The sequence below is a fragment of the Paenibacillus sp. GCM10028914 genome (assembly GCF_042666275.1).
Taxonomy (GTDB): Bacteria; Bacillota; Bacilli; order Paenibacillales; family Paenibacillaceae; genus Paenibacillus_AQ.
Genome location: NZ_JBHTFO010000012.1, coordinates 173,015 through 230,685, shown reverse-complemented (window position 1 = coordinate 230,685; position 57,671 = coordinate 173,015). Strand labels below are relative to the sequence as shown.

The following is a 57,671-nucleotide window of genomic DNA, read 5'->3' as shown; positions in this document are numbered from 1 at the left end:
GGCTGTGCCCGGGCTTTTGACGTGGATACTTCTAATCCTGATCGCATTGAAAGAGCGGTGCTCGAAGCTGTTGAAATATTCGGGGGAATCGACATTGTGTTTGCGAATGCAGGAATAAACGGGGTTCTCGCTCCCATTGAAGAATTGAAGCTGGAGGATTGGGAGAAGACGTTGAATATTAATTTGAACGGGACTTTCCTGACCGTCAAATACGCAATTCCTCACTTGAAAAAAAGAGGACAAGGCAGCATTATCATCACAAGTTCTGTAAATGGTACCCGAGTGTTCACAGGTTTTGGTATGATTGCCTATAGTACAACGAAGGCTGGACAAGTGGCCTTTGCCAAAATGGCAGCACTCGAGCTCGCCAAGTTCAAAATTCGAGTAAACGTTATTTGTCCAGGAGCCATTTCAACGAATATTGATCAAAGCACGGATAAACAAGGGAATTTAGAGGATATTGTGATTCCAATTGAATATCCGGAAGGTGGCCAGCCGCTTGAAGATGGTCCTGGTACAGCGGATGAGGTTGCTGATCTGGTAGCATTTCTAGCATCGGATGAATCACGACATATCACGGGTTCACAAATTTTTATCGATGGAGCTGAATCCCTACTTCGGTAATTTGTCGTTATCCAAAGACCGTTCACTTGGAACGGTCTTTTTTAATGAACAATATTTTCTTTTGAACGCTGATTCCTTTATGATAGACATAACGAATGTATTAGGAGGAGGCCTTCCCTTGAGCATATTTTCCCGTTTGGCTGAACAGAAGATTGAGGAAGCTATCCGAAATGGTGAGCTTGATCATACACCTTATGCGGGCAAGCCTTTGCCTATAGATGATCTGTCTCATATTCCGGAGGACCTGCGCATGTCATATCGTCTGCTGAAAAACTCCGGGTATATACCTGAGGAAATTGTCCTTCACAAAGAATGTGTCCGATTATATGACTTAATACATGCATGCAGTAATGCTAGCGAGAAAGAACAGAACCAGAAGCTCCTGAACGAGAAAAGATTGCGTCTTCAGTTACTGCTGGAACAGCGAGGGCTGGGAACAAGTGGAGCATTTCAACAATATGAGGTGCAGATTAAAGAGCGATTGACTGATTGAGTTCAGTGGATCGTAGGGTACTCTATTACGTATTCATGATGTGAAGAACAAACAAGCGTCTGCGCGTACCTGAATCTAGACGGTAGGCTTGCAGGCGCTTTTGATTAACTTAAAGTAAATATTGAATAAGAAATCTACATGACAGGAATAGAAATATGGATAAAAATATGAATAACAATAAGCTCCCTATTCTTCAAGTTTTACCGTTAATAAAGGAAACGTTCTGTAAGCACAATTCGGTTGTACTAATCGCAGAGCCCGGAGCGGGAAAAACAACTCAAACCCCACTTGCTCTTTTAGATCAGCCGTGGCTCAAAGGGAAGAAAATAATCATGCTTGAGCCTAGAAGGATAGCAGCTCGCTCAGCGGCATCTTATATGGCTGCCTCAATTGGAGAACCTGTTGGTAAAACTATCGGATACCGCGTCAGAATGGAAACCAGAGTAAGCGAAGAGACGGTTATAGAGGTTGTTACTGAAGGGATTCTTACCCGAATGCTGCAAAACGATCCAGAGTTATCGAATGTAGCGATGATAATATTTGATGAATTTCATGAGCGAAGTATTCATGCAGATACGGGGCTTGCACTTGTACTTGAGTCTCAATCTGTATTTAGGGAGGATTTAAAACTGCTGATTATGTCAGCAACGCTGGATGCAGAACCAGTCGCTGCTCTCTTGGACAATGCTCCTGTTATTCACTGTACGGGGAGAAGTTTTCCCGTTGAGACCATTTATGTACCTGCCGGATCTCAGCGATTGGAGCAAGCTTGTTCTAGTGTAATTAGACGTGCACTTCTGGAAGAAGAAGGTGATATTTTAGTCTTCTTACCGGGAGTAGCTGAAATTCGTAGAACTGCTCAGGAACTAACACGTTCTGGGCTTGGTTTGCAAGAGAATATCGTCATACATGAGCTTTATGGGCAGCTTTCAGCAGAAAAACAAGATGAGGCAATACATCCTGCTGAAGAAGGAAAACGAAAGATAGTACTAGCGACCTCGATTGCTGAGACGAGTCTGACCATTGAAGGGATTCGGATTGTTGTGGACTGTGGTTTAATGCGTTCGGAAGTATTCTCACCAAGCACTGGACTACCACAGCTCATTACAAAAAGGGTCTCCAAGGCATCAGCAGATCAGCGGCGGGGAAGAGCTGGGAGACTTGCGCCAGGTGTATGCTATCGGCTCTGGAGTGAGATGGAGCACTCGTATCTGCCTGAGATGAATATACCGGATATCCGGCAAACTGACCTTACATCGCTTGCGCTTGAACTAGCAGTTTGGGGTGTGAGAGATCCACAGGAATTATCTTGGCTTGATACACCTCCTTCAGCTGCTTTTGAACAGGGGCGTGAGCTGCTCCGTCAGTTGGGGGCGATAGATCATGATGGCACTGTAACCAATCATGGGCGACAGATGTCTGAGCTAGGAATGCATCCGAGACTTGCTCATATGTTACTTAAAGGAACGGAAGATGGACAAGGGGCTCTAGCATGCAGGCTTGCAGTACTTCTTCAAGAAAGAGATCTTATGGGCGGATCAGAGGCAGCTCTTGATTGCGATATACGGACTAGAGTAGAACGTTTACAGTTTATGGAGCAGGGACGGTATAAATCAAGTGGAATGGAGGGGAAAGAAGGTACTATAAAGCGTATAATCCATGAGATTCATACTCTGTGTCATCAGCTGGGGATAAGTAGAAATACACAGTATGATTTACAGACTTGCGGCTTGCTTCTTTCTTTTGCATATCCAGATCGAATTGCTAAGAACCGTGGCGGTGGTAGCTTCCTGTTACGTAGTGGACGAGGGGTTGTATTGAAAAAGGTACAGCCTTTAAGCAGGGCAGAATATATCGTTGTTGCGGCTGTGGATGATAAAGGTGCAGAAGGAAGTGTTCAATTAGCATCCTCCTTCGATGATTCTTTGATTTGGCGTTATTATGGAGAAGATATTGCTAATGTAAAAGAAGTTGTTTGGGATTCATCGGCTGGGGCTGTACGGGCACGTATCAAGCATATGTTTGGAGCCATTGTCGTAAAAGAACAGTTCTATGATCAACCTCAGACGGAAGAGTTAACGTCAGCAGTCTTGGAAGGAATCCGCAGGGAAGGTTTATCACTTCTTTCATGGACGAAACAAGCAATTCAAATGAGACAGCGTTTATTGTTTATGAAGCTTCATTACCCGGAATGGCCGGACGTTTCGGATGAAGCGCTTCTGAACCAGCTTGAAGAGTGGCTAGAGCCTTATCTTGAAGGTTCTCGTAACCGTCAATCTTTACAAAAACTGAACATAGCTGCGATGCTTGAGAATTTATTATCCTGGGAACAGCGTCAGCTGCTGCATAAGGAGGCACCGACGCATATTAAAGTGCCGAGCGGTTCCTCCATTCCAATCAATTATCAGGATCCCTCCCAGCCTTTCTTGGCTGTCCGACTGCAAGAAATGTTCGGTCTTCCAGAAACGCCACGTATTGCAGGTGGAAGAGTAGCTTTAACCATTCACCTGCTCTCCCCAGCGCAAAGACCGGTCCAGGTTACATCCGATTTGTCCAGCTTCTGGAGTAATGGGTATTTCGAAGTGAAAAAAGATTTAAAGGGACGTTATCCCAAACATTATTGGCCGGATAATCCACTAGAGGCTGTACCTACAAATCGGACACGTGCAAAGATGTAAGGTTTGGATCTCCTATGAACCGGGTAATGAGGGGTATCTCATAACGATTGTAGGAGGAATTATCATGGAAAAGAAAATAGTAGGTGTATTCGAAACCGATCAGGAAGCGTCTCAAGCGATCACGGAGTTGCAACGCAGAGGAGTTCCTACTGATGCTATTTCCATTATTGCCAAAGATGATCGAGATGTTGAAACGGTAACAGGTGAAACAGGAACAAAGGCGCCAGAAGGTGTGGCAACAGGCGCAGCAACGGGAGGTGTGCTCGGCGGGGTAGCGGGATTATTGGCTGGAATCGGAGCATTAGCCATTCCAGGAGTAGGTCCGATCCTCGCTGCTGGGCCTATAGCGGCTACTTTAGCTGGTGCAGCTGTCGGGGCTGGAGCTGGCGGTCTGGTTGGTGGATTGATCGGTCTTGGTATTCCGGAAGACGAAGCAAAAGAGTATGAATCTTATGTTGAACAAGGTCGTATTCTTGTTCTTGTAGAAGCGGGCAGACAGGATGTCGATATTTATGATATTTTCCGTACGCATCGATCCTTAAATGCAGACAGATATGGTAGCTACGAAGGTAGAATAGATAATGACCTACCGCCGCGTGGTACGATTTTGTAATTTCGTTCGTTGTTAGAATAATGGTGAAGTACGGGAGGATGTCTCATAAGTGTTCGTACAAATGTGAACATTCCCAATAGTTAGACAAAGGAGCTCAATTATCACAGTTCAAAAGTGGTAATTGAGCTCCTTTGTCGATTATGAATAGCATATTGCGGTTATGGAGGAAACCTGATTTGTTTGCGGACTGACGTTCCGTTATTTCTGTAAAAATGTCACTTTTAGAACGTAAGAGGACAGAGAATCCGCTAATACTTACAATCAGTAAAAAATCAGGTGTGTTTTGAGTAAATAACGGAAACTGAGTCCGCTTAGTCCCGATAAAACGTTGTTTTATACTAAATAACGGATGGTCTGTCCACTTTCTAGAACGCTATAATATAATAGAGGATAGTTTATTAAGAATGGGGAGAGAGAATGCGTAAGGAGAGAATACTAGAAATTGAACGCCTTCGGGGTTTGGCGTTCTTGGCTGTCGTTTTACAGCACTCCATTGCCCATTATTCAGTGGCATCTGGAATGACAATGAATGATGGCATACTGATGGCTGTTCTTCTTATGGCATCTAAATTTGCGGTACCTGTTTTTATTTTTATTACAGGGATGGTTCTTTTTTATAATGATTCAGATCGATTCCAATACGGTATCTTTATCAAAAAACGAATAAGTGATATATATATCCCATTTGCGATATGGACCATTATCCATGTTGTAATAAATCATAGCATTCAATTCGGATCCCTGGAGGGATGGACTGATCTTGGACGCATGCTTATTACCGGAAAGGCAAGTACGCATCTATGGTATATTATTATGCTATTTCAATTCTATCTTCTGTATCCAGTTTACCGTTCGTTGATCCAAGGAATCGTTAAACGTCTTAAACCTCGAATGAACATATTACTGCTCGTTGCAGTAGGAATTCTGTTTATTGTAATGACGGCTAATATATCAGACATTGGTCGATGGATGGGAAATCTTCAGATCCCAGTATGGAGTGATTTGTTTACGACATATGCAGATCGAAATGCACTTTATTTCTCATTTTACTTTATTTTAGGGGCCGCTGCTGGAATGAATCCCCAAGTGTGGACCACATGGATTTCGCGTGCTAGACCTCTCTATTGGACTTTATTCTGCTTCATGTTTGGTTTCCTTCTCTTGAAAGGAATACAAGAAATTCGATTGGCTGAAGGAGAACGAATTACATTTTATTCGCTGTCACTACTTAGTCCATGGATGGCAGTGTTTCTTATTAGCTCAATATTCGCAATGTATGATGTTGCGAGATGGATTTGTCTCAAAGGAGGCCGGAGACTAAACGTGCTTTTATCATCGATTGGACTATATTCGTTTGGTGCATACCTTATGCATTTGTTGACACTTCGAATTAGCTATGTCGTGGATGAAAGTATGTTAATCGGGGCACCTTCATGGATCCGAATAACTTCTTCTTGGGTGATTAGTGTATTATTAGCTTATTTAGGAGCACGATTATTTTCATTACTGCCGTTTGGCAAATGGTTGACAGGCGTGCCCGGAGGGCGCAGCCTGAAACAGGCTACAACCAAGCGCGAATCGAATACAACAGCACAGATGTAACAACCTTAACCGCCTATGGGCGGTTTTTTTGTAATTAGCGAATAACACATCCCATATATAATAATTTCAACATATGAAAAATTCATAACAATAAACAAATAAATCAGCGTTCCTCCTCATTCATTTCATCATCATACTATCAACGTACCTATTCACTTCAAGAATGTGAAAAAAGCGAGTCTACCCCCTTTTATGCAAAATGAAAGCCGTGGTTTATAATGGTATATATAGTGAAATCAAGATTCTAAGGAAGGGGGCGGTAGTATGGCTTTTATGATCGCTCAAAGGGCATTTATTAAAGTTTATCTAATTACGATGGTTGAGCAGCAACGCGGATACGGTTATCAGATGCTGGAAGAAATGCGACAAGAATTTAAGAAGTATGGCTACTCTCCTCCGCAAAGTGAAATTTACCGCGCACTTCATGAACTGGTACAGGAAGGTGTTTTCTATCGGACGAAGCAGTTGAAGGGGAATGATCCTAAAGTCGACTTTCAGGAGATCGTCCTATATCATTTTACCGATGAGGGTGCGGAAAAGGCTGAACTTTATAAGAAACAAGTGAAAAATGATCTCGATCGCTGTTTAGGGATACTCAATAAAGCGGTAATAGATAATTATTGAGGAGATCAAAGGAGGAGTTACTTCATGGGCAACAAACTACGCTTTGGTATTATGGGGACAGCGAGAATAGCAAGGAATTCTATGATACCTGGCATCATAAAATCAGAACGCTGTGAGGTAGCCGCCATTGCGAGCCGAAATAAGGAGAAGGCCGCAGAAGTTGCCAAACAATTTAACATTCAAACGTATTATGGATCCTATGAAGAATTGCTCGATGATCCTGAGATAGACGCAGTCTATATACCGCTCCCTAATCATTTGCATAAACCCTGGACTATCAAAGCTATCAAAGCTGGAAAGCATGTCTTATGTGAAAAGCCTGCTGCGCTTAGTGAAGTGGATGTACGTCAAATGGTTGATGCGGCACGGGAGCACAAGGTTGTATTTGCCGAAGCCTTTATGTATCGATATCATCCGAAGCATGCACGTGTGCGAGAGCTGATTGACAATGGTGAAATTGGTGAAATCCGTAGTATACATGGAAGCTTTACCTCTAACTTTGCTGCGGATAAAGGGAATGTCCGTTATAGCAAGGAAATGGGTGGAGGTTCGATCTATGACGTCGGGTGTTATCCCATTTCAGCGGCACGGATGATCTATGGCCAAGAACCGTGCGCCATTACGGCATATGCGTCCTACTCTGCTGAGCATGATAATGTGGATATGATGGCACATGGGCTGCTTGAATTTGATCATGGGTTAGGGTTGACCTTTGAATGCGGAATGTGGACATATTCGAAATGTTCCTTGGAGATTTCCGGGAGTGAGGGAAGGATCGAATTGCCATCAGCATTTGGTTGGGAACGAATGGAGGATCAAGCCCAGATATTAATTCACACTGCTAAAGGTACCCGTGAAGAACGTCTTGGTGCTCATAATCACTTTGCACTTCAGGTGGATGCAATGGCAGCAGCAGTTATGGATGGTGTTCCTCTACCGTTTAGCCCTGAGGATGCAATGTACAATATGCGTGTAATTGATGCATGTCTCGAATCAGTACGCACTTCGAAGCGAGTTGTAATCGGTCAGACCTAAGATATGATTTATTGAAAATAAAATAATGAGTTGTAAACTTCAATAAACCGCTCTTCTTAAGCGGTTTATTTTTTTTTGCCTATTGCAATATAATGGAATATCGTTAAAATAAAATTAACGTTAAAAATATTTTAACGATATAGAAATTTTAATGAATAGGGGAAATGACATGCAAACGGCGGCGGTTAGTGAAAAACAAGGATTTCGAGGGCTCATCAAGGTTCGTTCATACATGATGTATATGCTTGCTCAGGTGATATCCAGATTCGGAGATTCGGTAGACTCAATCGCATACAGCTGGTTGGCATACACTTTAACAGGCTCGGAACTGCTGATGGGTTCGCTTTTTGCCTTTAACTATCTTCCGGGGTTAATTTTCAGTATGTTTACAGGCGTTTTTGTGGATCGGTGGTCCAAGAAGCTTGTCCTCGTACTTACGTATACAGGGCGAGCTATCTTTGTAACTATTACGGCGATTTTATATGCAATGGACCAACTTCAGGTTTGGCATTTATTTGTGATTACATTCATGAACTCCACTTTGGAGTGCTTCTCACGTCCAGCAGAAGTGTCATTAATCCCAAGACTGCTTCCTAAGGAGAAATTGCTTACAGGTAATTCATTCGCTTCATCGATGAGTAGAACGGCTGAACTGATAGGTATTTCTATAGCTGGAGCACTTATAGCTCTCTTAGGAATGGCCGGTACTATAGCAATTGATGCATTAACATTTCTTATCTCCGCGATCATCATTGCCTTCATTTCGAATCCGGAAAGTGACGAAAGTCCTGATGCGAATAAACAAGATTCTCACAATTTGAAGACCGACTCTAAATCTGTGCTGGGAGATATTAAGGAGGCGTTAACCTTTATAGGGAAGCATTCACTTCTGCTAACTACGACTTGTTTAGCTGCTTTTATTAATTTTTGTCTAACCCCTCTGAATGTGCTTCAACCTGTTTACGTTCGTGAAATTTTAGGCGGTGATGCAGGAGGTATGAGCTTGCTTGGAACCGGATTACTGATTGGTATGATACTTGGAGGTTTATGGTTAGGAAATTACGGGGGGAAGTTTCGAAAAAGTTCACTTATTCTATTTGGGACACTCCTGCTTGTGGCTGGATACATGCTCATGAGTTTGCCGGCGATCTTGCCAGCTATGCGAATGGAAGTTGCAGTTGTTAGTATGTTTATAAATGGTTTTGCCGTTACAGTTGCAAGCACGCCGGTTTCTACGTATCTCATGGAAGTTACGCCGAGAGAGATGCTCGGTCGTATTGGTGCGTTGCTTGGTGTGATGTGCACAGCTGCGATGCCGCTGGGGAGCTTTTTAACTGGGTTAGCGGCTCAAAATAGTACTCCAGCTATTTTATTTTTTGTCATGGGTTTACTTGTAGCTGTTCCAGTTATATTTCTTTTCGGCAAAAAGAACTTTCGAGCAATTTAGAAGTACTTTGTGTTTTCAACCCTTCCGGCCTATAATAAAAGCATACTATTTGAATCGTGAAATTGAGGTGTCCGGTTGTGGAGACTAAAGTACTGTCAACACTCGAAGAAATAAAAGTTTATTCTGATCCCTACCGACTTAAGATTTTAAATATATTTCATAAGCTGGATCGACCGGCCACGGTAAAAGAAGTAGCTGATGAAATGGGTGAAGTGCCTGCGAAGGTTCACTATCATGTGAAGAAGCTGGAGAAGATTGGCTTGGTTCATCTTGTATCGACCAAAGAGATTAATGGCATTGTCGCTAAGTATTATTTGCCCTTCTTAGGTACGATAGAAATCAATCGTCAGGATGCACATTACGAACCTTCTGCCGATGAGCTGATGCGCTCTGAAATGTATAAATTACTATCAGAATTATATGAGCAGAATAAAGAGCGTTTCTTCAAACAGGTAAAGAACTCAGATAAGCCACATGCCAGCATAACGAATAATACGCTTTATATGACAGACGAAGAGGCACGTCTTTTCTTTAAGGAAGTCGTGAAGATGAGTGAGAAATACTCAGAGAAAAAGAAGGATAAAGAGTATCGATCTTATGAATTTTTTTCGACCATTATTCGTAATGAAATGGATTAAAATAAAGAGCGGGCACCGATCGATTGTTCGGTGTCCGCTCTGTCTTGTTTTTGGACGTGAAACTTATACGTCCTTTTTATAATCATCTTTTCCTGGTTCGATTGACATAGCTGGGGACGTCGCGGTGCCATACTCCTCAACTGCATCCCAAGCACCTGCATCATCAAATCGACCATCCGCTTTTTGGCGGTTAACGCCTGCTCCAGATGGGGGAGGTGTCATTACATCTTCTTCAACTGGACGGTAGTCACTTATACTCTGATCCGACGCATGATCGATGCAATAAGAGGTGTAGGGCAAAGCCTCTAATCTTTCAAATGGAATCTCTTTGTTGCACACTACACAAGTCCCATAGGTACCTTCTTCAATTCTATCTAATGCACTCTGAATTTGTTCTAATTGATTATCAAGTGTACCATCAATCGCATGATCCCTTTCACGTTCGTACGTTTCAGTACCAATATCAGCGGGATGATTATCTGCGGAGCTAAGCTCACCCGTTGATTCACGTAGTGAATCACTTGTTTGCATATCATTCCCTTTATCGTTAAGTTCAAAATGATTCTCGAGCTGTTTTTTCTCTTCTGTTAGCATATGTTTCAGCTCTTTTAGCTGCTGATCCGTTAAATGTTTCATATAAATTAATCTCCCTTCTTAGACGCCTGATGAGTAACGTTATGTAAATTCCTTACCCGAATCCGCATATAAGCAATCAATTGATAGAATTGCAAGTCGTTCGAACGATTTTGGAACATTCTCCAAAAAATCAACAGACGGTTTTAAACACCCCATCGAATATGATATAAAAAAGAAAGGAGCAGGACTATAGAGCGGGTGCTGTACCAATATTTGGAGGTATACGATAATGGATGAACACATGAAACGCCGATTGGATAAACAAAAGAAACTTTTTAGACAGCTTGGCATTCAACTGGACGCTTTGTCTATCCATGAAAAAGAGTTTACAAACAAATTAAGAGGTTACGATGCGGAGGAAGTCGATTCATTCCTGGATGATGTCATCAAGGATTATGAACGATTCTACGCGACGATTTCCGATCTAATGGATAAATGGCAGGAACAACAGATCATGATTCGTGATTTGAAAGCTGGTATCCGTCCTGAACCGGAGCACCCAGTCATTGATCCTTCTGCGATTGAGGAAATCGTTGTGAAGCTTGAAGCTGACCTAGCAATACTTAAGAAAAAAATACGTCCTGAACAGCAATTTTACATCGATTAACATAGTGTTTTTAGTTTACTTACATAAAAGCCGCGATTCTTCCGTCAGGGAGAATCGCGGCTTTTGTTTCTGCCTTTAAGTTCTGATCTTTAAGAATGGAGGTGCAGGTGAGGAGGAGCGCTTTAGCTCGTTATGTGCTGTTGAGGATGGAATGTTACGACTGAACACAGGTTGTGGGGTAAGTTGAGCATCGAAGGGTTGATTATTTTCCATTACAAGGTTGAATGCATCAAGACCCGTTATCAAATGTGGATTTTCTTTGTTGTAAATGGAGATCAACTTTGATTGGTCACGGAGTGAAATTATTTCATGTAGCCAGCCTGCTGGAATGTAAGCAACACACCCTGTAGTCAGATAGAGAGAGTTGAAAGAGGTTGTTGCCTGTGGGCGGGTAATGCTAATCGTGAATTCGCCGTTCAGAACATAACAGAGTTCATCAGCATCCGTATGCCAATGCGAAGGAATGGTTTGACCACGCTGTATTTCATACTCCGTCATGGACATTGAACTCAGCAGAGGAATCATATTTGACGTAAGGTCTGATTGAGAGCCAGTTGAACAGGTTTTTGCATGCTGATGCAAATTCCATACCAAGGTGGTGTTATAGAGACCGTCAGTTCGGTTCAAAGCTGAAAAAGTCATATTGGATAACCGCCTTTCCGGTATAGATGAAATAGTTCGTCTTATTGTATGCGTAATGATTTTGTAATCTGCTTGATTTGTTGTAATTCAGGAAAGATCTAACCTGTGGCAGAGATTTATCTCGGGTACCGTGTGTGATGACCTACGACAAAAGTCACGAAGAGATAGTAGAAACACCTTTATCCTTGTAATGTATTTTCATAACAATTACTATAATAATAAGGAAAAAATTGATAGCACAGGGAGGTTGCCACTTGCCTAACAACCTAAAAGTAAAAATACGAACAAAGATTATACTAGGCTACTTACTCGTGTTATTTTGTCTTGGAATGTTTCTATTCGTCGTTTCGGGGCGGTTATCTTCACTCCAACAAGAAGCTGACTTTATTGAAAAACATGATATAGAAGTTCATAGTCTTACACACGAAATTGAGAAAAACATGCTAGAGCTCGAGACAGGCCAGCGTGGTTTTGTCATTACGGGTGATCCAGTATATTTACAACCGTATGAGCAAGCTTTGTCGGCATGGGAAACAAATTATAATAGCTTATATCAACTAATTATCGACAATAATCTTCAAGTGAAGAATCTAGAGAATATCAAGGGTAATATCGTAAAATGGATTGAGATCGCTGGTCAACCAGCTGTTCGGTTGAAGCAAGTCGGACAGGATGAAGAAGCACTGCAATTTTTTATCGACGATCCTGGCCAGTTAGCGATGAAAACGATCCACAATCAATTTACAACATTCCGTAATACGGAGAGAGAGCTGACATCGGAACGCATTGCACTGATGAAGAAGAGTAACACTAATCTTATGATTAGTATGTATTCACTTTTGGCCGCCGTTGCGTTAGCTACTATTCTGACTGCTTGGTTTATCTCGAAAAGTATCGTTAAACCGATACGTAAAGTAACGGATATGATTTCAGATATAGCTGAAGGTGTAGCCGATGGAGGTAATCTGTCTAAACGAATTCAAGTAAATACGCATGATGAGGTTTTTGATTTAGCTGAAAACACCAACAAACTGCTCTACAATGTAAGCCGCCAAACCTGGATGAAGGACCAGATAACGGTGATGTCAACTTTACTTCAAAGTGCTGATCGGTTGGATACATTATCTCGTTTTTTCATACATAAAACAGCCGGTGTTATGGGTGTTCCTTACGCGGCACTGTTTATTAATAGAAATGACACGGAGTTGGTCAAAGCTGCGGCATTTGCAGATCCAATTGGCGAACCATGGGATAAAGTAAGAGACCGATTCTCACCTGGAGAGGGACTTGTGGGTCAATGCATGCTTGAGAAGCGTACTATTCAGTTTGATGATATACCACCGAATTATGTCCGAATTGAATCTGGATTGGGAGACGCAGAACCTTCAAGCTTAGTAGTAGCACCAGCTATGTTTGAGGGTAAAGTGCTGGCAGTTATCGAGATGGGGATGTTCAAACCACTTGATTTAGAGAAAGTACAACTACTTGAGCAATTTCTTCAATTACTTGGTGTTACATTAAATTCTATCTTTCATAAGATGGAAATTCAGCAGTTATACCGTGAATCACAGGCTTTGAATGAGGAGCTGCAGGTCCAGTCAGAAGAACTTCAGTCACAGACCGAAGAGCTGCAAGCACAGACCGAAGAACTTCAGATACATGCGGAAGAAACACAATTGCTGAACGAACGGTTGGAGGCCAAAAAAGCCGCTGCCGAGCTTACGGCAAAAGAATTAGAAAAATATGCGGAGCAGGTAGAGCAAAGCTCTAGATACAAATCTCAGTTTCTGGCTAACATGTCACATGAGTTGCGGACACCTCTGAATAGCATGTTGATTCTGTCACAGATTTTATCGGAAAATAAACAAGGCAATTTATCCGAAGAAGAAGAAAATTATGCTTCGGTGATTCATAAATCAGGTAGTGAGCTGCTTAATTTAATCAACGATATTTTAGATTTGTCGAAAGTTGAAGCCGGAAAAATGCAGGTCGATATGGATATGGTTAATTTGACGGAACTACCGGAAGTGATGATGGGTTATTTCAGCAAATCTGCCGAGAATAAAAATTTGAAATTTGAGATTGAAATGGATTCGGCAGTTCCAGATACGATCTATAGTGATGGTATGCGGCTTCACCAGATTTTGCGTAATTTATTATCCAATGCGATCAAATTTACTGACGAGGGTAAAGTAAAACTGACCATTAGTAAGATACAATCCGTAAAGTGTGATGAATATTCCTCGAACTCAGAAATGATTTCATTTAGGGTGGAAGATACTGGTATCGGGATATCAGAAGAGAATTTAAAACCGATCTTTGAAGCTTTTCGACAAGGAGATGGGGCAACAGCGCGTAAGTTCGGAGGAACGGGTCTCGGCTTGTCCATATCTTTGCAGCTTGCAAAATTATTAGGAGGGCATATTACAGTCGAGAGTAAGGAAGGAAAAGGTAGTAGATTTACACTCTATCTTCCTTCTCGCGCTAATTCAATCCAGGATGAAAGTCTATTCATTGTTCCTGAGGTTGCAGCAACGATAGAGAAACATCCTCGTTGGAGCATAAGCTCTCTTCTAGATGATGATTTCCAAGAATGGGATCAATCTCTTCAGCTGGAAGGTCGCACAGTCTTGCTTGTAGATGATGATATTCGAAATGTATATGGTCTTACGAATGCACTTGAAAAGGTCAAGATGAAGGTGCTAACAGCTCAAAATGGTTATGAATGTTTGGAGATTCTCGAAACGGAACCGGATATTGATGTAGTTCTGCTCGACATTATGATGCCTGAAATGGATGGCTACGAGACATTGAAGAGAATAAGGGAACATCAAGAGTTTGAATCCCTTCCTGTTATCGTTTTAACAGCAAAAGCAATGAAGGAAGATAAGGATAAATGTTTAGCAGCTGGTGCCAGCGGATATATGAGTAAACCTGCACAATTGGGCGATGTGGTTGCAGCGATTCGGGTATCATTATTAGATGTAAATTCGTAAATCGCTTGTATCTTCTTTCTATGAAGAATAAGCTGGTACGAGAGTGGAAGGTGTTTCGTTAGGCCCAGGTTGACGGTGGATTTGATTTGCATTATGATTAATTTAATTAACCGCATTTGCATCATTGGAGTGGCGTGTTACCGTTTACGGGCATGAGCCAAGGAAAGCCTTTGTTATAAAGGTCTTCCTTGGCTTTTCTATTTTTATTGAATTCTTCAACCAAAATCGGTTTAAGTTAATAAGAAAGGGGGATGTACATGAGCGGGACGGAAACGTTTAAGGTCATCCGGGTGATTGGTAACAATGTCGTTATGGTCCAAAGCGGAAAAAAGGAATATGAGTATGTAATACTTGGCAAAGGAATCGGTTTTGGTGCGAAGATTGGCGGAACGATTACATCGGATGATCCCCGCATCGAGAAGCTGTTTAAGTTGGAGGATCGTGAACAATGGAGCCAACATCATCATTTGTTAGAGGATTTTGATGATCAAGTGCTTGATATCACAGATGAGATTTTAAACAGCATCACTAAAGAATTTCCGGGTAAACTAAACGATAAAGTATATCTTGCACTGCCAAGTCACATTCAGTTTACGATTTATCGCATCCGTAATGGAATGGATATTATTAATCCATTTCTTGAGGAAACGAAGATCAGTTTTCCGAAAGAGTATGAAATAGCCATGAAAGCGGCTGAAATGATAGGCCGTACTTTTGACATAGAGGTTCCGGAGGATGAAGTAGGGTTTCTAACATACCATGTGTATTCTGCTGTAAGTCATGTTCCAGTTGGTCAGCTTGTCAAAGCTTCCAATATGGTGGGACGCCTTGTTGGAATTATTGAACATGAACGAGGGATTGCGTTTAAGAATGGCAGCATGGACCATGTTCGTCTTTTAATGCATTTACGATTCTCCGTGGATCGGATATTAAATCAATCTGTCAAAGTAGATAACCCTTTTGAAGAACAGATCAAAACTAACTTTACGGATGAATACGGTTTGGCTAAGCGCCTCGCCGAAGTAATGGAAATAGATCTCGGAAGGTCTATTCCTGAAGCTGAAGTATGTTTCTTGGCTATGCATTTATACAGATTATTCAGAGGACGCACTACACAGCAGCAAAGCTAAGGAGGAAATTTAAATGTTTGAACGTTGGAGAAAAAAAACAGCAGCTAAAAAAGAGGTTAAAGCACCGTTAACAGGTAAGGCTGTTCCGTTGTCTCAGGTGCCGGATGAGGCATTTGCAGCTGGGCATATGGGTAAAGGTATTGCAATTGAACCATCTGAAGGGCGTTTGATTGCACCGTTTGATGGCACAGTTGCTCATGTTATCAAAACAAAGCATGCTGTTATGCTGGAGGAAAAGGAAACCGGTCTGCAATATTTATTTCATATTGGGATTAATACGGTCGGCTTAAAAGGAGAAGGGTATACGAGCCACGTTAGTGTGGGTGATAAAGTAAAAGTTGGTCAGACGCTGATCGAGTTTGATATTGACGCTATTAAAGCAGCGGGTTACCCAACAGTGACTCCAATCATCGTTACAAATGCTGATGAATTCGCTTCAGATGTAGAAGGGCATTCAGGAAGTGTGATTGCAGGTACGGATCCTGTTCTTAGTATCACTTTTAAATCCTAATTGAGAATATTAATGATTGACAATTTTTAAGTACTGAATTAAGATATCATCATTAAATGAATAATTTTAGGCGTGTTACCATGCATATGGGCATGAGCCAAGAAGAAAATAGACTGTAGAAATACAGCCATTATTCTTCTTGGCTTTTTTTGTTGTCTTAAACAATAATTTTGCTTCATTGAAATGCTAATTACAGCACTTGAGTATAGGGGGGAAATCATACTCGGCTTGTTTGTGGATAGTAGGAACAAAATGGATATTCATGTGATGCATCATGTAAACGTTTTCAGTAAGATGTTAAATTATAGTTGTTGAAAGGATGATAAATATGCTGGCAAAATTACAAAGACTTGGTAAATCGCTCATGTTACCCGTTGCAACTCTGCCTGCAGCAGGGATTTTGCAAGGGCTCGGGATGATTGATTATCAAAAGGACATTCCCCTAGGAGCTGTTGGTGAATTTCTAAATCAATATGTAACACCGTTTATGACTTCAGGCGCTTTGGCGATTCTTGATAATCTGGCATTGATCTTTGCCATCGGGGTTGCGATTGGATTTGCTGGAGATGCGGTTGCTGCACTATCCGCGCTTATCTCGTATCAGGTGCTAATTAGTATCTTGGCTGCGGTTCCAAAACAAATGCCATTTATCGCTGACGATGTAAAACTGAATATGGGGGTACTTGGAGGTATCTTTGTTGGTGCTTGGTCCGCATATTTGTATAACAAGTATCATGATATTAAAATGCCTGATTGGCTTGGCTTCTTTGCAGGTAAACGCTTTGTTCCGATCGTTACTGCTTTCACCACCATGGTGCTGGCAGTTCTGATTGGAATGATTTGGTATCCGATTCAAAATGTAATTGCAGACTTCGGAAACTGGGTTGTGAGTTTGGGAGGGATCGGAGCGTTTATCTTCGGAACAGCAAACCGTCTCTTAATTCCTTTAGGATTGCACCACGTTTTGAACTCAATCGCTTGGTTCCAAATTGGTACATTTACGAACGCTGCAGGTGAGATCGTACAAGGTGACTTGTATCGTTTCTTCGCTGGTGATAAATCAGCAGGTATGTTTATGACAGGTTTCTTCCCAATCATGATGTTCGCAATGCCTGCTGCAGCACTGGCGTTCATTCATACAGCGAAGCCTTCAAAGCGTAAACTCGTAGGTTCCATTTTTATAGGTTCGGCAATTGCATCGTTCTTAACAGGTATTACAGAACCACTTGAATTCTCGTTCATGTTTATTGCCCCTGTTCTTTATGTGGTGCATGCGATTCTAACTGGTCTTTCTGGATTGATCATGTATACTCTGGATGTCCATCTAGGATTTACATTCTCTGCCGGACTGATTGACTACCTGGTAAACTTGAAGTTATCGACTAATCCGTGGTTGCTGATACCGGTAGGGCTTGCGTTCGGAGTACTATATTACTTCCTCTTCCGCATTATTATTGTGAAGTTGAACTTGAAGACACCTGGGCGTGAAGAAGATGAGGAGGAAGCGGCTGAAGATGCGTCTGTCGGAAATTCTACCACTGCTACATCGGGTGACACAAAAGCGGCTAAAGTGCTCGCGAACATAGGTGGAGCTGAGAATATCACAAGTATTGATGCGTGTATCACACGCTTACGCCTCGTAGTGAAAGACGATAAAGCCGTGAAGGATAATGAACTGAAGAAATTAGGTGCTTCCGGTGTAATGAGACTTGGACAGGGTGCAGTACAGGTTGTATTTGGACCACAAGCTGAATCCATTAAAGAAGAGATCAAGAAAATGTTGTAATCGTCAGCCTATATTAATAGAAGCGGTATAATACCGCTATAGTATTTCATGGAAAAGGGTATTTCAACGTCAGTTGAAATACCCTTTTATTATGTTATGTTGTATCAGTTCTCCATATTTTTACGCTGACCCCAGAATCGTAACCTGATTGATACTTCAACATCCTGCAATGATTCATCGGTAACATCCTTGCCTTCCGCATTCAGCTTTTTCCAAAGTTCGGGGTTTTTGCGGTATAAATGAAGGGATAGTTGATAGGGGTCAATATTTTTTCTTGATGCTTTTTGGAATGTTTGGACTATTTCATCGCTTAAGGCTTGTTTTGCTAATTTATTCATCTCTTCCAAACTTATTTTTCGATGCATATGTTGAACCATGGCATTCACATTTAATTTTACGCGGTAGGTGACTACATCATTTTGGCGAATGACTTCAATAGCGGGTTGTGGTGCTTCAAATAAAATACTGCCTACTGAGTCTCCCTCTTTCTTGATCTCTATTGTTGCCCTTGCTGATCTGCTTGCCAGCCACCTTATTCCTGAAATATCTTCCCGACTCATCCATCCTTTGTTTTTCTGACCTTGAATAAAAAAAGCTCCACTTAACTCCATTAGCGGATGCTGCCGCATGTTTTCCGACCAGTTGGCACTTGATATGTGTATGGACGGTAGCACAACGGTAGCTCCTTTCTCACGGTAGCGTATAATAAATTGATTGAATTGAATGGGCCGCACAAATGAAAATTGTTTAAAGCTCTCTTGCGGTTCATGCAGCAGTGAATGTAGGGGAGACAACTGGAAGAACGGAGTCGTAGTGAACAGTTCCTCTAATCGGTTTTGTGTCCCGTATATCCATTTTGTATAACGTATTTCCTGTGATCGATTGGTTAGGTCAAACACCTGATTCATGCGCTCAGCGGTCAATACGGGTTCTGTAAGTACCAGTGCAGTTACATGCCCCCAAGAAAGCTGCTGCTGATTCGTCGTATAAATGTCCGTGATCGCTTCAGATAAAGTTTTACCCGTCCCTCTTCCGACCCAAATGGGAATTTGTTCTGTTGCTTTTCCGCTTTCTTGCTTTGCTACACTGGAGAAATCAAGCATCTGGGCGTATACCATATATTCTCCATCCCGAAAATCAATTCCAAGTGCAGTGATATAGTTTATCTCTTGTATTTCTCGTATATCCCAACATCCCGGAAGGAGCGACAAGGAAATAGCTACGATTAGGGACATCCGAATCAATCGTCTCATAGGGAACCGCCTCTTTTGTTTTTTCCCGGAAATCTCATGAAATTTCGAAAGATTTTGGGCCATGAGAAGGGGGAGAAGGGGGCGAAAAAAGGTTGGCCGAATGGACGGTGTGAAGCGGAGTATTGAATTACAAAAAACAATGCAATGAAAAAACCAAACAATCCCAATACCCCTGACAGAATAAGAACAAAATATCGCCCTAAAGTAGTTGATATCGCTAAATCCTGATTTGAAATGGTAGCTCCGGCAACAAAGGACATTGCCCCAATCACGGTGAGTGTGGGGGAGAAAAGTCCGCCTCTTATCGCGGCATCACCAATGATAATGCCAGATACGACTGTAATAGTAGATCCTACTGGAGCAGGCATACGAATGCCAGCTTCTCTAAGTAAAGAGAGAAGGAATAGCAAAATTATCATCTCAAACAGCCCGGGAAATGGTAGTCCAAGCCTGGTATTAGCTACTGTTGCAAGCAATGGAAAAGGTATCTGGTCCTGATGGTAAGACATTAGTGCAATATAGAATCCCGGCAACAGAACAGCAAAAATGATACCGATCAGTCTTAATATTCTCCAGGGAAACGCGAAATAATATGGAAGTGTTGGGTCTTCGGCTGAAAACAGAAACTGCATAAGGCTGGATGGAGCAATAATTGCAATCGGACTGCCATCAATAAGAAGAGCCAATCTCCCTCTCATGAGAGAATCCAGAATATAATCAGGGCGACCGGTATAGTCAAAAACCGGCAGTATAGAGAACTTATACGGTGATATATGTTCAATGAGTTCTCCGGGACCAGCAGGTGAATCCCCGCAATATTTGTTAAGCTTATCGGTTATAGCTGTAACAGCTTCAGTCACAACTTTATCCTTTAAATAAACCATTCCGATTTTTGTAGGTGAAATATTGCCTACGCTGAATGATGTATACACCATATTCGTTGTTTTAAGTCTTTTCCGTATCAACGATATATTCGTTTCTAGACTCTCAACAAAACCGTCCCTAGCACCTTTGATCGCGATCTCTGTATTGGTATCTTCTGGTGAACGGTTTACATCTGCTGCTGCGTTGTAAGCGAGAAACTGATTTTCACCTGATAGAATGATGACAGCCATCCCGGAGAATACATTTTCTATAAGTGTATTCATGTCAGCGGTTATTCTCTGTAAAGATAGTACAGATTCGAGATTGGCTGGATCGGGTTTGCGGTTCTCCGAGCATGATCTATTCCACTCATCGCTGACAGCAGGCAGCAGTGTTTCAGATAATTGGGTGGAATCGCACATCATCCAATCGTACACAACCATACCCCAAGGTTGTTGCTCGGAAGCAGTGCTTTGCTCGGGATATATTTTGAATTTTACGTCTTCACATTCATTAAAATGTTCTCTCAAGCTTTGTGGGGTGAGGGACATGGTCGTACTTCATCTCCTTTCTTTGGATGGTTACTAGGACTCCGGATCAGGAATGTCATCAGCAGTAGCAGGACAGTAGTATACACAGCGGAGCCGGGTATGAAGAAATCCCTCATCCAGAAGTACATTTTCAGGTTACTGATTGGAGAAGCGCACAAAATGACAAGAAGTATGGAGAATAGAATCATTCCTGAAACCCGGTTTTTTTTCATGAAAAGCGCTTCAGCTGCAAGATACTTACACAGGCTGATGGAAAGATATGCACCGCTTAACCATTGAAAAATCGATAGGAAATCCACATGTTCAATAAACCTTCCCAATTTTACAAGCCTCCATTGCTCGTAGGCGGGATAACGCTGCATCTTCATTTCCTCAGCTCCAAATTCAGTTATGCCCGCGATCGTGGGACCAAGAGTAAGAATGACAAGCACCACATGGAATAACAAGGCTGTTCGCAGTTTCACGTTACCTTTGGTATGAGGGATGATAAACAGAGCAAGAATAAACTGGGTTAGTCCCCCGAAAACGACAGGGAGCCCTTTAAATATAGGCCCAAAACCGTCCTCTAGTATGGGGAATAAAAATGAATAATCTTTATATTTCACATTGACGGTTGCCACGAATATACCAAGTATCACGACGATTGGAAGCAATATACCAGCAGTAATTCCAATTGTAGTCATACCACTTACAGCCGTAACTAGGCATAGGGCAATAAGACAGAATGAAGTAACGAGAATAGGAGTTTGTAGCAGGTAAGTTGACTTCGTCCAATCTATAACTTCCTTTAATGTGTAAAAAGCAAAAGATATTAAATATACGGCAATCATGCTGGTAATTAGAATTCTGGCAAATTTACCTGAGCTTTCTTCTACAGCTTTACTGATTGTTCGTGTTCCTATCTTCTTCATTGTCCGAAAAGCTAGAAGAACCCAAGGGATAAAGAGAACACCCGCCACTGCTACGGTTATCCAGGCATTACGTTCAGATTTCTCCAGCACAACTGGGATAATCATAACGTGATTCGTTAACCCTGCTGTCAGCATCAACAACATGAATCCTTGAGATATCGGAATACCACGACTCGCTGTCAAACAGATCCCCCCAAAATACGGTGTATAAGGATAACTTTCACGAATAGAGGGGGGATTATGCACCGTTAGTTCAGCACATACTGAAGAATGTCCAGTATTATCAGTTCAATTTTGCGCTGATGAATGAAGAAAATCGAACAGAGTTGAGGAGGAGATTCCCATTAGCAGGGCAGCTTCACAGGAATCAGGGGGCAAGAAAGAAGCAACCCTGAAATGGTGGCAGCTATCGCTTCTTGGCGTAGCATCAACGATTGGGACTGGCTTTTTCCTAGGTTCAGGTCTGGGCATCAAACTAGGTGGTCCGGCGATTTTGATTTCTTTTCTTCTTGCTGCGATAGGCACATTTATCGTGTACGATGTTCTGGCTCGAATGACAGCGGAAGATCCTCAAGAAGGTTCCTTTCGAACTTATGCAAAAAAAGCCCATGGGCGATGGGCAGGTTTTTCTACAGGCTGGATGTATTGGTGCGCAGAGGTGCTCATCATGGGCAGCCAGATGACGGCACTTTCTATATTTTCCCGGTTTTGGTTTCCATCAGTTCCAATGTGGATTTTTGCAGCTGGATATGCTGTGTTGGGACTGTTAGTTATATGGATTGGTAACAAGGGATTTGATCGATTGGAAAATATACTTGCTGTTCTTAAAGTAGCAGCAATCTTGATGTTCTTAATCATTGCATTTATTGCCCTAATGGGTTGGATTAAGGGAGGGATTCAAGCGGGTGTACCTGGGATCTCTTATTCGTTTTTTCCAACGGGTGCGCTTGGATTATGGTCTTCACTCATATTTGCGTTCTATGCTTTTGGGGGTATTGAGGTTATGGGTGTCATGGCCATTCGACTGAAAGATCCGAAAGATGCACCAAAAGCAGGTCGGGTCATGATATTGCTTCTTGTTGTTATCTATGTTCTCTCTTTAGGAGTTGCTCTTACCATGCTTCCATGGGATAAGTTCTCAACGACAGAAAGCCCGTTTATCGTTGCACTGAAAACCTATCATTTGCCATTTGTCCCTCACGTATTTAACGCCGTATTAATTATTGCCGGCTTTTCAACGATGGCTGCTTCTCTTTATGCAACCACTACGATGCTTGTGACATTGTCTGAGGACCACGATGCTCCTAAACTATTTTCAAAAAAAATGTTTAAACGTAAAACACCAATGTACGCTCTTGGTTTAACAGCTGCAGGGCTTATTGTTTCTATTGTATTGTCACTGCTGATGCCAGGGAAGATATATGAGTATTTAACAACCGCAGCAGGGCTTATGCTTCTATATAATTGGTTCTTTATTCTGATATCTGCTGGTCGCAACTTGGAGTTGTCGGTATGGGGGCAAATTAAAAGGTTTACCGGTATGATTATCATCCTGCTTGCAGTCAGTGGAACGTTGTTTCATAAAACGAGTCGTCCAGGTTTCTGGATTAGCCTGGGTTTTATAGTGATTATAACGGCTGTCGTGCTAATGATGCAGTCCAAATGGCGTAAATCAGATAAAGAAGAAGAAAGTGAAGATATAGCTAAACGTTCAAAATATCGAGTTAAACCTGCAAAATAATAATCCCCTATAAAGAAAAATCGAATTAAAAAATCAACAATTTTAGTGCTCGTATGCCGAAATAAAGCCCGAATCCAATTAGGGATAGTCCAGATATGACTGAAATGAAGGTTATAGCCCGATTACTAAAATATTTACGGAAAATACTTGCCATCCCGGCCATCGTAAAATCCCATATCAACACACCGAGAATAATTGCGAAACTGAATACAAAGAGATCAGCTGTTCCATAATCCGATGCTGTTTTAACGAGTACGGAACCATAGATTCCAAGCCAGAATAAGATGCTCATTGGATTAGAGAGTGACATAAGGAAACCAGAGAATATAGAAGAAAGTAATGTGTCATCTTTCTTTTGATTACTGATGGTGATTTTACGAGCATTTATTAAACTTTCAATTCCGGTGTACATGAGAACAAAGGCGCCGAATAACCATAGAAAAGTTTGCATGAATGGTGTACTAAGGAAGTGAACTACACCCAGATAAACAAGGACCATGTAAAGGATGTCTGCCAGAACTGCTCCAAGCCCGAATAACCAGGCATGCCAAAAGCCTTTCTTGATTCCCTTGTCCAACTGCGCAGCGTTGATCGGTCCGATAGGTGCGGATAAAGATAGGCCGAGAAAAACATAACTTAAAAACAGACTCATGTATTCACTCCCATTCTAAATCGTGGATCATGTAATTCTTGAATAAATGCTTGTACACATTGTATTCACGCAGAGCTTAATGTATCACCTAACCAATGAAAAATTGGTTTCATAGACCGCACTCACCGCACTTCTTGTGCGGTTTTTATGTTTCTTTGATTGTATAAATTTGCAGAATTGGGTAGGCTCTGTATGATAGACAAGAGAAGGAGGGGTATGATGTTAAGACCATATAAAGTGGGTGTCCTTTCTGATACGCATATGCCTAGAATGGCTAAGAAATTGCCATACGAACTTCTTAAAGGTTTGGAAAACTCGGATTTAATCATACATGCTGGAGACTGGTCGGATTGGTCGGTATATGAAGCATTGCGAGAGCTAGCACCTGTAGAAGGTGTAGCAGGAAATGCAGATGGTAAGGAGATCCAGGAGAGGCTTGGGTTGAGTAAGCTTCTTCTCATTGAAGGTTGCCGAATCGGGGTGGTACATGGTCACGGTAATAAGGGAACAACAGAGAAAAGAGCGCTCAGTGCTTTTACCTCTCAAAATGTGGACTGCATCATATTTGGTCATTCGCATATCCCTTTACTTAAAGAAGTGGGTGGAGTCCTTCTGTTCAATCCTGGATCACCCACGGATAAGCGGCGACAGTCTCAATACTCTTATGGAATAATCGAGATTGAAAGCGGAGAAATTTATGCTCGGCATGTATATTATGATCATAAACATTAGCAGATCGGAGAGATGCAGATGAAAGTTGGCGTGATTGGTCTAGGAGATATTGCCCAGAAAGCTTATTTGCCGATCATGGCAGGCATCCATGAAGTGGATTGGGTACTTTCCACAAGAAATGAAGCTGTTCTGGAGAAAATGAAAGCGAAGTATCGATTTACAGAGACTGCACCTACCATCGAGAAGCTGATCGAGACGGGTATATGTGCAGCTTTTATACATACATCAACAGAGTCTCATCCAACAATTATCGAATCGTTGCTTCAAGCAGGCATTCATGTTTATGTGGATAAACCCATTGCGTATCATTATGAACAAGCTAAAGCTTTAACAGAGCTCGCACAGTTAAATAAATGTGTACTTATGACGGGTTTTAACCGTCGATATGCACCCATGGTTTCTGCCCTGAAAGAAGTGAAAGACCCAAGCTATATTTATATGGAGAAAAATAGAGTTTATCATCCGGATTATGCTCGAAGATTTATATTTGATGATTTTATTCACGTGGTAGATAGCATTTCATATCTATCGTCTGGTGAAGTGCGTGATCTTTCGATTTCTGCACAAGTTCAAAACGGGATGTTGTACCAAGTGATGCTAAAGCTCGAAGGTGACAACTATACGGCTGTCGGTTTGATGAACCGTGATAGTGGTATGACGGAGGAACATATTGAAATGATCGGTTCAGGTCAAAAGCACGTAGTGCGTGGTCTCAACTCCACGATTTATTTCAGTGAAGGAGAAGAGAAGCATCACTCATATGGAGATTGGGTACCTGTGCTGAAACGGCGAGGATTTGATGATATTATTACAAGCTTTTTGAAATGTGTATCTGGAGAGATGAAGCAATATCCTTCCATGGAGGAAGCGCTTGAAACCCATCGTTTATGTGAGCTTATTGTAAAAAAGGCAGAAGAAAAGGGTGCTTTAGTTTGGAGTCCATGATTTTTAAAATGTGTTGAATAGGTTAATAGAGAAAGACGACGTTTCTTATATCAGAAATTTGGAGGTTAAACATGTCTGGAAGAGAAACGGTCAGTGACCGTATCTATGTTGGATTATCAGGTTGGGGAGACCATGATGATCTGTACGTTAAGGGAACGAAGCCGGCTGACAAGTTGAAAGTGTATACACAGCATTTTCCTATTATTGAGATGGATAATTCGTTTTATGCGATCCCATCTCCGAACAAAATGAACAAATGGAGTATGCAAACCCCTGACAATTTTGGTTTTATTGTCAAAGCTTATCAGGGCATGACCGGGCATTCGCGTGGCAAAATTCCATTTTCGGATATGAGAACGATGTTTAATGTATTTAAGGAGTCAGCTGATGTACTAGGTAAGCAGGATAAACTAAAGGCGGTTTTGTTCCAGTATCCACCTTGGTTTGAATGTGAGCGGAAAAATGTCGAAATTTTAAAGCGGACTAGGGAGTGGATGGACGGATTTCCCGTTGCGCTGGAATTTCGTCATCGGAGTTGGTTTTTGCCAGAATACCGGGAGAAGGCATTACAGTTGATGCGGGATGAAGGATGGATTCATAGCATAGCTGACGAGCCGGATGCTGGAGTTGGTTCTATACCGGTCATTCTAGAATCAACTCAGTCTCATGCGACTATGATCCGTCTACATGGACGAAATGCATCGGGTTGGCATGCAAGCGGACAATCGAATTGGCGTGAAGTAAGATACTTGTATCGTTACAATGCCGAAGAATTGGAGGAGTGGAGACGAAATATTCTTCTTTTGTTAAACAGCACAGAAGAATGTTGGCTCATCTTTAATAATAATTCCGGTGGGGATGCAGCGGACAACGCAAAGCAATTGATGAAACTTTTCGGTTTAGAGAGTGGCCCAGAACCAGTAAGGCAGTTAGAATGGGAATAACAGTAGAAAATAATAGGTTATAATCCTATTAATGGGTTATTATTTAGCTTGTTTGCTCTTTGATAACAGAATTGTCACGAAAAATTCGCAAATTCATCTGTTTATGAGATGATTATTATATAAAAAGGCTATTTTCGGTAAGGTGCATAAGTGTATTATAATGAATTTGTAATTAGAAATTCCGTCCATGAACTATCAAAATAATCTGACGGAGGGAGTCAGCGATGAAGACCCTTGACAGAATGACAGAGGGACCATGGCAGAAATATCACGGTCCGAATTTAGGGTACATTCAAGACCAGTACGAAAAGTTTTTAGAGGATCCGCAATCTGTGGAACCCGCATATCGAGATTTGTTTGCTAGCTGGGGATCTCCTCCATCTTTGCCAAACAAAGAAAAGAAAGCGGATACGCAGGTGTCTAATGGAACGGTTGATCGCGGATTACTGAAAAAAGGCGTGAATGCCGGTAAGCTGGTGTGGAACATCAGAACTTACGGCCATCTTGCTGCAGACATTGATCCGATTGGCATCGGAACGGAAGTAGACACTCGTCTTCTTCAACCAGAAACATACCAACTCAGCCAAGCGGATTTAACTGCCCTGCCTGCAGAAGTCGTATGGGAGGAAGCTCCTAGCGATGTTAAGAACGGGTGGGAGGCGATCCAAAGGCTGCATCAAATATATACGGGAACGATCGCCTATGAATTTAGTCATGTGCATGAAGAGGAAGAACGTAACTGGCTGAACAGCCAAGCTGAGTCCGGAACCAACCCGGCTCCTTTGAATGTAGAAGAGAAGAAACATCTGCTGAAGAGATTGCTTGAGGCAGAGCAGTTTGAAGAGTTCTTGCATCGTACTTTTGTAGGGGCTAAACGCTTCTCTGTTGAAGGAAATGATGCGCTCATTCCATTGCTGGATGAAATCGTAAGAGAAATGGCCCATGCAGATGTCAGTTCCATTCTGATGGGGATGGCTCACCGTGGACGCTTGAATGTTCTTGCTCATGTTCTCGGCAAATCGTACAGCAAAATCTTCTCGGAGTTTCTAAACTCTCCGAATAAACATCTTGTTCCATCTGAGGGTTCCATGGGTATCAATTACGGCTGGACCGGTGATGTGAAATATCACCTCGGTGCAGATCGTTTCCTGAAGAAGGAAGATGCTCGTGAGGTTCGTATAACACTTGCTAATAACCCAAGTCACTTGGAGTTTGTGAACCCGGTAGTAGAAGGGTTTGCTCGTGCTGCTCAAGAGGACCGCAGTGCTCCTGGCTATCCTCAGCAAGATGTGAATAAAGCGGCAACCATTCTGATTCATGGTGATTCTGCATTCCCTGGTGAAGGAATCGTTGCTGAGACGTTGAACTTTAATAAGCTTCCTGGATTCCGTAATGGCGGTACGATTCATATTATCGTTAACAACCGGATCGGTTTTACTACAGAAGGGAAAGATTCACGTTCTACTCATTATGCAAGTGATCTCGCCAAAGGATATGAAATCCCTATAGTGCATGTGAACGCGGATGATCCGGAAGCATGCATGGCTGCCGCGCGTCTTGCAAGTGAGTATCGCAATAAGTTTAAGAAAGACTTCCTGATTGATCTCGTGGGGTATCGTCGTTATGGTCATAACGAAACGGATGATCCAGAAACGACACAACCACTCATCTATCAGAAAGTGAAGAAGCATGCCACTGTTGCTAACCTGTACATGAATAGACTTGTTAGTGGTAATGAAATCAGTCAAGCTGAAGCTGATGAACTGAAGGCAAAAGTTCTTAATGGATTGAAGGAAGCCTATGATAGTGTTAAATCCAAGGAGCCTGTAGATCATGTATTGCTTGGATTGAATCCATCTAACGAAAATAGCAAGCCGAAGGCAAAGACAGGTGTACCTGTTGCAACCCTTAACGCTATTAATACAGAGCTTTTAAAGTGGCCAGAAGGATTTACGGTATATCCTAAACTTCAGCGTATTCTTGAACGTCGCAGCACTGCGCTTCAAGATGGTGAGAAGGTAGACTGGGGACATGCAGAGACATTAGCATTCGCTACCATTCTATCTGAGGGTCAACCGATTCGTATTACAGGTCAGGATGCCGAACGGGCTACGTTTGCACATCGTAACCTCGTTTTGCATGACGCTGTCGATGGATCAACATTCTGCCCGCTTCATACTTTGCCACAAGCAAAAGCTTCATTTGCAATATACAACAGCCCTCTTTCCGAAGCATCGGTATTGGGTTTTGAATACGGGTATAACGTATATTCGCCTGAAACGCTTGTTATTTGGGAAGCTCAGTATGGTGACTTTACGAACTGCGCCCAGGTTATTATTGACCAGTTCATTACTTCTGGTAGCTCAAAATGGAGACAGAAATCTAGTCTCGTAATGATGCTTCCACACGGTTATGAAGGCCAAGGTCCTGAACATTCGAGCGCTAGATTGGAAAGATTCCTGCAACTCGGCGGTGAGGATAACTGGACAGTTGCTAATTTGACTAGTTCAGCTCAATATTTCCATCTTCTTCGTCGTCAGGCTTCCATTGTAAATACGGAAGATGCGCGTCCACTTGTTCTGATGGCTCCTAAGAGTCTCATTCGGAATCCGCGAGTAGCATCACCGGCTACAGCTTTCAGTGAGGGATCTTTCCAAGAGGTTATTGAACAACCTGGTCTAGGGAAAGCACCTAAGAAGGTTGAACGTCTTGTTCTCTGCTCTGGTAAAGTGGCTATTGATCTCGAAGATGCGATCGAGAAGCAAACGGATGAGGATTATGCTTGGCTGCATGTAATCCGAGTGGAGCAGTTGTATCCTTTCCCGAAAGAGGAAATTACTCGGATTATGAGCAAGTATCCGAATGTGAAAGAGATCCTTTGGGTACAGGAAGAGCCTCAGAATATGGGCGCTTGGAGTTATATGGAACCGAGAATTCGTGAAATTGCACCTAAGGGAACCGAAATTCGTTATAGCGGGCGTCCGGAACGTTCAAGCCCTGCGAGCGGATATCAGGATGTGCATATTTATGAACAACAGACAATCATTTCTTTTGCCCTTAATCGCAAAACTATAAATCAACATATCTCATTGGGGAGGTAAGCGGCTGTGAACGAAATAACTGTACCAGCTATGGGCGAATCCATCACCGAAGGAACGATATTTAAATGGCATGTTAAAGAAGGGGATAGCGTTAACATCGGTGATGTGCTGCTCGAGTTAGAAACGGATAAAGTCAATCTTGAAATTAGCGCGGAGGCAAGCGGCGTTATTCAAAAAATCCTTCGCCAAGAAGGGGACAATGTAACGATCGGAGAAGTTATCGGTCAAATTTCCCCAGAAGAAGGAGTGGGCAACGAGCCTGAGGCTTCGAAGGCAGAAGCTCCTGCATCTGCACAACCAGAAGCCAAGGCTGCTCCACAGCCTAAATCGCCAGCACCACCGGCAGAGAGTGGAGAGGGGGCAACCCCTCAAGCTTCACCTGCTGCACGGAAACTTGCGCGTGAACGCGGGATTGATCTGGACCAGGTACAGGGCCGTGACCCAATCGGTCGTATCTATCATGAAGATGTGAAGAACCACGGCGGAAATGTAGCAAGCAAACCGGTTGCTTCGGAAAAACCAGCGCCTCAGGCTGCCCCATCCGCTACAGTAGAGAATGTGGGTAAACCTATAGAACGTACACGCATGTCTCGTCGCCGTCAGACCATTGCGAATCGTTTGGTAGAAGCACAGCATACAGCAGCAATGCTCACAACGTTTAATGAAGTGGACATGACGGCTATCCTTGATGTTCGTAAACGTCGTAAAGACGCATTTAAAGAGAAGCATGATGTAGGTCTTGGATTCATGTCTTTCTTTACGAAAGCTGTCGTTGGTGCTCTGAAGCGTTATCCGCTTCTGAACGCCGAGATTGACGGGGACGATATCATTCTTAAGAAGTTTTATGATATCGGAATCGCCGTTTCCGCTAAAGAAGGTTTGGTTGTGCCTGTGGTTCGTGATGCTGATCGACTGGGCTTTGCTCAGATCGAGAAAGAAATCGTTGATCTTGCAGGTAAAGCTCGCAATAATACCCTTTCTTTATCGGAACTTCAAGGAGGCACCTTTACAATTACGAACGGTGGTGTATTTGGTTCACTTCTCTCGACTCCGATATTAAACACGCCTCAGGTCGGTATTCTGGGTATGCATAAGATCCAGCTTCGTCCTGTAGCGATTGATGCGGAACGTTCGGAGAATCGGCCAATGATGTACATCGCCCTGTCCTACGATCACCGTATCGTAGATGGAGCGGAAGCTGTGAGATTCCTAGTTACTGTTAAGGAATTGCTTGAAGATCCGGAGTCTCTCTTGCTGGAAGGTTAACAACTAAAGTATTAAGGCTGCCTGGGCAGAAGCACATTCTGCCACAAGGCAGCTTTTTTTCTTATGGGTTAATCAAAAAGGCGCCCCTGGTTAAGGAGCGCCTCTTTCTTCGGGATTCACTTTTCATTTTTTGAGTCGTTATTCACTTCAGAGTCGGAGCGAGGGTTCCATTCTTCGGCTTGAGGCTCTACATCCTGACCCTTCTTCACTTTATCTCGCTGTTCCTTGGAGTCCGTTTCTGTATTTTGATGGTTTCTTACTTCATCTCCGGATGAATGCGTCATGTGAATTCCTCCTTTGTTTATGTCTGCACAAGAACTTAATACCCGGTTTCAACGGATGGCAAACATGGAAAGAATTCGTTAAGTGGGATTGATTTCATAGAACTGACAAGTGTAACATGAGTAAATAAGATAAACATTTTCTCATCGTAAGATGGCAGAATAAAAGGAGAGGTACATAAATGGAAACTTCAACGAACAATACAACGTTAGTTTTTACAGGATCTTATGCAGAAACAAGTGAACATGGTATTTGTGTGTACTCATTTAATCAAGACAATGGGGATCTTACGCTTTTGAATCAAGTATCTGGAATCAAGAATCCAACATTCCTTAATGTGAATACAGAAACAAATCGTTTGTATGCAATTGGAGAGGTTTCGGATCATAATGGGAAAATTGGCGAAGTTATTACCTTTGAAATCAACCCTGCTTCCGGAGCTTTACAAGAGCTAAGCCGCATCGAAGGAAGCAGCAGCTCAACATGTCATATTCAGCGTGACCCTGAAGATCAATATCTGATCGTGTCCAGCTATCACGGAGGAAGAGTAGGATTAATATCGCTCGATGATAACGGGGTAGCTGTTAAACTGCTCGACGAGCAATATCACGATAGTCATCGTTCAAATGCGGAACAACAGCCAAGAGCTCATTCAGCTTTTTTCAGTCCGGATGGTAAATATGTGTTCGTACAAGATTTAGGCTTAGATAAAATTATAGCTTATCAGATTAATAAACTGGATAATAAGCTTGAGTTTCATGGTGAGACATTACTCGAATCAGGTTCGGGTCCACGACATTTGGCTTTCCATCCAAGTGGTAAATATGCTTATGTAATCAATGAATTGAATTCAACGGTCACGGTATTCCGTTACATCTCTGATGGGGGACGACTAGAGTCAATTCAAACCTTATCCACGCTGCCAGCAGATTTTGATGGCGAGAGCTATTGTGCCGAAATTGCAGTCTCTGAAGATGGACGTACCGTTTATGGATCTAATCGTGGGCACGACAGCATTGTTGTCTTTTCTGTTGATGAAAGCACGGGGGAATTAAATCCTATTCAGTTTATTTCAACAGAAGGTGGACATCCACGTCATTTCTCATTGATGCCTGACGGTAATTTTATGATTGTGGCGAACAGGGATGGTAACAATCTTGTACTATTCAAGATTGACCCTGAGAAGGGTACGCTTCAGTTTACAGGCAAGACTACAGAACAGTCGAAACCGGTATGTGTTAAACCTGCTGTATTCTAGGGAGAATATTCGAATATATTATTAAAATAGGGGGCTCTGCAGCCATGTAATGGCTGCTTGAGACCCCTTTGCTTTTAAAGTAGAGCTTGAATTTGTTTTTTATTTAGTGGATTCACCGCCTGAAAAGTTAGGGTATAAGTAGTTTATACCAAGCTAACTTAACTAGGAGGGTGTGCCGATGTCATCAGAAAAACGTTTGGATGGAAAAGTTGCTATTATAACAGGTGCGGGATCAGGAATTGGACGTGCAACAGCCCTTCTAATGGCTGAACACGGAGCAAAAGTGCTGCTTATAGATATTGATCGCGATCGAGTAGAGAAGGTGAAAGCCAAGATCATTCAAGAGGGTGGAGTGGCTTTAGCAGGCAATTGTGATATATCTAAGCCAGAATCCTTAGTAGAATGCTATAAACAGGCTGCCGAGCAGTGGGGGACCATCGATATTGTTTTTGCCAATGCAGGGATTAATGGCGCTAAAACCCCAATTGAAAAAATGGAGCTGGAAGATTGGGACAAAACGATTCAGACGAATTTACGCGGAACATTTGCCACGGTTAAGTATGCCATACCTTTTCTGAAGAATAAGGGTGGCAGCATTATTATTACGAGTTCTATTAACGGGAACCGGGTCTATACAAGTTTTGGATTCTCAGCTTATAGTACAACCAAGGCGGGACAGGTTGCTTTTATGAAAATGGCTGCACTGGAGCTGGCACAATTCAAAATTCGCGTGAATGCCATTTGTCCAGGTGCTATATCAACGAATATTGATGAAACTACGGAAGAAACACCGGAGTTGAATGAAGTGACGATACCGATTGAATACCCAGAAGGAGATCAGCCGTTAGCAAACGGGCCTGGTCAGCCATTACAAGTGGCTAAGCTTGTCCTGTTTCTGGCATCAGATGATTCATCCCATATTACGGGAACGGAAGTCTATATCGATGGAGCAGAATCATTGCTGCATTAGACATCGTATTTGACAAAAACAACGGATTTCATCATAATAAACGAACATGTTTATTATTAAGAATTCAGGTGATCAAGATGATGGGGATCGTTGTAGTAGAAGTGTGCGATAGCAATTTAATGAGCGCCTTAGATCTTGAGCATTTGGAGGAATTATACCCTGAAATTGCTGTTCTCCGAGCAGACTGTATGAATCTATGCGGTTTGTGTAAGCTTCGTCCTTATGCTCTGGTCAATAATAAGCGCGTATTTGGCAAGACGACAGAAGAGTGTGTTGAAAGCATCAAAGCTGCTATTGAAGCTGAACTAGCTGTCTTTCACGAAGGTTAATGTCAGCCGCTAGATTTTTTATATCAAAAGGGGGTGTCCCACAAGCCATGAATGGCTGAATGGGACACCCCCTTTACATTTGCCTCAGCTAGCTTAACCAGCAGCAACTGTTTCTTCGCATGTATCGGAACAGAATCCGTGATGCAGTTCAAGACACTTTTCACAGCAAACATGCTGTAGATGACAAGCGTCGTTGGCACAGTTGATATAGCGGTCTTCAGGTTCGCCGCAGTGATAACATTTACCTACAATAATATCTTCATCTGTGCGATTGATGGGTACAGAAATACGCTCATCAAATACATAGCATTTTCCGTCAAAGAGACGACCTTGTACTTCTGGGTCCTTACCGTAGGTTACAATGCCTCCATCTAATTGTGCAACATCTTGGAAGCCTTCCTTTAACATGAAGCCAGTAAGTTTCTCACAACGGATACCACCGGTGCAGTAAGTAAGGATTGTCTTATCTTTATATTGACTCATATTTTCACGGATCCACTCTGGGAACTCGCGGAAAGATTCTACATCTGGGCGGATTGCGTTTCTAAAATGACCGATATCATATTCGTAGTCTGTACGCCCGTCGAGTACGATGACATCTTCTTGCTGCAACTGTTCGTAAAATTGTTCAGGTGATAGTCGTTTCCCACTGATCACATTTGGATCAAGTTCATCTTCTACACGGAATGTAACGAGTTCTGTACGGTGACGAACGAACATTTTGTGGAATGCATGTCCTTCAGATGGATCTACCTTGAATACCATATCAGCAAACAAAGGATTTGCTTTCATATCTTTCATATACTGCTCTGTCTGTTCAATTGTACCGGATACCGTACCATTGATACCTTCCGATGCAACAAGAATACGTCCTTTAAGTCCGAGATCTTTGCAATATTGCAAATGCTCGTTCTTGAACGTTTCGGGATCGTCGATTTGGACGAATTTATAATATAATAATATTTGATAGGACTGCTGTTGTTCGGTCATCTATAATCACCTGTTCTCTTTCGGGATTTCTGTACAAACGCATACTTATAAAATTGTAGTGAATTCTTACCACTTAGTCAACATGAATGTATAAAAAGTTCTCCATTGATCGTACTTCAAAGGATCCGGTTGTATCCTAAATTCTATGGTTGGAAGAACAAGAGAAAGCGTTTATGATAGGTTAAATGAAGTGAGAGCCAATTTATCAAATAATCTTGAGGGGTGTTCAGCAATGGCAGGGCCAAACGTAGAGAAAGTATTGCTGTTTCAAGGAGACAGTATTACAGATTGCGGGAGAAATTATAATGATAAGGACAATCTTGGAAGCGGTTACGCATTGATGATATCAGGAAAGCTTGGTCTTACGTATCCCGAAAAGAAAATTCGTTTTCTTAATCGAGGAATCAGCGGGAATCTAGTAGTCGATTTAAGAGCTCGGTGGGAGGAGGATTGTATTCGTCTGAATCCTTCTTGGGTATCGATCATGGTAGGGATTAATGAGGTGGGCAGAAAATACAAACAAGGAGAGCCTACGTCAACCGAGGCTTATTATGAAGGGTACAAGGAGCTGTTAGTTCAGACGATTGAAAAAACAGGAGCAAAAATCATTTTGATGGAGCCATTTTTACTTCCTGTGGACGATGTTACAAAACAATGGCGCGAGGATTTAGATCCTAAAATTCAAGCGGTTCGTGAGCTTGCTCGGGAATTTAATACACTCTATGTTCCGCTCGATGGATTATTTGCTGCAGCAATTACGCAGCATGATATGACCTATTATGCACCGGATGGAATACATCCAACAGCAGCGGGACACGCGTTAATCTCAGAAGCATGGATGACAGCAATTAGTGGTAAATCATTCTTGTAATTTCTAATTAATGTAAAGAATAAATCAGTATAAGTCATCTCTGACTAAAAGAATATAAATCAAGTAAGTTTTTACTATAAATCTTAAAAATCACAATTGACGTAACCATCAACCTACATATAAAATATCCATAATATACCGCTGTTCAAATTTTATATTTTTTTGCTCTAATGCTTTTTTAGGTGAAAGCGTTTAAGCGGTGTCGCTTTATGTCGATTACTAAATGGTTAGATAAAGAGAGGGGTTAATACATTGAAGAGAAAAATGTGGTTGTCATTAACATTGTCAGCACTTCTGCTGACATCTGTCGGCTGTGGAAGTAAGCCTGAAGGAAATGGTTCATCAAATGCTTCTGGTGGAGATGCGGAGAAGAAGTCGTACAAGATTGCTATCTCGCAATATGTTGAACATCCATCCCTAGATGCAACGCGTGAGGGAATTATAGCAGCGCTTAAAGATGGCGGAATTATTGAGAAGGATAATATGGAGCTAGATTATAACAATGCTCAAGCCGATTCGACCAACAATCTGACGATCGGACAAAAGTTGAAAAATGATAAGAATGATCTAATCATTGCAATTGCTACACCTTCAGCTCAAGCAATTGTAAAAAATGTGAAGGAAACTCCGGTATTATTTGCAGCGGTTACTGACCCTGTTGACGCTAAACTGGTAAGCGATCTGGAGAAACCAGGCGGTAACGTAACCGGGGCATCGGATACGAACCCGGAAGCAACAACACAACTCATGAATTTCGTTAGCACTCATTTTCCTAACGTGAAGAAGGTTGGTCTTATTATTGATGAAGGTGAGGCTAATGCAGTTGTAATGTCGAAGACAGCAGAGGCTGCGCTGAAAGAACATAGAATTGAGCTTGTAAAAGCTTCAATAACGAATACTTCTGAGGTAAAACAAGCGGCTGAATCATTAGTAGGTAAGGTGGATGCTTTCTATATCACGTTGGATAACCGAGTGGTTAGCGGCGCAGATGCGATCATCAGTACTGCAAAAGCGAATAAGATTCCATTCTTCTCAAGTGACCGTGATACGGTCGAGAAAGGTGCATTTGCTACCGTAGGTTTCAAATACTATGACCATGGATATCAAGTTGGGCAAATGGCCGTGGATATTCTCAAGAACGGTAAGAAACCAGCTGATATGAAGATCACAATTCCCGATAAACTGGATTTGATTATGAATGTTAAGGCAGCTGCGGACTATGGAATTGAAGTAACGGATGCCATGAAGCAGGAAGTCAAAGACCCGGATAACAACATCATTCAGTAACAGTAAGGCGCGGACATCACTGCCCGCGCCTTTGCTTAATCTTATAGGAGGGTAACGCATGTTTGAATTCCTGATTGATTTTATCAAAAACATAGATAGTCCCATTGAATTAGGACTTTTATATGCTCTAATGGCTCTAGGTGTCTATATTACATTTAGAATCTTGGATTTCCCAGACTTGACTGTTGATGGAAGCTTTACAACAGGTGGTGCTGTAGCAGCTGTTCTTATCACGAATGGGGCTGCTCCATGGCTCGCTACATTAGGTGCATTAGCCGGTGGAATGCTTGCCGGAGTATGTACAGGCTTACTTCATACAAAAGGAAGAATTAATGGACTATTGTCCGGGATTATTATGATGATCGCGCTTTATTCCATTAACATGAGAATTTTAGGCAAGCCGAATGTATCAATAGGCGACGGAGAGACGATCTTCGCAAGCCTAGACCCCATTTACGTAATGCTTGTCATCGTCATTATCGGGAAGCTGTTGCTAGATGCCTTCTTCCGCACGGATCTTGGATTATCACTCCGCGCTACTGGAGACAACAAGCGAATGATCCGAAGCTTTGGCGTAAATACCGATACAACAACTATACTTGGATTGAGTATTTCAAACGGTCTGGTTGCTCTTTCGGGTGCGGTTGTTGCGCAGCATTCTGGTTTTGCTGATATTGGATCAGGGATCGGAATGATCGTTATTGGTTTGGCTTCTGTTATTATCGGTGAAGCGATACTCGGCACTGGATCTGTCTTTCGTACGACCGCAGCAGTTATCTTGGGTTCTATTATTTATCGCATCGTAGTTGCACTCGCATATGAGATTAAATGGCTTGAAGCATCTGATCTGAAGCTGATCACGGCGATCATTGTTATTATTGCTTTGGTTGTTCCAACCATTCGCAGATCTATGAAACAGCGTTCCCAGGCACGCAAGCGTTCCGCTCAGTTATTAGACCAGGGCAAACCTCATGGAGGTGCATTCTGATGCTGCAGATGAATCATGTATCTAAGTTGTTTAATCCAGGTACCGTAGATGAGAAAGTGGCGCTTATGGACATTAATCTTCATTTAAATCCTGGCGACTTCGTAACTGTGATAGGTAGTAACGGTGCAGGGAAATCTACACTCATGAACATTATTTCTGGGGTTATGAAGCCTGATGCTGGAGAAGTGTGCATTGATGGTAACTCCATTGGTCATTTGCCGGAATTTAAGCGAAGTCGCTGGATTGGAAGGGTGTTCCAAGATCCCATGGCAGGTACGGCTCCGCATATGACGATTGAGGAAAATCTTGCGATGGCCTATCGTCGGGGACAATCTCGTGGGTTAAGTATAGGGGTAACGGCTAATAAGCGGAAAATGTTCAAAGAACAACTCGTACGGCTCGGTATTGGTCTTGAGAACCGTTTACGAGCAAAGGTTGGTATGCTGTCTGGAGGTGAGCGTCAAGCACTGAGTCTATTGATGGCAACGTTCACACAGCCGCAGATCCTGCTTCTGGACGAGCATACGGCTGCACTTGATCCAGCACGTGCAGAACTGATAACAAGACTTACACAAGAAATTGTTAGTGAACTTAAGCTTACAACGTTGATGGTCACACATAATATGGAGCAAGCCATACGTCTGGGCAATCGTCTCATTATGATGGATAAAGGTCGGATTATTCTAGACGTGAATGAAGAACGCAAGAAGGATTTGACCGTTGAGCAGCTGCTGGGTGAATTTGAACAGATTAGTGGACATAAGCTGTCTGATGACCGGCTTGTTCTGGGATGATGCTGGACCGCGTTTCCTGAACCTGTAATAAATTAAAGAAAATAGAATGTAATGAAGAACCGTATCGATTAGATGCGGTTTTTTTACTTGATATGGTGTTTGCTGGAATGCTTTCAAATGTGATAAGTTTGTTTTTATGAACATATGAAAGTTTAGACTTATTAATAGTGAGGGGTTTGCAACATGGCTTCAAGTACAACAAGTTTAGAATCAAACCAACCATCGGAGACACGCAAGTGGCTTCTTTTTGTTGGCATCATCTTAATTGCGGTGAACTTACGGGCAGCTCTTACGTCCGTTGGTCCATTGATTGGAATTATTCGGGATGATACAGGGATATCGAATGCATTGGCCGGGATGCTCACGACTTTACCCTTATTAGCATTTGCTATATTGTCTCCAGTGGCTCCAGCTCTATCGAGAAGGTTCGGTATTGAGACCGTTCTGTTTCTAAGCATGGTCGTTCTGACCGTTGGCATATGGATTCGTTCTGTCTCTTCCCCATGGACTATAATGCTTGGGACTGCGCTGCTCGGAATGGCGATTGCTATTGGTAATGTACTGCTTCCAAGTCTCGTAAAAAGGGATTTCCCTCGAAATATCGGGCTGATGACTGGAGCCTATTCCATGTCTATGAATATGCTCGCAGCTATTGCATCAGGAATTAGCATACCGCTCGCAGCGATCCCAACTCTCGGTTGGCAAGGTTCACTTATCATCTGGTCTGCGTTATCTTTGTTTGCCAGCATCGTATGGGCCACACAGCGTCGTTGCAGTCCAGTCACTGTTAGCAAGGTAAGCTCTGCTCAGAAGAGCGGGAGTATGATGAAATCAAAACTCGCTTGGCAAATAACATTATTTATGGGCCTCCAATCATTTACCTTTTACGTAAATATCTCCTGGCTTCCTGAAATACTACACAGTCAGGGTCTGGATTATACAGCAGCTGGATGGATGCTCTCGATCCTACAATTCGTTAGTCTACCATTCTCCTTTATCATTCCGGTGCTTGCGGGTCGTAAGCCGAGTCAGCGTCTGCTCGTGTTTATTTCAGCAGTCTGCATGCTCACTGGTTATATAGGTTTGTTAGCTGGCCTTCAGTCATTAAACATTTTATGGGTGATTTTGATCGGAATCGCGGGTGGTGCAAACTTTAGCTTATCGCTTATGTTCTTCACACTTCGAACTCGAACCGTGGGTGAATCAGCAGCATTGTCGGGTATGGCACAGTCTTTGGGCTATTTACTTGCAGCTATTGGGCCCATGTTGATCGGGTATATGCATGACTCTACGAACGGGTGGAGCGTTCCGCTGATGATTTTGGCAGGTGTAGTAGTAATCATGTTTTTATTCGGTTTCGGTGCGGCAAAACCGGGATATACATCGGAAGAGGTAAAGTCAACCGAAACAGTTTAAGTAGGCGTTGATCATTCAGTTTAATATTATTGATCATTTGTTTATCCAAATGAGAGTTGTCCATGATGCGGACGACTCTCTTTTTTTGTCATAAATTTAACATGGTGTTTACATAGATTTTACAAAGACAGGTATCTTGAGACAGTCATCTATAATAATCTGGTTCAAGAATGGAAGAGGAGGGACGTATTTGTCATCAAATCAATCTGAGAAACCTATATCGTTAGCAAAGCGGTCTTCAAATAACGTGCGAAAAGAACTATGGAGTGTTTGGTGGACGGCCTTAAAGCTAGGCTTAACCTCGTTCGGTGGTCCAATTGCTCATCTGGGTTATTTCCACGAAACTTATGTAATCCGAAAAAAATGGCTTGATGAGAAGTCATATGCTGATCTAGTCGCTTTGTGTCAGTTCCTTCCAGGACCGGCCAGCAGCCAGGTTGGAATTGGTATAGGTGCCATGAGAGCGGGGGTGATCGGGGCAATCATTGCATGGCTTGGATTCACTTTGCCATCGGTGCTGTTCCTTATTTCATTTGCGTACATGATCAATAGTTTTGATGTTAGCTCCTCAGGATGGCTTTATGGTCTAAAGCTTGTTGCGGTTGCTGTTGTGGCTCAAGCTGTACTGGGAATGTCAAGCAAGCTGGCAACAGGAAGGCTTCGGGCAAGTCTAGCTTTTGGTTCATTGGCGGCTGTGTTACTCTGGCAAGTTCCCTGGATACAAGTTGCAGTTATTGTAGTTGCAGGCCTAGTCGGAATGTTGTTCATAAAACAGGATCGACCTTTAGAAATTCTAAAACAATCGATTCGGATAGGATATAAGACCGGCCTTATATGTCTATTATTGTTTGTTACCTTGTTGATTGGGTTACCGATTGCTCGATTATTTTTGGAGAATGAGTGGATAGCCATCATGGACAGCTTTTATCGTACGGGATCACTGGTGTTCGGAGGGGGTCATGTTGTCCTCCCCTTGCTAGAGACGGAGACGATGCTTAATGAATGGATGAGTAAAGAGGATTTTATAGCAGGATATGGAGCTGCACAAGCTGTACCTGGACCTCTTTTTACTTTTGCCGCTTATTTGGGTGTGTTAATTCAGGGAATCCCTGGGGCTGTATTGGCTGTTCTGGCGGTATTTCTACCGGGATTTTTACTCGTTATTGGAGCTATGCCATTCTGGAACCATATAAGAAGTAACGTTAAACTTCAGGGCGCGATGATCGGAATGAATGCAGCAGTTGTTGGTATATTGTTCGCAGCTTTATATGATCCGATCTGGACTTCTTCAATCACCTCGACCACTGAATTTATTGTGGCCTCAGGTTTGTTTGTTTTGCTGGTTCTATGGAAGCTTCCACCATGGTTAGTAGTTGTTGTTGGAGCCTTGGCAGGATATTTATTCTTATAATGAACGATAGAAGTATTCATACTTTCATGTATCAATCGTTGGTGTTGTGACATCAACGTTTTTTTTATGACGAAGCAAAAAAATGGAAACACTAAATTTTGGGTGAAATCGTTAGATTTTGTTTAATGTATACGGAAGCCATGGAACTAAAGATCAAGACTAAGGAAGTGGAAGTGAACTTATGAATGATTGTATTATTGTTGGCGGAGGTATTGCAGGTTTACAAGCTGCGATTCAATTAGGGCGTTATAGTGTACACCATGTTCTTGTGATTGATAATGAAAATGGACGTTCGACTATTTGCCGGAATTATCACAATATTTTGGGCTTCCCAGAAGGGATATCTGGGGATGAGCTTCGTGCGCGTGGAAGACGTCAGGCAGAGTCGCTGGGCGTTCGTTTCATCCATGACACGGCGGACAAGGTTGTTCAGCATGATGGATCATTCCGGCTTACTGGTAAGAGTGGGGAAATATATCGTGGGAGAACCATACTACTTGCCACAGGGCTTACGGATCGTTTTCCAGACATACCCGGACTTGTACCTACACTCGGGTGCAGTGTTTATATATGTCCCGATTGCGATGGGTACGAAATACAAAATCGTAAAACAGCTGTTCTGGGTGCAGGTAATGCTGGAGCTAATATGGCCATCCTATTGTCCGAAAGAACTAAAGATTTAACGTATGTTAATCACGAGAAAACGCCTGTGGATGATGAATTACAAGAGCAGTTAAAGGAAAAAGGCATAGAGTATATGGAGAAGGAAATTATTGAAGTGGAGTGTCATAAGGACGGAATGATCCAAAGCTTGAGGCTGGAAGACGGAATGGAGATTAAGGCTGAGCGAGGATTCATATCTTTTGGCGGAAACTTGGTCCATTCTGATTTAGCAGCCCAACTTGGGGCTGAGCTTGAGCATAATAAGCATGTGAAGGCGGACCCAAGATCGAAGATGACCAATGTGCCGAATGTATGGGTTGCTGGCGATCTTGGTGTTCACGCCGAACAGGCAACTGTCGCAATGGGAGATGGAGTAACCGCTGCGATATGGATTAACAAAGCGTTGAAGGCTATGAAATAATACAGTATTAAAACCCACCGCTATATCATGATTATGTTGATGATATGGCGGTGGGTTATTCGTGTTCATACTGCTCTAAAGGCGAAAACGTTGTATGTGATTGTCTAGCCGTGCTTCGTGAAGTAACTCGACCTGTTTAGGACCGATCAGATCAAAATGAGGATAGGGCATGCGGTGATGAATATACTTAGGATCGAGCCCATGATCGAAGCACCATTGTTCAAGACGGTCCAGATTGCTGCAGCCGACTTTGGTTACCGTTTTATACTGTGGAAATCTTGCGTCATACCAGTAATGGGTTAGAAACGCAATCTCACCACGGGCTACTGCTTTTTTCCATTCTCTTAATTCTTGTTTCGAGATGCCGAATGCCATGGTTGCTTCCACTCCGTTTCAGTATTCTTTCCTATTATATCAGCATATATATAGTTGCAGTACTACCATAAACATATTTCCATATGAAGGTGAGGGACTTTATATGATCTTAGAAGCAGCCACACTGTATATAAAACCTGGAGCTATCAACGAATTTGAGAGTACACTTCGATCTGCATACGGTATAATATCCACAATGAGAGGGTACCTCGGTCATGAGCTCTACAAATGTGTTGAGAATAGAGATGAATATATTTTGCTGATTCGCTGGAATACAATTAAGGATCACGCTATCGGTTTTCGTCAATCACCAGAATATAAGGAATGGGTCGAACTCTTACAGCCTTATTATGACCCGGAACCTAGTGTAAAGCACTATATCGATATCCGCGTGGGCGGCAGAGAATATGAACGCGAATTGTGGAGCGGTGAGGCAGGGAAAGTTACTGATCCATGACGTGATGATTAAGAATGGGGTGTATGCTGGTGATCATATCAGAAATGTGTGATATAAACGGTATTAACTATAGATTGAACGTTGCCGGAGCGGGAGAAACGATGGTTTTGCTGCATGGTGGGCACACCAATCTTGATATCTGGGAAGATCAAATTGCATATTTTGTTCAGCATTACAGAGTTATTGCTTATGATCAGCGGGGATATGGGCATACAGATACACCATCAAAGCCTTTTTCTTATGAAGAAGATTTAAGAAACATATTGAATCATTTCGATGTCGATAAGGCGATATTTGTGGGGGCTTCCTTTGGTGGGAGTGTAGCGATTGATTTTACGTTAAAGTATCCAGACCAAGTTAAAGCATTAGTTCTTGCAGGACCAGCAGTAAGTGGAAAGAAAATTCCATTCAGAATGAATGTGGAAAGCATGAAAAATTATATCACAGCGAAGAAGAAGGGCATACATACGGCAGCTGCGAAATTCGAGCAAAACCGATACTGGAGTTATTTCATACCTAAACAGTCTGACAAGAGACAAAAGTTTATGGACATTTATAAGGCGAACAAAGCTTTCTATACATGGAACATGAATTTAGCTAAGAAATTACAACCTCCTGCAAGCAGTCGTTTATCAGAAATACAAGTACCTACACTGATTATTGAACCGGTGGATGACCTTCCATTCAATAAAACGACTTGTAAAATGCTTGAGAAGAGTATTAAGAATTCAATATTGATTCAGCTTCATGACACAGGACATCTTCCAAACCTAGAACAACCGGCCAAATTCAATGAAGCAGTATATTCTTGGCTCCAGCGTTTATAAAACATAAACTCCTGTTCCCCCAGTGGAATCGGAGTTTTTTTGATTTATGTGACATAAAAAGCAAGATAAACAGGTTTTTTATGATGATTTGCCGAATTTTATAAGATTATAAATATATGGACAAGGAGTGATTCCCATCTCGAATTATAACGAAGTTCGCGAATTGGCCGGTCAGATACGTACAAATATAGGTAAAGTCATTGTGGGTAAAGAGGAGCTTATCGATAAACTATTCATAGCTCTGGTAACCGCAGGTCATGTCCTCTTGGAGGATGTTCCGGGTACAGGGAAGACATTGCTTGCGAAATCACTTGCGAAGTCCGTGGATTGCACATTTAAAAGAGTTCAGTTTACTCCGGATCTCTTACCGTCTGATTTAAGCGGCATTTATTATTTCAATCAAAAGGTGTCCGAATTTGAATTTCGTCCGGGACCATTATTTACGCATATCCTGCTTGCAGATGAAATTAATCGTGCCACACCTCGAACACAATCGAGTTTGCTTGAGTGTATGGAGGAAAGGCAGATGAGCATCGATGGTGTTACCCATCATTTGGAGAATCCTTTTCTTGTAATAGCTACCCAGAATCCTTTGGAACAGCAAGGAACTTTTCCACTGCCTGAAGCTCAGTTAGATCGATTCTTGTTCAAGCTTAGCATGGGTTATCCGAGTCCTGAAGAAAGTGTTCATATTTTAAAGCGTTTTAAAGAGGAGCAGCCATTAGAGCAACTAGAAGCAGCTGCTTCCATTCAGGCATTGTTAAAAGCGAGAGAAACAGCCGCGAAGGTTCATGTCAGCGACGATGTTCTCAAATATATTATCGATCTTGCAGAGCAAACCCGTAAGGATGAATCTGTAGCTTCGGGAGTCAGCCCGAGGGGCTGCCAGGCCTTGCTTAAAGCAGCACAGGTTCAAGCTATACTGAAAGGAAGAGATTTTGTAACACCTGATGATATTAAATATTTAGCATCCCATACGTGGGCACACCGAATACTCCTTAAGGGCACACTACGTACACGAGGCGGGGCAGGCGCGGCAGGAGCGGTCATTGAGCGCATCTTACAGGAAGTACAGGTGCCGACAGAAGAAAGCGTTTCGCCATAGGAGGAATGCATATGGGAGCATACTGGATACTACTAGTGGCCGTGGTTGTAATCGTGCTGCAAGCAAGCCTATTTCGGCGTTTCGCCCTTAAACGAATCACGTATAGTCGATCATTTAAAGTGCCTACATGTTTTGAAGGGGATGCACTGGAACTTGTTGAGGTGATTGAGAATCGTAAGATTCTTCCTGTGCCTTGGCTGAGAGTGGAATCTCAATTTCGAACAGGCATTGCGTTTCGGGGACAACACAATTTGGATATTAGTGAAGGTCAGTATTACCAGAATCACAAAAGCTTTTTCAGTCTTATGCCTTGGACTAAGATTGTTAGGAGACATCATGTGACAGCTATTCACAGAGGATTTTACCGTCTTGGTACCGTTTCGATGACCTCAGGTGATCTTCTCGGTAGTAGTTCTGATGTAAGCAGTTTTCCGCTTGAAGGCGGGTTGACTGTTTATCCTGAACCACTTGATGTTTCTGACATGAGTCTGCCTGTGCAGACATGGATGGGAGATATGATTGTCCGACGATGGATTGTGGAAGACCCTTTTCTGGTATCTGGAGTCAGGCAATACCAAGATGGCGATCCGTTAAAGGATATTCATTGGAAGGCAAGTGCACGAAGTGGTTCGCTGCAGGTGCGCAGACGTGATGCGACGGCTGATTGCCGTATAAAAGTATATCTGAACATTGAAGATCATGAACAAATGTGGAGTAAAGCTACCCGCCCGGAATCTGTGGAATATGGCATTCGGTTAACTGCTGGAATTGCAGCTCATTTATTGTCTCAAGGTATGGAGCTAGGGCTTGGCTCGAATGGCTGTCTAGTAGAGGAGCCTAATGTAATGATAGATCTTCCCGTAGCTGGTGGGAGAGAACAGATCCATTCGATTTTTGATGCGCTTGCTAGATTGGAGCTAAGTCGGGTTCTTTCATTTCATGATTATTTGGAACAGGAGCTTAACCGATTAGAGGAAAGGTATGACATCCTGATAGTAAGCACCTATGTTAGCGATCGATTGCAATCGATGCTGCACCGTTTTCAGGATCATGGACACCGTGTACAAGTCACTCTTCTTGAAGACATAGGACAAGGACATAAGGAGGTATCTGCATGAACGGGATGCTGAAGGATCTTCCTCGTGCTCTTGTAACGGGTTTTGTAGAAGTATTAATGTACTTTCCAGTGCTCTATATTCCCATGGTTTATTTCCTTCCAGATTCACTCCTCGTGAGAATTTGGCCACTGTTCGTAGTGCTGGGATATGCTATCGGTTTTGCAGGGAGTAAGCTGCTACGATTAAATACGTATGTAAAGGCGTTTCTTTGGGCTGTTTTTGTTGCAGTAGGTATATCTTACGTTTTATTCGGGAGAGATATTGCATTACTCATTGCTATTCCCAGTTTATTTGTAACATGCTTTCGAGGAATACGCATGGAGCATATCGGCTTTTCATATATGTATTCGGGGCAGTATTTCTTAATTGGCTTAGCTATTTATGGGATCAGCAGTTTAGTTTTAGGTTTTATCGATTCATTTGAGCCATATATTATCGTAATGACTATTGCGGGCGCTGGTGCCTTAATCCTTACTTTATTTATCGTCAATAGGAATTATGTTGAACAGCAGACACTTCCCGGTTCCGAGCGGCCTGTTGTTGAACGGCGGGTGCTTCGACAAAATAAAGGAATGATTGTGATTTTGTTGCTCTTGATCGGGATTATTGTTCTTCTGCCTCAACTGCAGCGGTGGATAGCTTATTTGGGAAGAAGCATTGCTTCTTGGCTTGGCAGTTTATTAAAAACATCTTCTGGGAACCCTGAAGCGCCTGAACCCGAAGCGATTGAAGTGGGGGAAATGCCATTTCCCGATGAAACATCAGAACCCGCTGTATGGGCTATAATTCTCGAAAAGCTAGCATTTTACATGGTTTACATTGGAGCCGCTGTTTTGATTCTCTTCCTTCTCTATGGCTTTGTTAAGAAGATGCCGAGCCTGTATAAGAAAATATCTGCATGGATGAATCGCTTGATGTCTCGTCATACAATAGATGAAGCAGTTCTCGGGTACGAAGATGAGGAAATAGAGATTGAGCATGAAAAAGCAGCTGGCCGCTTAAGGCGCCTCCTTACTAACGCACGAAAGAATGGATTTAGGCAACCAACAAGTGAACCCGAGGATAACGCTGCAAAAATTAGGCGGTTATACAGAAGAATATTGACCCGTAAAATTCGGGAAGGATACAAATGGAAGGCTTCCAGAACACCACGGGAGACGAAACGAGACATGATGTTATGGAAAGAAACAGATGAGTCCATTTCCGATGAGCTCCTTCAATTGTACGAACAAGCTAGATACGGCCACCTTCCGATTCGGGATGAAGAATGGAGTGACAAGCTAAACGAATTAAAACGCAAATAAGGAGTGGTCCGCGTGTCTGTGCCGAAAGACAGTAATAGCAATATTGATTATGGAGATCTTTCTGTAACGGGTGGAGTTTCAGTTTTTTCTGAACAATTTGACGAGGACTTTTATTATGAAGGGCAGGACTTAGGGCTAACGTATACTAATAAATGGTCTAAATTCCGCTTATGGGCTCCTACAGCAAGCGAAGCTTTCATTATGCTCTATGAGGATTGGAACAGTCCGAGTGGCAAAAAAGTTCAGATGCAGCGAGATGCGAAAGGGACGTGGATCGCCCAAATTGAAGGTGAAATGGCAGGAATGTACTATACCTATCTTGTGCGGATCGGTAGTCAATGGAATGAAGCTATCGATCCCTACGCTAAGGCTGTAGGCGTTAATGGAGATCGGGGAGCGATAATTAATCTAAGCGAAACGCATCCAGAACGTTGGACTGAGAATAAACCTCATTATGGGAATGCGACTGACGCTATTATTTATGAGCTGCATGTTCGGGACTATACCATTCATTCTGGAAGTGGCGTACAGAACAGAGGTAAATATTTGGGGCTCGCAGAGAAAGGGACACGCGGATCTAACGGAATCACGACAGGGCTTGACCATATCCAAGAGCTAGGCGTGACACATGTACAGCTGCTCCCCATTTTTGATTTTGCTACGGAAAGTGTTGATGAGACCCGTCTAGATGAACCACAGTATAACTGGGGTTATGATCCCAAGAATTATAATGTTCCGGAAGGATCTTATTCTACGAATCCTTACCTGCCAGAAGTAAGAATCCGTGAGTTTAAACAGATGATTCAGACTTTGCATGATGAAGGACTTCGGGTCATTATGGATGTGGTCTATAACCATGTATATAATGGTTACTTGATTCATTTTACGAAGCTAGTTCCTGGATATTATCTCCGATATACGGCAGATCGGCAATTCTCAAATGGATCTGGGTGCGGAAATGATGTGGCGAGCGAAAGAAAGATGATGAGGAAATTTATTATTGATTCGATTCTTCACTGGGTGAAAGAATATCATATCGATGGATTCCGGTTTGATCTAATGGGCCTTATGGACAAAGAAACAATGAACGAAATACGCAAGCGTCTTGATGAGATTGATCCTTCAATTATAACGATTGGTGAAGGTTGGGTAATGGAAACCGCGCTTGCTCAAGAGAAGCGTGCAAATCAGCATCATGCAGTTGAAATGCCGCGTATTGCTCAATTTAACGATGGGTTTAGGGATGCTGTTAAGGGTGACATTTTTGTCTTTGATAGGAAGGGGTTTGTTAGCGGTGGGAAATCTCTTGAATCCTCTGTGAAAAAAGGTATTGTAGCGGGCATTCATTATAACGATGAGCTTAGATCATTTGCAGCTGAACCCTGCCAAACTGTGAACTTCGTGGAATGTCACGATAACCATACCCTTTGGGACAAAATCGAGCTTTCTAACGTAGGTGAGAGTGATGATCTGCGCCGCGCAATGTGCAGACTTGCATCTTCTATGGTGTTGACCAGTCAGGGCATCCCCTTCATTCATGCAGGTCAAGAGTTTTACCGTTCTAAGGGAGGCAAAGACAACAGTTACAACCTAGGGGATCCAGTGAACCAATTGGATTGGGAAAGGGCTGCAGAGCATAGAGAAGGAACAGCTTTTATGCGCCGGCTCATTAAGCTTCGTAAGGAGCATCCTGGGTTCAGAATGATGGAAGCTGATTCTATACGAAATCATTTGTTTTTTGAGGAAGCCCCTGAACAAGCCGTTGCATTTACCATTCGTGATCATGCGAACGGAGAACCTGAGAAGCATCTGTATGTAATTCATTATGCCGGTAGAGATGCAGTGGAAGTGAAGCTTCCCAATCTTGGTTCATGGCATTTATTGTTCGGTGAGGAGTGTGTTGAAATGCTAACAGATCAGACCATTAAAGTTGATGGAATTGGGACAGTCGTTCTAGCATGCCGACACTAGATTGTTCATATGAACGCTGGAATTACCAGCAAATGATTAGTGCCTGAAATATCTTTCGTCTGATATGCTGATGAATAAGGTGACGAAAGAATTGAGGCGTGTATGTGAAAAAGTATATATTCTCTATTTTGGTCTGCTTGATGCTTACTTCAAGCAGATTTACCCCTGTGGAGGCCAATAAGGCATCGAGCCAGACCGTTTTTAATGATATCTCTACCAGTTATGCGCAAGAAGCAATTCTACGCTTGGCTAAGAGAAATATCGTGAGCGGTAATGGCGCAGGGGCTTTTTTGCCTCGTGGCAAGGTGAATCGCGCGGAATTTGTGTCAATGGTAAGTAGGATGCTCAAGATGGAGCCTGTCAATAACGATCTTTCTGCTTATCGGGATGTGTCGAAGCTTGCCTGGTACTATGGTTCTGTTCACACTGGAACCAATCTAGGGATGGTAAGCGGAAAAGGAGCGAGACTGTTTAAGCCTCTGGACTGTGTTACTAGACAGGAAGCTGCAGTAATGGTTGTTCGTGCTATGAAACTAGCAGATCATCAGGAGCATCAGGACCTATCTGAATGGTATAAAGATGCTGGGAATATAGCACCTTGGGCAAGTGCCGAGGTAGCTACGGCTACTTCTAAAGGCTGGGTGCAGGGAAGTGGAGGATATTTTCGACCGAATGATTATATAACGCGCGAGGAAACAGCTGTGCTGTTGGATCGTATTTTGCATTATGGTAATGTAATGGCTGTGCTGGATAAGGATTATGAATCCGAAATATCGGATATTAGGATGGGATGGTTGTATGACGGAACAACGAAACAATACATCTCTTATGCGAAGACTGCAGGGTTAAATACACTTTCACCAAGATGGTATTATATCGAGAGCAGCGGAGTCGTGTCAGACAGAACAGATCTGGATCTACTGGAATGGGCTAAACATGAAGGTCGTAAGGTCTGGGCGATGTTAGGTAATCGTTCGAATGCCGAAGTAACTCACAAAATGCTTAATGATTCAAAGATGAGACAATCGGTTGTTAAGTCACTAGTTGGATATGTGGAAAAGTATAAGCTTGACGGTATTAATGTGGATTTTGAGAATGTTATTCCTGAAGATCGCTATGATTTAACTTCATTTATTCGTGAATTATCTTCTGAATTGCAGCACCGGGGAACGGTTTTATCCATTGATGTATCTCCAGATTTAAATTCGGATTGGACGGAGGCATTCGATTATGCTGCTTTAGGTGAATACGCCGATTTTGTAGTGTTAATGGGTTACGATGAGCACTGGGGAGGATCACCTCAAGCGGGATCTGTTTCTTCACTTCCTTGGCTTTCATCTGCTATAGATAAGTTATTAACTCAAGTCCCTGCTTCGAAGGCGGTGATTGCTCTCCCGCTCTATACTCGGGATTGGAGTTTACATCCATCATTGACTTCGGAAGACATCAGTTTAATCGAGCAAGGGATACGGATTCGGAATCAATCAGCTTCCATAGTATGGAATGATTTAATTGGTCAATATGAAGCGAGTTATATACAATCTGGATTGAAACATAAAATATGGACTGAAGACGCTCGTTCATTATCAGTCAAACATAAGTTAGTAATGGATCGTCAAACGGCAGGAGTCGCTTATTGGTATCCTGGATCAGAAACACCTGATATATGGCAGGCTGTTAGAAATATGAGACGATATCAGAGCTTCGAATTTGATATTTGATTTTCGGTTTAAAAAGTGTGTGTCCAGTTCGGCACACACTTTTTTTGTTCATACAGAACAATGAATTTATGGTACAATGTACCATAAATTCAGCGTAGTCAGGCTTCGATTGATATCAAAAGGAACTGGGAGGCTTGATTTATGGCAAACTTGATTAGTGATCGATTGGATAAACTCGGTATCACTCTTCCTGCGGCAAGTGGACCGGCAGCAAAGTATGCAAATGCTGTATTGGTTAACGGTCTCTTGTATGTGTCAGGTAAAGGGCCATCTGGACCCTGTCGCGGAAAGCTGGGCGAAGAATTCACAACCGAACAAGGGTACGAGTTTGCTCGTCAGGCAGGGATCGAGGTATTAGCTGTACTTCAAGACGTCTTAGGTTCGCTTGATAAGGTGAAGCGCGTCGTGAAAATTCAAGGTTTTGTTAACGCAACTTCCGATTTTGATGAGCACCATATGGTATTAAACGGATACTCCGATTTATTGCTTGAAGTGTTCGGAGAAAATGGAAATCATGCTCGCTCCGTATTGGGCGCTGTTTCTGTACGTGATAACTTGCCGATCATTGTGGATTCGATTTTTCAAGTAGACGAATTACTACAGGTGGAACTAAGGGAGCTAAAGCCTCGGGGAAACCGTGAAATATATGAGATGATTCAAGAAATCGGGCACGGGGAAAATGGTTTTGTAAACAGCTTGTATTCGGATGATATCGATAGTTTTCAGAGGAAGTTGGAGTGGAATCACCAGACTGCAGCTGGGATTGATCTTCCGGAGGGATATGTTCCTCAGACGGTGTATTGGATGTATGCCAACGGTGTGCCTGTAGGTTACGGAAAACTAAGGCATCATCTTAATGCAAATCTGCTGGAGAAAGGTGGTCATATCGGCTATATCATACGGCCTTCGGAACGAGGAAAAGGGTATGGTAAACTCATCTTGCAGGAATTGTTGAAGAAGGCAAGAGAGAAACAGATTCCAGAAGTGTTATTAACCTGTGATATGAAAAACAGTACTTCTCGCCGTGTTATCGAGGGCCTTGGGGGCAAGTTAAGTGATATTTCAGATGGAATATGCAAATACTGGATTACTGTATGATCCTAAGTATGAGGTAGGGACTGTGTGAGCAATCCATTATGTACGAAATCGTCCTATTTATTGGAACGGGGAACGGATGAACTACTAAATCTATTATGAAGATGGAGGAAGTCATTGTTCCCCTTATTCTCTGGAAAAAGTTACAACTTGCATGAGGTTGTAAGTGTATGTTAAATTATAAAAGTCGCTGATGGATATGGCGGTCGTGGCGAAGGGGTTAACGCACCGGTCTGTGGCTCCGGCATTCGTGGGTTCAAGTCCCATCGATCGCCCTCATATGCAGTATTGACGTTTTTTTAAAGAAAAGGGAGAGCCTTCTGGCTCTCCCTTTTCTTTATGTATACACACATCAGAAATATCATCTGAGTTTTTTTCGACCGGCGATTAGCCACACGCCGCCTAGAACGAGTAAAATTGCGATCAGGGGCTGAACGAAGGAGAAATAGTTAAGAACAGGTCCAATCGAGAAAACGATGAAAAATAGGAGGGACAGAATACTTAAAATGTTAATGGGTATAAGCATCCATTTATTGCGTGTTCCAAACCAGTAAAATTCGAAGAGGCCTGCAGCGACAGCTAGAATGTAACCAGGCCACATCGTTTCCCAGTTATCAAATAAACTAGCAATCTGGCTGACTATTCCTGCCACGAGCAAAATCCCACCAGGAATGAGAAGTCCGATCCCTTTGCGTCCAACCATGGAAAAGTACATCCAATGGAAGAATAATCCGAGTGGAATGACAAAGAGCGTTGGCCAGAATGTGGCGAATATTGATCCAGCACCTAGCGAACCCCCTTGATTTAACAATAAATAAATACCAAGCAAGATCAATAGCGGTGCAAAAATGGTCCGTTTCATAATAAAACTATCCCCTCTCCAATGTACTCATTAAAATGAGTTTATCATGAGGTGTAAAATATGTCCTCCGTCTGTAGGTATTGGCAAAACTGGACTTTAGTCTAGGTTAGTTAAGAGATCTTATTGCAACATCGTTGTTCCACGAATAAAGTAAAATAATAACAAGGATAATATGAATTGGTCTAGGTTTTATCCACTATGGTAATCCTTCCCATTTTCATTTTCCTGAAACGATGTTTATATAAATAACAGAACATGCTTAGTTGATAACTAAAAAAAGGAGACATCAAGATATGGAAGCGGCACTATTGGGAAGTTTTATCTCCGCAATGGCAACGGTTTTAGGCGCGGTACCATTATTGTTCGTAAAGACATTGTCTGAGAAGTGGAAAGATATTCTGATTGCTTTTACTGCGGGTATCATGGTGTCGGCATCGACTTTTGGTCTAATGCCTCAATCACTTCAAGAGGGCGGGATAATACCGCTTACGATTGGGTTGCTACTTGGAATTATAATTCTCGATCTGATCGAGAAGAACATTCCGCATATTGATGTGGAGAATCAGTCGAAGATACGATCGTTTGATTCCAAGTCATTATTAGTTATTGTCGCCTTGTTCATTCATAACATTCCAGAAGGCCTCAGCACAGGTTTTAGTTATGCAAGTCAAAATGTTGGGCTAGGTCCAATGGTCGCCATTTCGATTGGTGCTCAAAACATGCCTGAAGGATTAATATTGGCTGTGTTTCTAATTAATTCTCGCGTTGACAAGTTTAAAGCGTTTATGATAGTCTTCCTGACTGGAATGATGGAGCTTATTTCGGCTGTCATTGGATATTTTACTGCTAGTTACATTGCATCATTGATTAGTTACGGATTAGCTTTTGCAGCAGGTGCAATGATGTTTATCGTTTACAAAGAACTAATACCGGAAAGCCATGGACATGGCTATGAGCGACCTTCAACCTATTCATTTATAATAGGACTCCTGATCATGGTGTATATTAGTTATGCTTTTGTATGATACATAAGGCCCTGGTGTTGTAAAGTGTCGAAAATGTTATAATATAGGAAGATTGAGGTGATATATAATGGCTAAGAAAAAAGGTAAAGCTGTAGCTCCTAAGAACGAGTCTTCAGAGAAACCAGCCACACTTAAGGATCTATTGAATCCACAAGTGATCGAACAACTAAAAGCAAAGGCAGACTCGTTAAAGGCTGATGAAGCTAAAAGAATTGAAGAAGAGCGTCTCAAGCGGGAAGAAGCAAGAAAAGCAGAACAGAAAAAACTAGATAACGATTTCGGGCATCTCCTGGAGAACAGCGGGATGGATTGGCGTAAGTTCAAATAACCAGACGGCTTTTCAGTCGTCTGTTTTCATACAAAAAGTCATTTGAAGTCGAAATGAATAGAATGACATATATTTAAATTAATAGTAAAATAAGTAAGATAATAAAATTTAATATAAATTAGTATTCATACTTATCACTTTATTCATGAAAGGGATATGACCATGTCTGATCAAACACGCGTACAAGATTTTTCTGAGGACCAATTAGACGTAGGTTTACTGTTGAACGCTTTAATGGCCTTGAAAAAAGGAGATTTCTCCTACAGAATGCCTTATGAATGGACGGGCGTTGCCGGTAAAGTTGCGGATTCGTTTAATGAGATCATGGACATGCAGGAAAGCTTGGTCACTGAGGTAAAAACAGTTGCCAAGGTAGTGGGGAAAGAAGGTAAGCTGAATCGGCGTTTTGTACATAAAAATAATGGCGGATCATGGGGTACCATGGTGGAGTCATTGAACGGGCTAGTAAGCAATCTTATTCAACCGACCAATGAAATGGTACGGGTTATTAATGCAGTGGCCCAAGGTAATTTGTCACAAAAAGTAGAGATGGAGATTGACGGTCGTCCGCTTACTGGTGAATTCCTCAGAACTGCTAATAACATAAATCAAATGGTAACACAGCTGAGTACGTTTGCATCCGAGGTGAACCGAGTTGCCCGTGAGGTGGGAACAGAGGGGATTCTTGGTGGACAAGCAGATGTAAAAGGCGTTTCTGGAACATGGAAAGATTTAACGGATAGTGTTAATAATATGGCAAATAACCTGACGGATCAGGTTCGTAGTATAGCAGCAGTTACTACTGCAGTGGCTAAAGGTGATCTGTCTAAACAGATTACTGTAAATGCTAAAGGCGAGATTCTGGAACTTAAGGATACGATCAACACGATGGTGGACCAGCTTAGCACATTTGCTTCCGAGGTCACGCGGATGGCGCGTGAGGTAGGCACGGAAGGAAAGCTTGGCGGACAAGCGAATGTGAAAGGTGTGTCGGGTACTTGGCGTGATCTGACTGAAAGCGTTAACGACATGGCTAGTAATTTGACGGAGCAGGTACGTAATATTGCTGTGGTAACTACGGCTGTTGCGAATGGCGATCTATCCAAGAAGATTACCGCTGATGTACAAGGTGAAATTCTAGAACTGAAAAATACAATCAACACGATGGTGGATCAGCTCAGCACATTTGCTTCCGAGGTCACACGGATGGCTCGTGAAGTGGGTACTGAAGGCATACTCGGCGGTCAGGCAGAGGTTACTGGCGTAGCTGGCACTTGGCGTGATCTGACTGAAAGTGTAAATGATATGGCGAGTAACCTCACGAATCAGGTGCGTAATATAGCAGAGGTAACGACAGCAGTTGCGAAAGGGGATCTATCGAAAAAAATAACGGTGGATGCCAAAGGAGAGATCTTCCAGCTGAAAAGCACCATTAATACAATGGTGGATCAGCTCAGCAATTTTGCATCTGAGGTGACGCGCGTTGCGCGCGAAGTTTCAACTGAGGGTAAGCTTGGTGGACGAGCAGATGTAAAGGATGTATCTGGTACTTGGAAAGACCTGACTGATAATGTGAATTACATGGCTAGCACGTTAACCGATCAAGTACGGAACATTGCAGAGGTGACAACCGCTGTTGCTCGCGGCGATCTCTCGAAGCATATTACGGTAAACGCAAGAGGTGAAATTCTAGAGCTGAAAAATACCATTAATACGATGGTGGATCAGCTCAGCACATTTGCGTCCGAGGTAACGCGGGTAGCTCGTGAGGTTGGTACATTAGGCATGTTAGGTGGACAAGCTCAGGTAAAAGGTGTTGCCGGTACATGGCGAGATCTAACCGAGAGTGTTAATTACATGGCTTCCAACTTGACGAATCAGGTTCGTAATATCGCTGTCGTGACCACAGCAGTCGCGAATGGTGACCTGTCGAAGAAAATCACGGCGGATGTACAAGGTGAAATTCTGGAACTGAAAAATACGATCAATACGATGGTGGATCAGCTCAGTACGTTTGCTTCCGAGGTTACTCGTGTATCGCGTGAGGTTGGCGAGGAAGGTAAATTGGGCGGACAAGCAGAGGTTAAAGGGGTAGGCGGAACATGGAAGGACTTGACTGAAGGTGTAAATAGTATGGCTCGGAACCTGACGGATCAAGTTCGAAACATTGCTGACGTAACTACCGCTGTAGCGAATGGTGACTTGACCAAGAAAATTACGGTTGACGTGAAGGGAGAAATTCTGGAGCTGAAAAATACAATGAATACGATGGTGGATCAGCTCAGTAATTTCGCTTCAGAGGTCACACGCGTAGCGAGGGAAGTCGGAACCGAAGGAAAGCTCGGTGCTCAAGCAGAGGTTAAAGATGTATCGGGAACCTGGAAAGATCTGACGGATACCGTTAACTTTATGGCTAGCAATTTGACGATTCAGATGCGTAACATTGCAGGTGTAACAACAGCCGTTGCGAATGGAGACCTATCCAAAAAAATTACGGTTGATGTAAAAGGTGAACTGCTTGAATTAAAGAATACGATCAATACCATGGTGGATCAGCTAAACTCCTTCGCCTCCGAGGTTACTCGGGTGGCTCGTGAAGTTGGTACGGACGGTAAGCTGGGAGGACAGGCCACTGTACGTGGAGTTGGTGGCATCTGGAAAGACTTAACAGATAACGTGAATACGATGGGCTCCAATCTTACAGACCAGGTCCGTGGCATCGCGAAGGTAGTTACGGCTGTTGCTAACGGGAATTTGAAACAAAAGCTTACGGTCGAAGCT

At 42.5% G+C, this 57,671-nt stretch carries 51 protein-coding genes and 1 tRNA gene (2 of these 52 running past the window's edge); 42 read left to right on the top strand and 10 right to left on the bottom strand.

Annotation, left to right across the window (positions count from 1 at the left end; translation table 11 throughout):
* From ACFQV5_RS11260 to ACFQV5_RS11220, 9 genes are all read left to right on the top strand, one after another.
* Window positions 1–624 carry the 3' portion of an SDR family oxidoreductase gene (locus ACFQV5_RS11260; RefSeq protein WP_379246707.1) on the top strand. Its footprint begins 177 nt before the window's first position, so only the last 624 of its 801 coding nucleotides appear in the window; its start codon lies beyond the left edge, outside the window; it ends in the stop codon at window positions 622–624.
* 118 nt (window positions 625–742) lie between these two features.
* A complete protein-coding gene (locus ACFQV5_RS11255; protein WP_379246705.1) occupies window positions 743–1,117 on the top strand; it encodes a DnaJ family domain-containing protein in 375 nt (124 codons plus the stop codon).
* 167 nt (window positions 1,118–1,284) lie between these two features.
* Window positions 1,285–3,795, top strand: a complete 2,511-nt coding sequence (hrpB, locus tag ACFQV5_RS11250; RefSeq protein ID WP_379247005.1) for an ATP-dependent helicase HrpB — start codon at window positions 1,285–1,287, stop codon at window positions 3,793–3,795.
* Window positions 3,796–3,859: 64 nt separating this feature from the next.
* A complete protein-coding gene (locus tag ACFQV5_RS11245) occupies window positions 3,860–4,408 on the top strand; it encodes a general stress protein (RefSeq protein ID WP_379246703.1) in 549 nt (182 codons plus the stop codon).
* Between the two features lie 417 nt (window positions 4,409–4,825).
* The gene (locus tag ACFQV5_RS11240; RefSeq protein WP_379246701.1) at window positions 4,826–6,010 is read left to right on the top strand and encodes an acyltransferase; all 1,185 of its coding nucleotides are present in this window, start codon (window positions 4,826–4,828) and stop codon (window positions 6,008–6,010) included.
* A 264-nt stretch (window positions 6,011–6,274) separates the two neighbouring features.
* Window positions 6,275–6,634, top strand: a complete 360-nt coding sequence (locus tag ACFQV5_RS11235) for a replication termination protein (protein WP_379246699.1) — start codon at window positions 6,275–6,277, stop codon at window positions 6,632–6,634.
* A gap of 24 nt (window positions 6,635–6,658) precedes the next feature.
* A complete protein-coding gene (locus ACFQV5_RS11230; RefSeq protein ID WP_379246697.1) occupies window positions 6,659–7,669 on the top strand; it encodes a Gfo/Idh/MocA family protein in 1,011 nt (336 codons plus the stop codon).
* A gap of 169 nt (window positions 7,670–7,838) precedes the next feature.
* On the top strand, window positions 7,839–9,116 hold the full coding sequence (locus ACFQV5_RS11225) for an MFS transporter (protein WP_379246695.1): 1,278 nt from the start codon (window positions 7,839–7,841) through the stop codon (window positions 9,114–9,116).
* Between the two features lie 77 nt (window positions 9,117–9,193).
* Window positions 9,194–9,754 (top strand): helix-turn-helix domain-containing protein, encoded by a 561-nt coding sequence (locus ACFQV5_RS11220; protein WP_379246693.1) that lies wholly within the window; start codon window positions 9,194–9,196, stop codon window positions 9,752–9,754.
* Window positions 9,755–9,817: 63 nt separating this feature from the next.
* On the opposite strand, the gene ACFQV5_RS11215 is transcribed toward ACFQV5_RS11220, so the two are convergent.
* A complete protein-coding gene (locus ACFQV5_RS11215) occupies window positions 9,818–10,390 on the bottom strand; it encodes a TraR/DksA C4-type zinc finger protein (protein WP_379246691.1) in 573 nt (190 codons plus the stop codon).
* Window positions 10,391–10,619: 229 nt separating this feature from the next.
* Here ACFQV5_RS11215 and ACFQV5_RS11210 point away from each other — a divergent pair, with 229 nt between their 5' ends.
* On the top strand, window positions 10,620–10,997 hold the full coding sequence (locus ACFQV5_RS11210; protein WP_379246689.1) for a DivIVA domain-containing protein: 378 nt from the start codon (window positions 10,620–10,622) through the stop codon (window positions 10,995–10,997).
* Between the two features lie 75 nt (window positions 10,998–11,072).
* Here ACFQV5_RS11210 and ACFQV5_RS11205 read toward each other — a convergent pair whose 3' ends face one another.
* Window positions 11,073–11,639 (bottom strand): cupin domain-containing protein, encoded by a 567-nt coding sequence (locus ACFQV5_RS11205; protein ID WP_379246687.1) that lies wholly within the window; start codon window positions 11,637–11,639, stop codon window positions 11,073–11,075.
* 254 nt (window positions 11,640–11,893) lie between these two features.
* On the opposite strand from ACFQV5_RS11205, the gene ACFQV5_RS11200 reads away from it, so the two are divergent.
* The 4 genes from ACFQV5_RS11200 (at window position 11,894) to nagE (ending at window position 18,062) form a co-directional block, all read left to right on the top strand.
* Window positions 11,894–14,635, top strand: coding sequence for an ATP-binding protein (locus ACFQV5_RS11200; RefSeq protein WP_379246685.1), 2,742 nt, complete (start codon window positions 11,894–11,896; stop codon window positions 14,633–14,635).
* Window positions 14,636–14,892: 257 nt separating this feature from the next.
* On the top strand, window positions 14,893–15,765 hold the full coding sequence (locus ACFQV5_RS11195; RefSeq protein ID WP_379246683.1) for a PRD domain-containing protein: 873 nt from the start codon (window positions 14,893–14,895) through the stop codon (window positions 15,763–15,765).
* A gap of 13 nt (window positions 15,766–15,778) precedes the next feature.
* Window positions 15,779–16,276 (top strand): PTS sugar transporter subunit IIA, encoded by a 498-nt coding sequence (locus tag ACFQV5_RS11190; protein ID WP_379246681.1) that lies wholly within the window; start codon window positions 15,779–15,781, stop codon window positions 16,274–16,276.
* 328 nt (window positions 16,277–16,604) lie between these two features.
* Complete coding sequence (gene nagE / locus ACFQV5_RS11185; RefSeq protein ID WP_379246679.1) at window positions 16,605–18,062, top strand: N-acetylglucosamine-specific PTS transporter subunit IIBC; 1,458 nt, start codon at window positions 16,605–16,607, stop codon at window positions 18,060–18,062.
* A 104-nt stretch (window positions 18,063–18,166) separates the two neighbouring features.
* Here the strand turns inward: nagE and ACFQV5_RS11180 are convergent, their stop codons facing one another.
* The 3 genes from ACFQV5_RS11180 to ACFQV5_RS11170 are packed head-to-tail and all read right to left on the bottom strand — an operon-like array spanning window position 18,167 to window position 21,824.
* Window positions 18,167–19,315, bottom strand: a complete 1,149-nt coding sequence (locus tag ACFQV5_RS11180) for a Ger(x)C family spore germination protein (RefSeq protein ID WP_379246677.1) — start codon at window positions 19,313–19,315, stop codon at window positions 18,167–18,169.
* Complete coding sequence (locus ACFQV5_RS11175; RefSeq protein ID WP_379246675.1) at window positions 19,312–20,709, bottom strand: spore germination protein; 1,398 nt, start codon at window positions 20,707–20,709, stop codon at window positions 19,312–19,314. The genes ACFQV5_RS11180 and ACFQV5_RS11175 overlap by 4 nt, the downstream gene beginning before the upstream one ends.
* Entirely contained in the window at window positions 20,706–21,824 is a 1,119-nt protein-coding gene (locus ACFQV5_RS11170; RefSeq protein ID WP_379246673.1) for a GerAB/ArcD/ProY family transporter, read from the bottom strand. The genes ACFQV5_RS11175 and ACFQV5_RS11170 overlap by 4 nt, the downstream gene beginning before the upstream one ends.
* A gap of 160 nt (window positions 21,825–21,984) precedes the next feature.
* Between ACFQV5_RS11170 and ACFQV5_RS11165 the strand changes: the two genes are divergently transcribed.
* Entirely contained in the window at window positions 21,985–23,382 is a 1,398-nt protein-coding gene (locus ACFQV5_RS11165; RefSeq protein ID WP_379247003.1) for an amino acid permease, read from the top strand.
* A gap of 25 nt (window positions 23,383–23,407) precedes the next feature.
* Here the strand turns inward: ACFQV5_RS11165 and ACFQV5_RS11160 are convergent, their stop codons facing one another.
* Window positions 23,408–24,034, bottom strand: coding sequence for a LysE family transporter (locus ACFQV5_RS11160; RefSeq protein ID WP_379246671.1), 627 nt, complete (start codon window positions 24,032–24,034; stop codon window positions 23,408–23,410).
* Window positions 24,035–24,253: 219 nt separating this feature from the next.
* On the opposite strand from ACFQV5_RS11160, the gene ACFQV5_RS11155 reads away from it, so the two are divergent.
* The 5 genes from ACFQV5_RS11155 to odhB all read left to right on the top strand — a co-directional run bounded on the left by ACFQV5_RS11155 (window position 24,254) and on the right by odhB (window position 31,022).
* On the top strand, window positions 24,254–24,766 hold the full coding sequence (locus ACFQV5_RS11155; protein WP_379247001.1) for a metallophosphoesterase family protein: 513 nt from the start codon (window positions 24,254–24,256) through the stop codon (window positions 24,764–24,766).
* Window positions 24,767–24,784: 18 nt separating this feature from the next.
* Window positions 24,785–25,711, top strand: a complete 927-nt coding sequence (locus tag ACFQV5_RS11150; RefSeq protein ID WP_379246669.1) for a Gfo/Idh/MocA family protein — start codon at window positions 24,785–24,787, stop codon at window positions 25,709–25,711.
* A 71-nt stretch (window positions 25,712–25,782) separates the two neighbouring features.
* Entirely contained in the window at window positions 25,783–26,655 is an 873-nt protein-coding gene (locus ACFQV5_RS11145) for a DUF72 domain-containing protein (protein WP_379246667.1), read from the top strand.
* A 224-nt stretch (window positions 26,656–26,879) separates the two neighbouring features.
* Window positions 26,880–29,756: a 2-oxoglutarate dehydrogenase E1 component gene (locus ACFQV5_RS11140; protein ID WP_379246665.1), complete on the top strand. Its 2,877-nt coding sequence runs from the start codon at window positions 26,880–26,882 to the stop codon at window positions 29,754–29,756.
* Between the two features lie 6 nt (window positions 29,757–29,762).
* Window positions 29,763–31,022, top strand: coding sequence for a 2-oxoglutarate dehydrogenase complex dihydrolipoyllysine-residue succinyltransferase (gene odhB, locus ACFQV5_RS11135; RefSeq protein WP_379246663.1), 1,260 nt, complete (start codon window positions 29,763–29,765; stop codon window positions 31,020–31,022).
* A 116-nt stretch (window positions 31,023–31,138) separates the two neighbouring features.
* Here the strand turns inward: odhB and ACFQV5_RS11130 are convergent, their stop codons facing one another.
* Window positions 31,139–31,306 (bottom strand): hypothetical protein, encoded by a 168-nt coding sequence (locus tag ACFQV5_RS11130; RefSeq protein ID WP_379246661.1) that lies wholly within the window; start codon window positions 31,304–31,306, stop codon window positions 31,139–31,141.
* Between the two features lie 179 nt (window positions 31,307–31,485).
* On the opposite strand from ACFQV5_RS11130, the gene ACFQV5_RS11125 reads away from it, so the two are divergent.
* From ACFQV5_RS11125 to ACFQV5_RS11115, 3 genes are all read left to right on the top strand, one after another.
* Window positions 31,486–32,562 carry a lactonase family protein gene (locus ACFQV5_RS11125; protein WP_379246659.1) on the top strand — a complete coding sequence of 359 codons (1,077 nt, stop codon included), beginning with the start codon at window positions 31,486–31,488 and terminating at the stop codon, window positions 32,560–32,562.
* 178 nt (window positions 32,563–32,740) lie between these two features.
* Entirely contained in the window at window positions 32,741–33,532 is a 792-nt protein-coding gene (locus ACFQV5_RS11120) for an SDR family oxidoreductase (protein WP_379246657.1), read from the top strand.
* An 80-nt stretch (window positions 33,533–33,612) separates the two neighbouring features.
* Window positions 33,613–33,861: a YuzB family protein gene (locus tag ACFQV5_RS11115; RefSeq protein WP_379246999.1), complete on the top strand. Its 249-nt coding sequence runs from the start codon at window positions 33,613–33,615 to the stop codon at window positions 33,859–33,861.
* A gap of 93 nt (window positions 33,862–33,954) precedes the next feature.
* On the opposite strand, the gene trhO is transcribed toward ACFQV5_RS11115, so the two are convergent.
* The gene (gene trhO / locus ACFQV5_RS11110; RefSeq protein ID WP_379246655.1) at window positions 33,955–34,851 is read right to left on the bottom strand and encodes an oxygen-dependent tRNA uridine(34) hydroxylase TrhO; all 897 of its coding nucleotides are present in this window, start codon (window positions 34,849–34,851) and stop codon (window positions 33,955–33,957) included.
* Window positions 34,852–35,083: 232 nt separating this feature from the next.
* On the opposite strand from trhO, the gene ACFQV5_RS11105 reads away from it, so the two are divergent.
* The 7 genes from ACFQV5_RS11105 to ACFQV5_RS11075 all read left to right on the top strand — a co-directional run bounded on the left by ACFQV5_RS11105 (window position 35,084) and on the right by ACFQV5_RS11075 (window position 42,702).
* Complete coding sequence (locus ACFQV5_RS11105; RefSeq protein WP_379246653.1) at window positions 35,084–35,722, top strand: SGNH/GDSL hydrolase family protein; 639 nt, start codon at window positions 35,084–35,086, stop codon at window positions 35,720–35,722.
* A gap of 252 nt (window positions 35,723–35,974) precedes the next feature.
* Entirely contained in the window at window positions 35,975–37,009 is a 1,035-nt protein-coding gene (locus ACFQV5_RS11100) for an ABC transporter substrate-binding protein (RefSeq protein WP_379246651.1), read from the top strand.
* A gap of 58 nt (window positions 37,010–37,067) precedes the next feature.
* Window positions 37,068–37,997, top strand: a complete 930-nt coding sequence (locus tag ACFQV5_RS11095) for an ABC transporter permease (RefSeq protein ID WP_379246649.1) — start codon at window positions 37,068–37,070, stop codon at window positions 37,995–37,997.
* Window positions 37,997–38,791: an ABC transporter ATP-binding protein gene (locus ACFQV5_RS11090; RefSeq protein WP_379246647.1), complete on the top strand. Its 795-nt coding sequence runs from the start codon at window positions 37,997–37,999 to the stop codon at window positions 38,789–38,791. The genes ACFQV5_RS11095 and ACFQV5_RS11090 overlap by 1 nt, the downstream gene beginning before the upstream one ends.
* A gap of 183 nt (window positions 38,792–38,974) precedes the next feature.
* On the top strand, window positions 38,975–40,207 hold the full coding sequence (locus ACFQV5_RS11085) for a CynX/NimT family MFS transporter (RefSeq protein WP_379246645.1): 1,233 nt from the start codon (window positions 38,975–38,977) through the stop codon (window positions 40,205–40,207).
* A gap of 217 nt (window positions 40,208–40,424) precedes the next feature.
* Window positions 40,425–41,618 (top strand): chromate transporter, encoded by a 1,194-nt coding sequence (locus ACFQV5_RS11080; protein WP_379246997.1) that lies wholly within the window; start codon window positions 40,425–40,427, stop codon window positions 41,616–41,618.
* 181 nt (window positions 41,619–41,799) lie between these two features.
* Complete coding sequence (locus tag ACFQV5_RS11075) at window positions 41,800–42,702, top strand: NAD(P)/FAD-dependent oxidoreductase (protein WP_379246643.1); 903 nt, start codon at window positions 41,800–41,802, stop codon at window positions 42,700–42,702.
* 75 nt (window positions 42,703–42,777) lie between these two features.
* Here ACFQV5_RS11075 and ACFQV5_RS11070 read toward each other — a convergent pair whose 3' ends face one another.
* Complete coding sequence (locus ACFQV5_RS11070; RefSeq protein ID WP_379246641.1) at window positions 42,778–43,077, bottom strand: hypothetical protein; 300 nt, start codon at window positions 43,075–43,077, stop codon at window positions 42,778–42,780.
* Window positions 43,078–43,180: 103 nt separating this feature from the next.
* Between ACFQV5_RS11070 and ACFQV5_RS11065 the strand changes: the two genes are divergently transcribed.
* The 9 genes from ACFQV5_RS11065 to ACFQV5_RS11025 all read left to right on the top strand — a co-directional run bounded on the left by ACFQV5_RS11065 (window position 43,181) and on the right by ACFQV5_RS11025 (window position 52,950).
* Entirely contained in the window at window positions 43,181–43,534 is a 354-nt protein-coding gene (locus ACFQV5_RS11065; RefSeq protein WP_379246639.1) for an antibiotic biosynthesis monooxygenase family protein, read from the top strand.
* A 29-nt stretch (window positions 43,535–43,563) separates the two neighbouring features.
* Window positions 43,564–44,361, top strand: coding sequence for an alpha/beta fold hydrolase (locus tag ACFQV5_RS11060; protein WP_379246637.1), 798 nt, complete (start codon window positions 43,564–43,566; stop codon window positions 44,359–44,361).
* Between the two features lie 163 nt (window positions 44,362–44,524).
* On the top strand, window positions 44,525–45,466 hold the full coding sequence (locus ACFQV5_RS11055) for an AAA family ATPase (RefSeq protein WP_379246635.1): 942 nt from the start codon (window positions 44,525–44,527) through the stop codon (window positions 45,464–45,466).
* 11 nt (window positions 45,467–45,477) lie between these two features.
* On the top strand, window positions 45,478–46,584 hold the full coding sequence (locus ACFQV5_RS11050; RefSeq protein ID WP_379246633.1) for a DUF58 domain-containing protein: 1,107 nt from the start codon (window positions 45,478–45,480) through the stop codon (window positions 46,582–46,584).
* Window positions 46,581–47,888, top strand: coding sequence for a DUF4129 domain-containing protein (locus ACFQV5_RS11045; RefSeq protein ID WP_379246631.1), 1,308 nt, complete (start codon window positions 46,581–46,583; stop codon window positions 47,886–47,888). The genes ACFQV5_RS11050 and ACFQV5_RS11045 overlap by 4 nt, the downstream gene beginning before the upstream one ends.
* A gap of 12 nt (window positions 47,889–47,900) precedes the next feature.
* Entirely contained in the window at window positions 47,901–49,859 is a 1,959-nt protein-coding gene (gene pulA / locus ACFQV5_RS11040) for a type I pullulanase (protein WP_379246629.1), read from the top strand.
* A 104-nt stretch (window positions 49,860–49,963) separates the two neighbouring features.
* The gene (locus tag ACFQV5_RS11035; RefSeq protein WP_379246627.1) at window positions 49,964–51,580 is read left to right on the top strand and encodes an S-layer homology domain-containing protein; all 1,617 of its coding nucleotides are present in this window, start codon (window positions 49,964–49,966) and stop codon (window positions 51,578–51,580) included.
* A gap of 141 nt (window positions 51,581–51,721) precedes the next feature.
* Window positions 51,722–52,678: an Atu1372/SO_1960 family protein gene (locus ACFQV5_RS11030; RefSeq protein ID WP_379246625.1), complete on the top strand. Its 957-nt coding sequence runs from the start codon at window positions 51,722–51,724 to the stop codon at window positions 52,676–52,678.
* 199 nt (window positions 52,679–52,877) lie between these two features.
* Window positions 52,878–52,950, top strand: a tRNA-His gene (locus ACFQV5_RS11025).
* A gap of 86 nt (window positions 52,951–53,036) precedes the next feature.
* On the opposite strand, the gene ACFQV5_RS11020 is transcribed toward ACFQV5_RS11025, so the two are convergent.
* Window positions 53,037–53,540: a hypothetical protein gene (locus tag ACFQV5_RS11020; protein ID WP_379246995.1), complete on the bottom strand. Its 504-nt coding sequence runs from the start codon at window positions 53,538–53,540 to the stop codon at window positions 53,037–53,039.
* Window positions 53,541–53,830: 290 nt separating this feature from the next.
* Between ACFQV5_RS11020 and ACFQV5_RS11015 the strand changes: the two genes are divergently transcribed.
* The 3 genes from ACFQV5_RS11015 to ACFQV5_RS11005 all read left to right on the top strand — a co-directional run.
* Window positions 53,831–54,562 (top strand): ZIP family metal transporter, encoded by a 732-nt coding sequence (locus ACFQV5_RS11015; protein ID WP_379246623.1) that lies wholly within the window; start codon window positions 53,831–53,833, stop codon window positions 54,560–54,562.
* A 67-nt stretch (window positions 54,563–54,629) separates the two neighbouring features.
* A complete protein-coding gene (locus ACFQV5_RS11010) occupies window positions 54,630–54,890 on the top strand; it encodes a YqkE family protein (protein WP_379246621.1) in 261 nt (86 codons plus the stop codon).
* Between the two features lie 162 nt (window positions 54,891–55,052).
* Window positions 55,053–57,671, top strand: partial view of a HAMP domain-containing protein gene (locus ACFQV5_RS11005; RefSeq protein ID WP_379246619.1) — the 5' portion only. It continues 3,132 nt past the right edge of the window; only the first 2,619 of its 5,751 coding nucleotides appear in the window; it begins with the start codon at window positions 55,053–55,055; the stop codon falls past the right edge of the window.

Excerpts from the sequence above, each read along its gene's own strand:
- ACFQV5_RS11195 (WP_379246683.1), top strand. The coding sequence starts at position 14,893 with ATGAGCGGGACGGAAACGTTTAAGGTCATCCGGGTGATTGGTAACAAT.
- ACFQV5_RS11065 (WP_379246639.1), top strand. The coding sequence starts at position 43,181 with ATGATCTTAGAAGCAGCCACACTGTATATAAAACCTGGAGCTATCAAC.
- ACFQV5_RS11125 (WP_379246659.1), top strand. The coding sequence starts at position 31,486 with ATGGAAACTTCAACGAACAATACAACGTTAGTTTTTACAGGATCTTAT.
- ACFQV5_RS11090 (WP_379246647.1), top strand. The coding sequence starts at position 37,997 with ATGCTGCAGATGAATCATGTATCTAAGTTGTTTAATCCAGGTACCGTA.
- ACFQV5_RS11230 (WP_379246697.1), top strand. The coding sequence starts at position 6,659 with ATGGGCAACAAACTACGCTTTGGTATTATGGGGACAGCGAGAATAGCA.
- ACFQV5_RS11050 (WP_379246633.1), top strand. The coding sequence starts at position 45,478 with ATGGGAGCATACTGGATACTACTAGTGGCCGTGGTTGTAATCGTGCTG.
- nagE (WP_379246679.1), top strand. The coding sequence starts at position 16,605 with ATGCTGGCAAAATTACAAAGACTTGGTAAATCGCTCATGTTACCCGTT.
- ACFQV5_RS11225 (WP_379246695.1), top strand. The coding sequence starts at position 7,839 with ATGCAAACGGCGGCGGTTAGTGAAAAACAAGGATTTCGAGGGCTCATC.
- ACFQV5_RS11240 (WP_379246701.1), top strand. The coding sequence starts at position 4,826 with ATGCGTAAGGAGAGAATACTAGAAATTGAACGCCTTCGGGGTTTGGCG.
- ACFQV5_RS11180 (WP_379246677.1), bottom strand. The coding sequence starts at position 19,315 with ATGAGACGATTGATTCGGATGTCCCTAATCGTAGCTATTTCCTTGTCG.
- ACFQV5_RS11045 (WP_379246631.1), top strand. The coding sequence starts at position 46,581 with ATGAACGGGATGCTGAAGGATCTTCCTCGTGCTCTTGTAACGGGTTTT.
- ACFQV5_RS11150 (WP_379246669.1), top strand. The coding sequence starts at position 24,785 with ATGAAAGTTGGCGTGATTGGTCTAGGAGATATTGCCCAGAAAGCTTAT.
- ACFQV5_RS11085 (WP_379246645.1), top strand. The coding sequence starts at position 38,975 with ATGGCTTCAAGTACAACAAGTTTAGAATCAAACCAACCATCGGAGACA.
- ACFQV5_RS11010 (WP_379246621.1), top strand. The coding sequence starts at position 54,630 with ATGGCTAAGAAAAAAGGTAAAGCTGTAGCTCCTAAGAACGAGTCTTCA.
- ACFQV5_RS11210 (WP_379246689.1), top strand. The coding sequence starts at position 10,620 with ATGGATGAACACATGAAACGCCGATTGGATAAACAAAAGAAACTTTTT.
- ACFQV5_RS11140 (WP_379246665.1), top strand. The coding sequence starts at position 26,880 with ATGAAGACCCTTGACAGAATGACAGAGGGACCATGGCAGAAATATCAC.
- ACFQV5_RS11160 (WP_379246671.1), bottom strand. The coding sequence starts at position 24,034 with ATGAGTCTGTTTTTAAGTTATGTTTTTCTCGGCCTATCTTTATCCGCA.
- ACFQV5_RS11215 (WP_379246691.1), bottom strand. The coding sequence starts at position 10,390 with ATGAAACATTTAACGGATCAGCAGCTAAAAGAGCTGAAACATATGCTA.
- ACFQV5_RS11235 (WP_379246699.1), top strand. The coding sequence starts at position 6,275 with ATGGCTTTTATGATCGCTCAAAGGGCATTTATTAAAGTTTATCTAATT.
- ACFQV5_RS11155 (WP_379247001.1), top strand. The coding sequence starts at position 24,254 with ATGTTAAGACCATATAAAGTGGGTGTCCTTTCTGATACGCATATGCCT.
- ACFQV5_RS11095 (WP_379246649.1), top strand. The coding sequence starts at position 37,068 with ATGTTTGAATTCCTGATTGATTTTATCAAAAACATAGATAGTCCCATT.
- ACFQV5_RS11105 (WP_379246653.1), top strand. The coding sequence starts at position 35,084 with ATGGCAGGGCCAAACGTAGAGAAAGTATTGCTGTTTCAAGGAGACAGT.
- ACFQV5_RS11130 (WP_379246661.1), bottom strand. The coding sequence starts at position 31,306 with ATGACGCATTCATCCGGAGATGAAGTAAGAAACCATCAAAATACAGAA.
- hrpB (WP_379247005.1), top strand. The coding sequence starts at position 1,285 with ATGAATAACAATAAGCTCCCTATTCTTCAAGTTTTACCGTTAATAAAG.
- ACFQV5_RS11115 (WP_379246999.1), top strand. The coding sequence starts at position 33,613 with ATGGGGATCGTTGTAGTAGAAGTGTGCGATAGCAATTTAATGAGCGCC.
- ACFQV5_RS11075 (WP_379246643.1), top strand. The coding sequence starts at position 41,800 with ATGAATGATTGTATTATTGTTGGCGGAGGTATTGCAGGTTTACAAGCT.
- ACFQV5_RS11015 (WP_379246623.1), top strand. The coding sequence starts at position 53,831 with ATGGAAGCGGCACTATTGGGAAGTTTTATCTCCGCAATGGCAACGGTT.
- ACFQV5_RS11145 (WP_379246667.1), top strand. The coding sequence starts at position 25,783 with ATGTCTGGAAGAGAAACGGTCAGTGACCGTATCTATGTTGGATTATCA.
- ACFQV5_RS11070 (WP_379246641.1), bottom strand. The coding sequence starts at position 43,077 with ATGGCATTCGGCATCTCGAAACAAGAATTAAGAGAATGGAAAAAAGCA.
- trhO (WP_379246655.1), bottom strand. The coding sequence starts at position 34,851 with ATGACCGAACAACAGCAGTCCTATCAAATATTATTATATTATAAATTC.
- ACFQV5_RS11205 (WP_379246687.1), bottom strand. The coding sequence starts at position 11,639 with ATGACTTTTTCAGCTTTGAACCGAACTGACGGTCTCTATAACACCACC.
- ACFQV5_RS11190 (WP_379246681.1), top strand. The coding sequence starts at position 15,779 with ATGTTTGAACGTTGGAGAAAAAAAACAGCAGCTAAAAAAGAGGTTAAA.
- ACFQV5_RS11120 (WP_379246657.1), top strand. The coding sequence starts at position 32,741 with ATGTCATCAGAAAAACGTTTGGATGGAAAAGTTGCTATTATAACAGGT.
- ACFQV5_RS11030 (WP_379246625.1), top strand. The coding sequence starts at position 51,722 with ATGGCAAACTTGATTAGTGATCGATTGGATAAACTCGGTATCACTCTT.
- ACFQV5_RS11245 (WP_379246703.1), top strand. The coding sequence starts at position 3,860 with ATGGAAAAGAAAATAGTAGGTGTATTCGAAACCGATCAGGAAGCGTCT.